This is a genomic window from Hyphomicrobium sp. (assembly GCF_020852195.1).
Taxonomy (GTDB): Bacteria; Pseudomonadota; Alphaproteobacteria; order Rhizobiales; family Hyphomicrobiaceae; genus Hyphomicrobium_C.
The window spans coordinates 1-43,318 of record NZ_JADZBI010000043.1; the positions used below are offsets into that span (position 1 = coordinate 1).

The 43,318-nt window shown below is 62.0% G+C and carries 39 protein-coding genes; 3 read left to right on the forward strand and 36 right to left on the reverse strand.

All coding sequences use genetic code 11. The features are described from left to right. The 32 genes from IT540_RS03565 to IT540_RS03720 all read right to left on the reverse strand — a co-directional run. The coding region (locus IT540_RS03565; protein WP_291173373.1) for a GDP-mannose 4,6-dehydratase at window positions 1-759 on the reverse strand (759 nt) is incomplete at its 3' end. Further along, the gene (locus tag IT540_RS03570; RefSeq protein WP_291173376.1) at window positions 756-1,784 is read right to left on the reverse strand and encodes a hypothetical protein; all 1,029 of its coding nucleotides are present in this window, start codon (window positions 1,782-1,784) and stop codon (window positions 756-758) included. The genes IT540_RS03565 and IT540_RS03570, both read right to left, overlap by 4 nt. Beyond that, window positions 1,781-2,521, reverse strand: a complete 741-nt coding sequence (locus tag IT540_RS03575; RefSeq protein WP_291173379.1) for a class I SAM-dependent methyltransferase — start codon at window positions 2,519-2,521, stop codon at window positions 1,781-1,783. The genes IT540_RS03570 and IT540_RS03575 overlap by 4 nt, the downstream gene beginning before the upstream one ends. A 21-nt stretch (window positions 2,522-2,542) precedes the next feature. After that, entirely contained in the window at window positions 2,543-3,613 is a 1,071-nt protein-coding gene (locus IT540_RS03580; RefSeq protein WP_291173382.1) for a glycosyltransferase, read from the reverse strand. Between the two features lies 1 nt (window position 3,614). Beyond that, window positions 3,615-4,994, reverse strand: a complete 1,380-nt coding sequence (locus IT540_RS03585) for a hypothetical protein (RefSeq protein WP_291173384.1) — start codon at window positions 4,992-4,994, stop codon at window positions 3,615-3,617. Beyond that, complete coding sequence (locus IT540_RS03590) at window positions 4,991-5,707, reverse strand: acylneuraminate cytidylyltransferase family protein (protein WP_366029148.1); 717 nt, start codon at window positions 5,705-5,707, stop codon at window positions 4,991-4,993. Before IT540_RS03590 ends, IT540_RS03585 begins: the two co-directional genes overlap by 4 nt. Further along, window positions 5,704-6,576, reverse strand: coding sequence for a class I SAM-dependent methyltransferase (locus IT540_RS03595; protein WP_291173387.1), 873 nt, complete (start codon window positions 6,574-6,576; stop codon window positions 5,704-5,706). Before IT540_RS03595 ends, IT540_RS03590 begins: the two co-directional genes overlap by 4 nt. Then, window positions 6,573-7,508 carry a class I SAM-dependent methyltransferase gene (locus IT540_RS03600; protein ID WP_291173390.1) on the reverse strand — a complete coding sequence of 312 codons (936 nt, stop codon included), beginning with the start codon at window positions 7,506-7,508 and terminating at the stop codon, window positions 6,573-6,575. Before IT540_RS03600 ends, IT540_RS03595 begins: the two co-directional genes overlap by 4 nt. Window positions 7,509-7,598: 90 nt before the next feature. Next, the gene (locus tag IT540_RS03605) at window positions 7,599-9,167 is read right to left on the reverse strand and encodes an N-acetylneuraminate synthase family protein (RefSeq protein ID WP_291173393.1); all 1,569 of its coding nucleotides are present in this window, start codon (window positions 9,165-9,167) and stop codon (window positions 7,599-7,601) included. 5 nt (window positions 9,168-9,172) lie between these two features. Further along, entirely contained in the window at window positions 9,173-10,267 is a 1,095-nt protein-coding gene (locus tag IT540_RS03610; RefSeq protein WP_291173397.1) for a Gfo/Idh/MocA family oxidoreductase, read from the reverse strand. A gap of 70 nt (window positions 10,268-10,337) precedes the next feature. Beyond that, window positions 10,338-11,057: a GNAT family protein gene (locus IT540_RS03615; protein ID WP_291173400.1), complete on the reverse strand. Its 720-nt coding sequence runs from the start codon at window positions 11,055-11,057 to the stop codon at window positions 10,338-10,340. Next, a complete protein-coding gene (locus IT540_RS03620; protein ID WP_291173403.1) occupies window positions 11,054-12,949 on the reverse strand; it encodes an ABC transporter ATP-binding protein in 1,896 nt (631 codons plus the stop codon). The genes IT540_RS03615 and IT540_RS03620 overlap by 4 nt, the downstream gene beginning before the upstream one ends. 217 nt (window positions 12,950-13,166) lie before the next feature. Further along, window positions 13,167-14,792 (reverse strand): hypothetical protein, encoded by a 1,626-nt coding sequence (locus IT540_RS03625; RefSeq protein WP_291173406.1) that lies wholly within the window; start codon window positions 14,790-14,792, stop codon window positions 13,167-13,169. A gap of 49 nt (window positions 14,793-14,841) precedes the next feature. Then, window positions 14,842-15,957, reverse strand: a complete 1,116-nt coding sequence (locus IT540_RS03630) for a hypothetical protein (protein WP_291173409.1) — start codon at window positions 15,955-15,957, stop codon at window positions 14,842-14,844. After that, window positions 15,954-16,949, reverse strand: a complete 996-nt coding sequence (locus IT540_RS03635) for a Gfo/Idh/MocA family oxidoreductase (protein WP_291173411.1) — start codon at window positions 16,947-16,949, stop codon at window positions 15,954-15,956. Before IT540_RS03635 ends, IT540_RS03630 begins: the two co-directional genes overlap by 4 nt. Further along, window positions 16,946-17,680, reverse strand: a complete 735-nt coding sequence (locus IT540_RS03640; protein ID WP_291173413.1) for a glycosyltransferase family protein — start codon at window positions 17,678-17,680, stop codon at window positions 16,946-16,948. The genes IT540_RS03635 and IT540_RS03640 overlap by 4 nt, the downstream gene beginning before the upstream one ends. 23 nt (window positions 17,681-17,703) lie before the next feature. Then, window positions 17,704-18,984: a DegT/DnrJ/EryC1/StrS family aminotransferase gene (locus IT540_RS03645; RefSeq protein WP_291173416.1), complete on the reverse strand. Its 1,281-nt coding sequence runs from the start codon at window positions 18,982-18,984 to the stop codon at window positions 17,704-17,706. Window positions 18,985-18,993: 9 nt separating this feature from the next. After that, on the reverse strand, window positions 18,994-20,046 hold the full coding sequence (gene pseI / locus IT540_RS03650; protein WP_366029154.1) for a pseudaminic acid synthase: 1,053 nt from the start codon (window positions 20,044-20,046) through the stop codon (window positions 18,994-18,996). Further along, window positions 20,043-20,720 (reverse strand): UDP-glucuronic acid dehydrogenase, encoded by a 678-nt coding sequence (locus IT540_RS03655; RefSeq protein WP_291173419.1) that lies wholly within the window; start codon window positions 20,718-20,720, stop codon window positions 20,043-20,045. Before IT540_RS03655 ends, pseI begins: the two co-directional genes overlap by 4 nt. Further along, window positions 20,720-21,727 (reverse strand): UDP-2,4-diacetamido-2,4,6-trideoxy-beta-L-altropyranose hydrolase, encoded by a 1,008-nt coding sequence (gene pseG, locus IT540_RS03660; RefSeq protein WP_291173422.1) that lies wholly within the window; start codon window positions 21,725-21,727, stop codon window positions 20,720-20,722. Before pseG ends, IT540_RS03655 begins: the two co-directional genes overlap by 1 nt. A gap of 6 nt (window positions 21,728-21,733) precedes the next feature. Further along, complete coding sequence (locus IT540_RS03665) at window positions 21,734-23,023, reverse strand: aminotransferase class III-fold pyridoxal phosphate-dependent enzyme (RefSeq protein WP_291173424.1); 1,290 nt, start codon at window positions 23,021-23,023, stop codon at window positions 21,734-21,736. 4 nt (window positions 23,024-23,027) lie between these two features. After that, complete coding sequence (locus IT540_RS03670) at window positions 23,028-23,795, reverse strand: glycosyltransferase family protein (RefSeq protein ID WP_291173426.1); 768 nt, start codon at window positions 23,793-23,795, stop codon at window positions 23,028-23,030. Beyond that, on the reverse strand, window positions 23,795-24,685 hold the full coding sequence (locus tag IT540_RS03675; protein ID WP_291173429.1) for an aldo/keto reductase: 891 nt from the start codon (window positions 24,683-24,685) through the stop codon (window positions 23,795-23,797). Before IT540_RS03675 ends, IT540_RS03670 begins: the two co-directional genes overlap by 1 nt. A gap of 35 nt (window positions 24,686-24,720) precedes the next feature. Further along, entirely contained in the window at window positions 24,721-25,899 is a 1,179-nt protein-coding gene (gene pseC / locus IT540_RS03680; RefSeq protein ID WP_291173432.1) for a UDP-4-amino-4,6-dideoxy-N-acetyl-beta-L-altrosamine transaminase, read from the reverse strand. A gap of 13 nt (window positions 25,900-25,912) precedes the next feature. Further along, window positions 25,913-26,479, reverse strand: a complete 567-nt coding sequence (locus IT540_RS03685; protein WP_291173435.1) for a GNAT family protein — start codon at window positions 26,477-26,479, stop codon at window positions 25,913-25,915. After that, window positions 26,476-27,231 (reverse strand): HisA/HisF-related TIM barrel protein, encoded by a 756-nt coding sequence (locus IT540_RS03690; protein WP_291173438.1) that lies wholly within the window; start codon window positions 27,229-27,231, stop codon window positions 26,476-26,478. Before IT540_RS03690 ends, IT540_RS03685 begins: the two co-directional genes overlap by 4 nt. Window positions 27,232-27,237: 6 nt before the next feature. Then, on the reverse strand, window positions 27,238-27,852 hold the full coding sequence (gene hisH / locus IT540_RS03695; protein WP_291173439.1) for an imidazole glycerol phosphate synthase subunit HisH: 615 nt from the start codon (window positions 27,850-27,852) through the stop codon (window positions 27,238-27,240). 4 nt (window positions 27,853-27,856) lie between these two features. Next, window positions 27,857-29,038 carry an N-acetyl sugar amidotransferase gene (locus IT540_RS03700; protein ID WP_291173441.1) on the reverse strand — a complete coding sequence of 394 codons (1,182 nt, stop codon included), beginning with the start codon at window positions 29,036-29,038 and terminating at the stop codon, window positions 27,857-27,859. Between the two features lie 15 nt (window positions 29,039-29,053). Beyond that, window positions 29,054-30,118, reverse strand: a complete 1,065-nt coding sequence (gene pseB, locus IT540_RS03705; protein WP_291173443.1) for a UDP-N-acetylglucosamine 4,6-dehydratase (inverting) — start codon at window positions 30,116-30,118, stop codon at window positions 29,054-29,056. A 96-nt stretch (window positions 30,119-30,214) separates the two neighbouring features. Beyond that, the gene (locus IT540_RS03710) at window positions 30,215-30,724 is read right to left on the reverse strand and encodes a transcription termination/antitermination NusG family protein (RefSeq protein ID WP_291173446.1); all 510 of its coding nucleotides are present in this window, start codon (window positions 30,722-30,724) and stop codon (window positions 30,215-30,217) included. Further along, window positions 30,717-31,361, reverse strand: a complete 645-nt coding sequence (locus tag IT540_RS03715) for a winged helix-turn-helix transcriptional regulator (RefSeq protein WP_291173450.1) — start codon at window positions 31,359-31,361, stop codon at window positions 30,717-30,719. Before IT540_RS03715 ends, IT540_RS03710 begins: the two co-directional genes overlap by 8 nt. Before the next feature lie 342 nt (window positions 31,362-31,703). Then, window positions 31,704-36,062, reverse strand: a complete 4,359-nt coding sequence (locus IT540_RS03720) for a hypothetical protein (RefSeq protein ID WP_291173452.1) — start codon at window positions 36,060-36,062, stop codon at window positions 31,704-31,706. Window positions 36,063-36,249: 187 nt separating this feature from the next. On the opposite strand from IT540_RS03720, the gene IT540_RS03725 reads away from it, so the two are divergent. Genes IT540_RS03725 through IT540_RS03735 form a run of 3 tightly spaced genes read left to right on the forward strand, consistent with a single transcriptional unit; the run spans window position 36,250 to window position 39,271 of the window. Further along, the gene (locus tag IT540_RS03725) at window positions 36,250-36,813 is read left to right on the forward strand and encodes a sigma-70 family RNA polymerase sigma factor (RefSeq protein WP_291173455.1); all 564 of its coding nucleotides are present in this window, start codon (window positions 36,250-36,252) and stop codon (window positions 36,811-36,813) included. Window position 36,814: 1 nt separating this feature from the next. Continuing rightward, entirely contained in the window at window positions 36,815-37,462 is a 648-nt protein-coding gene (locus IT540_RS03730) for a hypothetical protein (RefSeq protein ID WP_291173458.1), read from the forward strand. A gap of 3 nt (window positions 37,463-37,465) precedes the next feature. Next, the gene (locus IT540_RS03735; RefSeq protein WP_291173461.1) at window positions 37,466-39,271 is read left to right on the forward strand and encodes a S8 family serine peptidase; all 1,806 of its coding nucleotides are present in this window, start codon (window positions 37,466-37,468) and stop codon (window positions 39,269-39,271) included. Between the two features lie 68 nt (window positions 39,272-39,339). Here the strand turns inward: IT540_RS03735 and IT540_RS03740 are convergent, their stop codons facing one another. From IT540_RS03740 to IT540_RS03755, 4 genes are all read right to left on the reverse strand, one after another. Next, complete coding sequence (locus IT540_RS03740; RefSeq protein WP_291173463.1) at window positions 39,340-40,539, reverse strand: glycerate kinase; 1,200 nt, start codon at window positions 40,537-40,539, stop codon at window positions 39,340-39,342. 27 nt (window positions 40,540-40,566) lie between these two features. Next, window positions 40,567-42,021 (reverse strand): SLC13 family permease, encoded by a 1,455-nt coding sequence (locus tag IT540_RS03745; RefSeq protein WP_291173466.1) that lies wholly within the window; start codon window positions 42,019-42,021, stop codon window positions 40,567-40,569. Continuing rightward, the gene (locus IT540_RS03750; RefSeq protein ID WP_291173469.1) at window positions 42,018-42,839 is read right to left on the reverse strand and encodes a hypothetical protein; all 822 of its coding nucleotides are present in this window, start codon (window positions 42,837-42,839) and stop codon (window positions 42,018-42,020) included. The genes IT540_RS03745 and IT540_RS03750 overlap by 4 nt, the downstream gene beginning before the upstream one ends. Next, a partial coding sequence (locus IT540_RS03755) for an RNA polymerase sigma factor (protein ID WP_291173472.1) occupies window positions 42,840-43,318 on the reverse strand: 479 nt, incomplete at its 5' end.

A 43,318-nucleotide genomic window follows, 5' to 3' on the forward strand; every position in this document is an offset into this window, starting at 1 on the left:
CAGCGAATGGGCCTTGCCAGTGGCGATGACATAGTCGTCCGCAACGTCCTGCTTGAGCATGAGGTGCATGGCGCGGACGGCATCCGGCGCCCAACCCCAATCGCGACGAATGGAGAGATCGCCGAGCCTTAGGCGCTCGCGCGATCCGGCAGCGATGCGGGCTGCCGCAGACGTGATCTTGCGCGTCACGAAGCGCGGCGGCCTGAGCGGCGACTCGTGATTGAAGAGAAGGCCGGAGCAGACAAAGAGCCCATAGCTTTCGCGATAATTGGCGACGAGCTGAATAGCGGCCGCCTTTGCCACGCCATAAGGGCTGCGCGGCCTGAAAGCGGTTTCCTCCGTCGCCGCACCGCCGCCCGTATCGCCGAAGCACTCCGACGAGCCGGCATTGTAGAAGCGCACGTTCGGCGCCGCGATGCGCAACACTTCGAGCAGGTTCAGGGTCGCGGTCGCGATGCTTTCGATGGTCTCGGCCGGCTGCGAGAAGGAAAGCCCCACCGACGATTGGCCCGAGAGGTTGTAGATCTCATCGGGTTGCACAAGCTGCACTGTCTGCATCACCGAGCGGAAATCGGCCGGGGAAACGGAATGCAGCGGCACGCGATCGCGGATGCCGAGCGCATGCAGGTTGCGCGCCGTGGTGAGTTCGGCATCGCGCGAAGTGCCGTAAACGGCATAGCCGTTCGCGAGCAGCAGTTGCGCGAGATAGGCACCATCCTGGCCGGTGGCGCCGACGATGAGGGCGACGGGGGGCTTCACAAGGGAATCTGGTTTGCAGCAAATGCCAGCGGATCACGCCAGAGCTTCCGCCTGGCGACAAGGTCATCGCGCAGGTCCATGAGCGTCTTGAAAAGGGCGATCCACTCGCTGGTCATTTTCTTTGCGGTGTGCGGATAGTCCGGCATGCTCGCGACAAGCGTCGGATAGTCGGCAATGAGCCGATTCAAGGCAAGCTCGATTTCCCCGGGCCCGGAATAGGCCACGCCGAAACCGGAGCAATATTCCGGCATGCATCCACTCGCACGATAAAGCAGTGGCAGGCCACACAGCGCCCCCTCGTTCTGATGATTGCCACCGGGCTCGTTCACGGAGCCGGTTACGTAGGCATGGTGCGAGCGCAGTTCGTCCGCCAGCGGCGCGCCGTCTAGCGGCTTGACGTACCTGACGTTGCGAAAGGAAAACCCGCGCGGCAAATGTCCGACATAGGTGAAGGAAATACGCTCGCTCCATGGCTCTGCATCGAGCAGCTCATCGATCCGCCTGTAGACGTCAAATCCTTTCATGGGGTGGTAGCCCCAGTGGTGCGTCACGAGCTTCAACGGCCCCCGACCGTCCCAGGGCGTGAAACCGTCCGCATTGAAAATCCGTGAGTCGGCTCCATTGAGGATCGTAAACCATGGGTCTCGCAAACGCCTTTGCCAAAGCGGAAGCCTGGCGAGCCATGAACCCACAAATACGGTCGCATCGGCACAGTAATTGGCGCGAGCGAGGCGCGCGTTGATGAACGCCTCCCCCTTTCTTTCGTCGCACTCGTTGACGCGATGAACAACGATGGCGCCCGGATTGCGGAACGCGAGGTAGCGCAGGATGGCGCCGGCTCCGAAGCAGACGTTGGGAGAGCGCACACGCGGATCGGTAAGCAGGATCAGATCGATGTCATCATCCGCGAGGTCATTGACGACCCGATGGCCCGCCACACCGAGCGCTTCGGTCAATGCCGCGACAAAGCGGTTGCCGCCCCCCCACGGGCCGTCATACGCACGCGAGCCGACTGCAACCTTCATAGCGGTTTTCGTGCAACCATCGTTTGCGTGGAGAAGGCGCGGAAACCGCGGCTGGTAAGGAAAGGCTCGCGACCGAGCTTGGCCAGAATGTTGAGCAGAAGACGCGACACGCGCCCGATGATCGGACGTGAGGAAGCATAGAGCTCCGAGAGCGCCACCGGGTGCGACACCTCGAGGCTCGCGTCGACGCCGAGCGTCTCCGAGCAGAAGCGGCGAAACTGCTCCGGAAACCATTCCTGCACGTGCATTCTGTCGAGCGGTTGCTCCGTATAACGGATGGGCGTCGTCACCACCAGCACACCTCCGGGCGCGAGGACACGCCACATCTCCCGCAGCATGACGTCCGGCTGCTGCACATGCTCGATCACGTCGGAGCAGATGACGGCAGACATCGCGTTGTCGGGGCTCGGATAGCGATAGCCGTCGAGGACGCTGAACTTGCCCTCGAGATTGCGATTTGCGAATTGCTGGCGCGCAAGGTCGATGGAGAGACGATCCGTATCTATGCCTTCGACCGAGGCCCCCAGTTTCATCACTACGAGCCCGGCGAGCGCGGCGTCCCCGCAGCCGACGTCCAGCACGCGGCTATGCCTGCCGATCCCAGCCGCTCGCAAGGCATCCAGCACCTTTGCGTAACGGCCCATCGTGTAAGCGTTGAGTCGATGCACCGGCCCGAAACACTCGACCCAATGGTAGGCGCCGCGCTTCGCATACTTGTCAAAGACGATCTCGCTCATGCTGCCACGCGCCGCCTCGCCTTAACCGGCAAGCCTCTCGATTTGGCGCGCCATCCCGGCCGAAGTGACGTCGTGCGCAACAACGGCCTGCCGCGCAGCCGTCCCCATACGCTCGGCAGCGGCCCTGTCGTCGAGCAGGGAGCGGATCACATGCGAAAGAGCATCGACGTCGCCCGGGGGCACGAGCCGGCACACCCCTTCATTCATGAACTCGGGGTCCCACAAGCCTCTGTTGCGCGTCATGATCACCGGCCGCCCGCAGGCCATGGCCTGGAGCGTGGCGCTTTGCCCCGATGGCTGAATGGTGTCGATGACCGGCGTGATGACGAGACGGGCACGCCGAAATCTCTCGCGCACGTCCTCATCCGTCATGGCCGCCTGACGCCAGTCGCCCCTCTCGACGCACACATTGGGCTTATCGGTGAAAAACGACTGGGACGTAATGATCGACAGCCGCGGAAACTCCGGACGCCAGGCGGCGACCAGCGTTGCGAAGTCGCGCGCCGGGTCGTTGCCGATGCTGAGCACTTCCTCGCTGACGGCACCGGTCCCACCCGGCGTCCAGAACCCCACATCCACGCCGAAGACGAAATCATGCACGCGGCTCCTGTCGCCGACCCATGAGCGGATCGACGCCGCCTCCGGCCGGGAAAGCACCGCCAGGTCCACACCCGCGAGCAGCTTGCGCGCCAGAGACCGCCGCCAAGCCGAGGCGTCCGGACTCACGAGCCCCATAGTCATAAGGATCAGCCGCTTGTCGTGCTGGCCCATGGCGCGCAACGTGGCAATCGCCATGCCGATGGACTGCGTCGTGGCCACGAGGACGTCGTAGGGCGATAAAGGCCCCGCAATGGCCGATCGCAGACGCGGCAAGAGACGCGGACTGACGCCGGCCGCATGCGACACGCGCGCGGACGCGGCTTCCAGGAGCCTGGGCCAAGGCTTTCCGAAGCCGAGGTCGTCCTCCTCGAACATGGCAACCGGCTTGCCGGCGCGCGCGAGCTCCGCAAAGCCATACAGAAACTCGCCCGGGCCACCATTCGTGAGCCGCTGCCGCCGGCCCGAGCTGAAAAGGAATGCGACTGAGCGCACACTAAGCTCGTCCGGCTTTCGACGTCGCTGCAATCGCGGCGAGGCGGTCAACGATGCGATCCCGCCACGGCCTGTCGAACGCCCGCACGAACCAGCCGGCAGCCTGTTTCAGCGCTTCGCCATTCTTTCTGTCTTTGGCAGAGGGCAGCGCGGTTTCGAGCATCTGCAGAAGCTCTTCGACCGAACGCGCCACCCTGACGCTCGGTAAGTCGAGGAATTCCTTGAAATGCCGCAAGGGAAGATTGTTCAACATCGGCTGCGAGCCAACGGCATCACCCGGCACGAAGGCCACAGGCGTCTTTCCATTCAGCATCGCCTCGAGCAGGATCGTCGACAGCGGAGAGATCACCGTATCGACCACGGAAAGGAGATCGTGGGTGTCGCGCGCGTCGGGCAAGGAGATGCGGTCCCGATTTTCCGTCAGTCCCTGAATGTATTCGCGCATGGCCGGATCGATGACGATATTGCGCCATCTGGCGGCCACCAAGCGCTCACCGCCACGGCCACCGCCACCCCACGGGTGCGGTCGATAGATGACAGCGACGTCTCGCACCCGACCGGAGGAAATCGCGTCGTCGATGGCTTCCAGCGTGGACAGCTCGTCGGTCTGCGCATTGGATCCGGCGAACAACACCAGACGTTTCGCGGGATCGAGTCCGATCTCCCGGCAATATCCCTCGCGCGTGACGCGTGGCTCATCGAGGAAGATATCGAACTGCGCTGCCCCGAACTCCTCCATCTGGTGCTCAGGCTGCGCCATGTAGCGCCGCGCGTGCTCATAGGTTTGCGGTCCCCACACCAGCAGAAGGTCCGGCTTGCCGACGACGGCGCGCTTGGTCGAGGGGTTGTCCCAGGAATTCATCGCGACCACGAGCGGGATTTTCCGCTCCTTACATGCCGCGACAAGGTCGTTCATGAAGACGCTCTCCAGCACCGAAGGGTGGAGAACAACATCCGGCCTCTCGCGGTCGAGCAGTTCGTCCATCTCCCGATTGGGATGCTCGACAAGCCGGCGATCAACCATCCGGCGGAAGATCGAGGATGCGACCGGGAGACCGGCGACCGTCAGCAGCAGGGCCGCTTTCCAGCCGAGCACCTGCCGGCGAAAATTGCGGATGGCGCGCTCGTGCTCTCCCGGCCGCAGGCGCAGTTGGTCGGCGAAGAGCACCCACCGCCAGGTCTGTTGGCGGATGCTGTCGATTTTCAATCGCTCGAAAGGCGCACCAAGAGGCAAGGCGGCCGGGTCAAGCTTCATCCGCTTGCCGCCGTCATCAGGAAAGACATACTTGACATCGGCCGCCCTCGGCAAAGCTGCCAGCGCACCGCTCATAACGAAGTTCCGACAGATGATGTCGTGCTCCAGGAAGACGAGAACTTTCACGCCCGGCCGGCCTCGCGGCGGGACAGGATGAACTCCACGAGCTCGATGTCCCATTCGGTGTCGATGGAGACATGATCCCCCTCGACCACGTACGCGCCGGTGCGCCTCCCCTTGATCGAGCGCTGATCGAGGAGACACGCGCGTGTGATCGCGTAGGCAATCCCGTTGCGGTGATAGACCGGAACGAGCTGCTGCCGAGCAATGATCTGGGCACCAGCAGGATCGTAGTAATCCAAGGCACCCGCATCGACGGTAAGCTGCTTCAACGGATGCGCCTTCGAGTCCGTCACCGAAACCGTCCAGACGGCATCCCAATGTCCATCGACGAGCATGCGGATCGCGCCCGAGACCATTTCGGGGGTACGAAGCGGGGATGTCGGTTGAAGCACAACCACGATATCGTAGCGGCGTTTGTCATGCTCCTCCATGAACTCCAGCGCCTGAACGAGGACATCGTGGTCTCCGATGCGATCGCCCGAAAGCGCCTCAGGCCTGCGAAAAGGCGCTGCGAGCCCTGCGTCCTCCGCCGTCCGCGCAATCTCCTCGTGATCCGTGGAGACGACCGCACGATCGATCTCAGGGACGGCATTGGCGATATCTCCCGCCCGTGCGACCAGCGGGCGCCCACCCACTGAGCGAAGATTCTTAAGCGGGATCCCCTTCGACCCACCGCGTGCAGGAACGACAGCGAGCACTGTATTGCCGGCAATCACGCGATCTCACCCACAACGAAAACCGTATCCGCCGTTCCTCTCGACTCAAGCGTGGCGCGATACGATCCGTCGATCCCGGCGAAAGCCTCCGCAAACGCACTATCGCCACCAGGCTTTCCGTTTTTCAGCCATCCCAGGTGGTTCTCAAGGCCGTAGCGCTGGTACGGCAGAACCTCCTGAACCGTGAAGCCGTTCGCGGCCAGAACGCGCGCAAGCGAACGCCCCGTGTAAACAAAGGGATGCTGGCGTTGAAAGTAGAACGCTTCATATGCCGGCAAGCCATAGATCGTCAGCAAGGGATCATCAAGCGACGGCACTTCAATCAGTATTCGCCCACGCGGGGCGAGCACCTGGCGAACCGAAGCAAGAAATTCCGCCGGTGCCTTAATGTGCTCGAATACATGGAACAAGCAGACCAAGTCCGCCTTGATGCCCGCCGCCACAGCCGCGCCTAGATCCCAATAGGATGTCAGCCACGGCAGCTCCTCCCGTTGCGCCGCCGTCTTCTCATCGGGCTCAACAGCAAAATACCGCACGTCGGGACGGTCTTCATGAGCACGCCTGAGGAACCCACCCTCCGCCGCGCCGATTTCAAGCACAGCACCTTTCTCTGGCATGACGTGCCGGATCTTCTCGTATCTGCGCGCAATGACCGCCAAGGTGGATTTGTACTTAGAAAGCCCCAGCGTTGCGTGGCGGGGCGCATAGCTCGAATATTCCACCGACGGCTGGGGATCGAGATATGCAAAGCTTCGATCTTCGTTGACGAAGACGCCGACATCCGGCGCATCCGAGATGCCACTTCTCAGTTGCGCGAAGACATCATCGGCCAGCGGCACCGGAACTGACTGTGCATTTGGATGGGTCATGAAGGGGCTCGAAGAATAAGGTACAGATTGTCGGCGCGGCCGGTCGACTCCAGCCACATGCGCCAAAGAGCGTCGGCGCTCCCGTCGATCGCCTCAAGCGACGACCGGCCGGAGGGTTTCTTGTCACGCAGCCACAGCAGACTGTTCGCCATCCCATAGCGATGAACGTGACGGACGCTGTCGACGTGAAACCCCGCCGCCCGTGCGCACGCCGAGAGGGAGTCTGCGTCGAACGCCCAGCGATGCTGGGTGCGATAGAAGAAGGCCGGAAACGCGTCGGGCAGGAGCTCCATCAGGATGTCAGCCCGGTTGGGAGTGGATACGACACACTGTCCGTCCGGCTTCAATAGCGATCGGATGGAATCCAGAAACTCTCGCGGGTCGTCCACGTGCTTGATGACTTGAATTGCGAAAGCAACATCGATCTGGCCCGCGAACTCCTCGGCAGCCTTGCCGACAGTAGGAAACCACCTGTAGCCGCGGGAGATCAAGGATTGGGCGAACCCCTCGGCGGGATCGACGGCCACGATTTGCTCTGGCAGTCCCCGCATGTGATCAAGAAGGCTCCCGCCTCCGCATCCCACATCCGCCACGCGCTTTCCGCGTAACGATGTCGGCCAGATCGTCTGCAAAGTGAAGAGTGCCAGTTCATCGTGGCTGGCATAGTGCCTGCCGATATCATGGTCCTGGCCGACGTGGCGCCGATAGGTATCCTCGCGATAAGCGACGGACTCCAGGCAGGCGCCTTCCGCCAGACGCTCGACGCCGCAGCCGGCGCAACTTCGAATCGAGCTACTCACACTCCGCCCGTATGCGCCGTCGCGAACCGGACCTGAGTGCTTGAGCAACCACCGATCAGTGCCACAAATCGGACAAGCGGGAAAATCACTAGGATCGAACTCAATGGCTTCCTCCGGATCAGCCATGGTCATCCCGCCGATCTCTTGAGCATGGCCGGCAGCTTTTCCGGATGGCGTTGGAATCCACCAGAGTACCGTCGAAATCGAACACCGCCACCCGGATCATTCGGCGGCGGGCACCCGCGCCGAGCGGAGTTGCTCGTTGATCTGGAAGCGTCCCCAGTGATCGACGGCGGTCTTACGCTGCGCCGAACTCAGCTTGTTGATCTCGGGATCGCGATAGACGCTATCGTTAGGATGAGCCGTAGTCGAAATCTCCTCGAACACGCAGCCCTTCTCCGTCCAAAAGCGATGCCAGACCCCCGGCAGCACGGTCAGCGTGTCGCCAGGCTGGAGGACCTTGCGGCGCTCGCCGAGCTCGATGGTCAGGTCCCCCCAGAGCAGCAGGAAGGTCTCCTCCTTGAGCTTGTGGAAATGCCAGGGATGCGTTTGGCCGGGAAGCTGGACGAGGATCTTCTTGGCGTACTCGCGATTGATCACCGTGATCAGCACGGCGCCCACACGCCGGAAGTTGGCGACGCCGTAATGATGCGAGTACTCGGTGGTGAACTCGTGACTCAACGGCACACGAGCATAGGCGAGGAGCGCCTTGACCTCGTGAATGGCGCGCTTGAGGACCTTCTCGTCGCTGTTCAGCGGCACATCGAGCGCGTCGCGCGGCAGCGGCGCATCGGGCAGGATCGCAACCTCCGAGATAATCCCGGATCTCCAATCGCCGGAGACAAGCTGTCCTGCGCGATAGGGAAACGCGAAATAGACCTGCTCGTCGGTGATCGGCACGCCTGGCTCGATCGGCACACGCGCAAAGACGCCGCGCTTGAGGTCGTCGATGGCCGTCCGCTCTACGGAAAGAGGCTCGCCGCGCTCGCGTGTGCCCAGCAGCACCCTGGCCTTCTTCCACTTGCCGATCCAGGCATCGACTTGCTCGGGCGTCGAGGAATAGGCATTGAGCTTGATGTCGTCCGTTGCGATGCCGACATGCCGCTCGAACATACCGGCGCCGAGCGCCGTCGCCACCAGCACAGGGTCGGTGTCGGCCGGGTTCTCGTGCGTCGACCAGCCGATCACCCGGCCGGGATACCGCTCGCGGAAATCAGCAATGTTGGCGAGATGGCACGCCTCGTCGGGTGTCGGATAGATTGACACGCAATGCATCAGGGCAAAATCGCAACCGCGATGGCGAAGGAAGCTCACGAGGTCGTCGACCTCCTCCCGCGTCAGCCCGCCCGTCGACGCAATGACCGGCAGACCGCTCGCCGCAACCTTTTCCAGGAGCGGCCAGTCGCGCGCCGAGCAGCTTGCGACCTTGATGATATCGAAGCCGAGTTCCACGATCTTGTCCACCGACGCCTCATCGAACGGCGTGCAGGTCGCAAGCAGGCCCCGCCGCCGTACAGCCGCCACGAGCTCGCCGAACTCGGACCAATCGAGCTTCGTCGATAGAAACCGCGGCACATGCTTGTTGGTCGGCTTCGCCCGCTCGTCCTTGTGAACGAACTCGGGCAGGTCGCGGAACTGAAACTTCATGGCTGCACGCACGCCATGCTTTTCGACCATGTCAGCACATGCATCGATGATCGCCGTGCCGTGCGCCACCGAGCCCTGATGATTGTTGGCGACATCGAGTACGAAAAGATTCTCGAAGTCGAACGAGTGGAGATTTTCGTTCATTTCGATCACTCCAGCGACAGTGCTGACGGCCTCCAGCCTTTGGAATAGTCGATAACAACCCGACGACCCGTCTCTGCCGAGCGGTGGGCAGCCGCAACCACCAGCATCGTATCGAGCCCGCGGGAAAGCGCGAGGGGCGAAGCATCCGGGGCGCCGGCGAGGGCGGCATCGATGTGCGTCAGCTCCTCGATGAAATCATCGGGACGCGTCTTGCTGACCTTATGTTCGCTCGCGACTTTTCCGGGCAGCGATGCAACGACGGCATCGACACCCGGCTCGCACCCGCACCACCATTCCACATGGCCATCGCTGCCCTGTGCGCGAGCCCATTTCCGCGGTGGCTGCGTAACAACGTCCTGCACGCAGCGCCCCACGAGTCCCTTCTCGGTCTTGAGATTCATGAGGCACAATCGATCGTAGTCAACCCTGCCGTCACGCACGAAGTCGAGGCTCGCCTGCACTTCCACAACTCTTCCCGCGCCGGCCGAATGGGCGAAATGCTGCCACAGGTTCGCCGCGTGTGAATGCTCGCCCGACGCCCCGCCTCCGCGCTGCCAGAAACCAAGATAGCTCTCCCAAGGGCCTGCGAGCCAGGGATGCGCGGCGAATATGCCACCCCAATACTCCCGGAACTCGACGTCGAGCGTTTGCAGTGCGCCGAGCTTCTGGCCCGAAAGATAGTCCGACACCAAACGCGTGGCCTTGCCCACCACGTGGTCGTAGCCGACGAAGACGGCCACACCGGCGGCCTTTGCCTCGTCGGCGAGCTCCTGCGCACCTTTGAGGCTCGGACCGCAAAGCGGCTTCTCGACCAGGATCGCACGCGGCTTTTCCGCGATTGCCGCACGCGCGAGCGCCATATGGCTGTCGGGCGGCGTCCCGATAAAGATCAGATCGTAGCCACCCTTGGGCGCCTTGTCCGATGCAAACGTCTGGATCTCCAGATCCCATGCGCCGTAGCGGCCAGGATAGATCGACGACCGTGTCCGCTCCAATGCAGCCGGATCGTTGTCGACCAGATCCACCGACCAGCCGAGCCTGCGCGAGGCATTCGAAAGATGATTGCCAATCGAGCCGGCACCAAGGATCTTGACTTTCATGATGGAAACTTTCGTCAATTTTTTAATGTTGCAAATCGAGCCGGCCGCTCTTCCACGAGCGTCCGGCGGTCTATTTTTTTGAGATGTCGCAGATCCACTGCTCGTTTGCCCCCTGCAACGCGCGACCGACAAGGTCCATCGGATTCTCTCTTGGCCGTCCCCTCAACAATTCGAGAGGAGACGGTGACAAGATGTCACCACCGCGTTGCTGCTCGAGACGCCTGAATTCGGATGCCAAGACCGATGTGAGAAAGACGGAGTACGAAATCCCATCCCTCCTCCCTGCGTGCTGCCTGATACCATCAATTCTGAACCCTATCAGCGAAAGCGTGTTTACCCATTTCCACAAGCCCTCGTGTTGCCCCGCGTAAAGCATATCGAGATTAAGGCGTGAGAACGCGTGTTTCATCAACACGGCCATCGCCTCAATCGCTCCGGTTTTTCCGGCCGCCCTGCCCGGCGCCATTACAATTCCTATTTCTGCCGCCCGACTTATCAGATCGATATTTTTCAGGCTAATGACTCCAATGTGCTCATCGCTTTGAATGTCGACGATAGCTAGCAGCAACGTGGAGGCATTGGACATCGCGGCCCTGACATATTCCGCCTGCATCTCCATGGTCACCGGAAAAACGCCGTGTGAAATATATTTCGTGTTTATCTGATCGTTGAACCATTCATGCCAACGGCCACCAACTACGTCCCTCTCTATTGAAGGCGACCTGAGATAAATCGACCTTCCTACGAGGAAATGGCCGGCACTGGCACGCGTATGATTTTCGTCGCTCATTCCCACTTCCCAGAAACAGGCAAAAGGTTTTGCGCCGAGATGAATCTTTTATACTCAGAAACTTCAGAGGCCAGCTCGGAATGCATTCCGCGAGCGACGATCCGGCCCTCGCGCAGCAGGACGATCTGATCGCAATGCATGATGGTCGAGAGGCGGTGTGCAATGGCGATGATGGTCACCTTGCCCTTCAAGGAGTCGATGGCGTCGGCGACCTCCCGCTCGGTCAGGCTGTCGAGCGCGCTCGTCGCCTCATCGAGCACCATGAGATCGGCGTTCTGATAGATGGCACGCGCGATGGCCACGCGCTGACGCTGGCCTCCCGAAAGACGGGTGCCACGATCGCCAATCGGCGTATTCTCTTTTCTCTCCAGCCGTGCCACGACATCGGTCAGTCCGGCCGCCGCGATGGCCTCCCCGAGCTTGACGTCATGGGCCGTGCCTAGCGGCCGCAGGGCGATGTTCTCGGCAAGGCTCATATCGAAAATGAGCGGCGATTGCGCCACGTAGGACACGCGCCGGCGCCATTCCGCGAGCAGGTCCTCGTCTGACAGCGGGTAGTCGTCGACCAACACCGTCCCCTGCGTCGGCAGCAGCAGGCCGGCTACAATATCGACTAGGGTGCTTTTGCCGGCTCCGGAAGCGCCGACGATGCCGTAGCTTTTTCCACGCTCGATGGTGAGATCAATTCCATCGATCGCGGCTGCAGCGCTGCCTCCGCCATATGCATAGTGCACGTCGCGCAGTTCGATGCGGGCCCACGGCTCGGGGATGGGAGGAACCGACCGCTCGCAGGCCGGCGGCAGCCCCCGCCTCAGCTCGTCCAGATGCGCCATTGCCGGGAGCGAGATCTGGATGCTCGAGAGCGCATTCGCCGTCTCTCCGATGACGGGGAGCAGCCGCACCGCGATCACGGCATAAAGGGTCAACATCGACGCAACCTCGAGCCTATTCACGCCGAGGAACAGCGCCAGCACCGCAATGGCGACCACAGCGCTCATACCGATGACCTCGATGCCGGCACGGGGCACCAACTGCCATTGGCGCGCATCCGCATCCGAAAAGGCGTACACTGCGTAGTTGCGGTGGAACTCCGCCTTCAGGACATCGCCGGCTCTCGACATCCGCACATCGCGCCCGCCGGAGATGGCCTCGGTGGCCGCGACGCCGGCAATCATACTATTATGGCGCTTACGCTCGCTGGCGAGCGCGATCCTGGGGCGCGAGAGACGGAGGAAACCGACGCCAATCACCATGGTCACCGCGATGACGGCCAGCGCTCCGACCGGCGTGAGCGGTATCAGCAACGCCAGCGCGGTCAGCATCATCAGGCCGTTGTTGGCAAGGCTCAGCGCCTGACGGATCACGCCGCGCACCAGCTCGGTGACATGAGTCATCACCGAGTCACGCAGCATCGACGCGTTCTGCCGGAGGTACCATCCCAGCGGGGCATCGACGATGCTCTTGAGAAGGTCGGACGCGATACGCGTCTCCAAGGCTGCGCAGAAGCGGCCGGTAAGACGCGTATGAAAGAGCGTGAAGATGTTTTTCGCCACGATCAGGGCAACAATGACCAGCCCGGTGAGCACGATGGCATCGAACTCGGAGGTTACGCCGAGCCGATAAAATGTGTCGCCGATTAGCGTCCCACGGGCCAGTGGGTCCGGCTTCACAAGGAGTTGGAAGAACGGCAGGACGCTCGCGAGCCCGACCAAGGCGAGAACCGCATTGACGAACGTGGAGACCACCACGCCCACCGCCCGGCGTCGCTCGCGCTCGTTCAAGTAGCCGAAGGCCTGGGCTATCCCCGCGACCACGCCGAGCTTGTTCGACCGTATGCGGACGTGGCGGCGTTCGATCTGTGCCTTCTTTCCGGTCGTCGCGCGGTTGCCCATGATCAGCTATATGGCTCGTGGCTGGGCGCGTTGAACGCCGAATCGTTCACACTCAAGCATCTTGTAGATGTGGTAATATCGGTGCCCGGAGTCATACCAGCGCGATAGTGTCGATCTCCCCTCGAGTTCGTTGCTTGCGCAAAATGCCCAGCGACAAGCGCTCAGCAACTGGTTGCCAATCCAGAGCCGCGCCGGAAAAACTATGTATCGGGCCAAGTCAACCAACGTCCCGCAAAACTTGCCAAGTGTGGAAGTGCGCCGCTCCGCAGTTCCACCATTGCGCTACGGCAGCAATCTCGGAATGAACAAAGGCCACCTGCTTGGAGACCATGTCGTCCACCAAGCCGTGCAGTCTGTCCTGCTCGCTGTCGTCTCCCATCGGCACGTTTGTCTCCGAAGAGGGACAGAAATACATTCCCGCAAAGATGGCGGCGAGCTCCGTCGTCCGCTGGTTGGCCATCGTGAGCCAGGTAGGGTCGAGCAGAGCCGCAACGTAAGCCTCGCGGCTGGTGCAGTGATGCGCAAAGCCAACATCATGATACCAGCCACGATCCGCCAGAAGAACCGGCTTCCCAGCGGCCGCATACTCGATGCCCGCTGTTCCGTGCACCGTAACAAGCCCGTCGACCGCGGTCTGCACGTGTGCTCCGTTCCACTCGATGGGACAAAGTCGGATGTGCTCCATTGGAGCTTCCGCCATAAGGTCGGCGAGGGTGATACCCCCATACCAGCGATCGCACGGATGAGCACGGAAAAGCCAGTTGCAGCCCGTTTGGCTCTTGACTGCTTCCAGTGTCACCTCCAGCCAGTCGAGAAAATCCGAGAAATTTCTCATGCCCACGCCATGTGGGTAGTCAAACCAATTCGACGCATAGACCGCAACGATCGGCTTGCTCTCGTCCCAGCCAAACTCTTGGCAGATCGAGCCTCGACTAGGCCCGTTTCCAATGTTGGCACCGAAAGCATAGCGCGCACCAATATCGTCGGTTGCTCCCGACATGCGCCGACCAAGGTATGCGAGACCGCGGTCCGCGAGACGTTGACGAATCTCGGCATCGAGCGCGTCTATTTGCTGAGAATCTGGGCGATCGACGGTTTCGAAGAAGTCCTCCGGACGGCTCAGTTTGCAGTACCGGAGCAATCCATAATTTCCGAACGCGACAATGACTGGGATGTTGCGGCGGAGAGCGCACCACGCGATGGAGCCATAGCGAAACTCGATCGCATGGCTGAGCACCACAAGCTCCGGCCTTACTTTGTCCAACAACGCTTCTGCCGCCGCAATGCTTCCAAGCGCTTCGGCGATGTGATCGAGCAGTAAGGGATGCGCCAGGTCGACTCGCGCAGCACGTTGCCGCTTGATGATCCCATCATAGAGAATGCTTGGCGGCAGGTCGGACGGCAACCGCCACGCGAGAATGTCAGCCGGCCGTTGGGCGGTCCTGAGCAGCATCGCCGCGCTCTCGCGCAGCTTTTCCTCTTGCCCGACCAGCGTTTGGAAATCCTCGCATCGGGATACTCCAAGTGCTTTTAGAGTCGTCAATACAACGCGCCGCTTGTGGGGACCGATCACGGCAGTCTCCGCTCCGGGGGCGATACCCAAGGCGGATCGGAGGATTGAATATCGATACCAATAGTTGGCGTTGTCCCAACTGGCATCGACAAGGACGCTCTTGAAGCCAGACGCCGACCCGGCTCGTGGCAGGGCAGAAAGCCTTTCCGCAAAGGCGGCGCGCTGGCGAAGCATCCTCGCGTTGTGCCGAAACCGATACGGCAACAGCGACCGCGCACCATCAAGCGCGCCTCGCGCAAATAACATCGCTCGCGCACCGAAGGTCCGCAAGATCTTCGAACGCCGTGCGGAGGCACCGTCGACGGAATCGAGCTCCATTCTACGGCGCAGCATGGCTGGCAACCACCTGTTCGATGTGACGAGCAATAGCCTCGACCGCGAGCGGGCCGTCCAAGTGTAGCGCTGGTTTCGGGGGCGGCCCGAAAAGAAGCCCTGGTATGACTTGGCGGAGGTCAGATCTTTCGCTTACGCACGGGATGAGCCCGTCCGCAACGGCGGACAACCATTTCGCCTCCACCGGGCGAGGAACTATCGAGAGTGTCCTACAGCCCATAAGAGCCGACTCTTCCAAGAGCGAAGAGGTCATGCCGACAACCAAATCGGCGCTGGCACAGACAATCAAAGGATCCCCGCCCGCCGAGAAGTCCGCGATCTCGCTTTCGAGCGCCGAGAACTCGGAGCGCTCACTTTTCGGGTGCAGCCTCACAACCAAGAGAGGCTTTGGCATCAATTCAGCAAGTGCGCCAACGAGTTCCTCAAGCACGACCAGCGTCCGATACGTGGAGCCTCCCCTGCCAAGCAAGCGAAACTCCTGTTCCCACTGCTTTGCCTCCGGGTTCATTACGTAGCCCACTTCGGTGAGGAACACGACTAGCAGGCGATCCGCAGCGAGACCGGGAAACAGCCGCTTCCGCAGTTGCTTTCGATCAAGTCTAGCGAGTTCCTTTCCCCGCTCTCGTACAGCATCATGGTGCGGGTTGCCAACGATACGCAAATGCTCACGCGGCAAGCCCAATCGAACAAACTCGTCCGCAACGGCAGAACACGCCACAAAAACGATATCTGTGACGTGCGCGAACCTATTCGATGTCGTGCCACGGAAGCGATGCTCCACATTGGTCGACTGGTCAACGACGGAGAAACTTGGGATGTGCATTCTCTTTGCGGCGTCGACGATCTCGAACGCCCGCGTCTCGAAGTTCTCCGCCGTACCCACGACGACGGCATGAATCCTGTCCGCATGGAGACACGCGGTAATATCCTCCTCGGGAGCTATCGACTGAACGTGAAATCCGCGCTGCCGGAGATAGAGCAGGGCCACGCCATCGGCGAGAAACGCAACTTGGTTCCCTCGCTCATGCAGATGTTGCGAGAGCGGCCCAAGCCAGTTTGCCGCACCGGGGTCCTCCGCAAAAATCACGACCTTACCTGTCAATGCGGTCCGCCTTGCGTTGCCGCTATGACGGACTCGACAACGCGGCTCGTCGCCAACGCGCTTTCGATCGGACTCAATACGGCCCCTCCGGTCTCAACAGCGTCGGCCAAATCATCGTAGGCACGCCAAAGCGATCTGCCCAAATCAGTCGCGATGGTTTCGGAATGGTCGACGGCCAATTCACCCGCGCCGGTCGTTGTCCGGCTGTCGATCCTCGGAACGCGGGTCATCTTCATCGTCTCCTGCCAAAGAAGGATGCGGCCGCGCGTTCCCCAAAGATCGAGCCCATTTTCGCGATAGGATGCAAAGTCAACCGGCATGCCGAACACAGGCTTACCGGTTGACGTTATCAGTGCGAACGTCGCCTCGACATCCCCCGGCAGCGGCCCACGACTGGCAACGCTCCGGCCAATCGGCACAATCTCTGCTATCTCTCCGAGCAGTTGCCGGACGAGGTCGATCATGTGCGTGCCGTTGTTACGGAGCCCATTGCCATAAACCAGGGTTGCACCTTGGATATCGCCTAGATCCCAGTTCAGTCCGGCTGCGAGCGCGTTCATCTCGGAACAGAAGCGCCGAAGCAGGTTCACCTGCACGACGATGCCGCGTTCCCGACATGTACTGGCAAACCGCTCCGCCTCATCTAGGCTGTTGCCAAGCGGCTTCTCGACGAGCACGGCCTTGAGGTTAGGCAGGGCAGCCAGCCAATCCAGCCTCGCCGCAGGTGGAATCGCGAGCACGACGCAATCATAGCCATCCGCGCTATCGATCTCTCCAGGTGAGGAGAACACTTTGACGCCGTGGTGCTGTGCGACGCGCTCGCCGGCTGTCCTGTCGATATCGACGACCGCATCCCAGACGTATCCCGAGTGCTTTGAAAGCACCGACGCATGAGACGGATACTCGAACGTCTCAAGCAGCTTCGGATCCTGGCCGTATCCGAACGCCATCTGTCCGGCGCCGACAAGCAATGTCCTAAGCGGACGGGTCAACGGGGCGCCTTCTCTTCGCAGCCGGCATTGAGAGCAGCGATTTCGGGATGGTCGCGCAACAGACGCGTTATAGCCTCAAGGCCGAAGACCGAGCCGTGCTTCGGGAGCAGATGCTCGTAGATTCGCCGGATGCATTCGAGATCTTCCGGATAATCGAGCTGCAAGCGTTGCCGCGGCATACGGCAACTCGCAGGGGCGACAAGGTTGAGCAGTCGATAGATTTCCGGGTTTTCGTAGAAATAGAGGGACACGTGTTCGCGAACAGCGGGGTCGTCGATGCGCCTCTCGACATCCTCAAGAAGCGAGAATGCGTAGACCTGCACATCCGTGCCCTGAGGATAGGATGACGGCTGCACGACATTGGCAACCACGTCGGCTCGGTTCGCGTGATAGGTCTCAACAGCGAGCTCGATAACTTCGGGGCAGATCAGCGGACAGTCGCCGGTAATTTCAACAACGATATCCGTCTCCGTTGAGCGGTGCGCTTCGACAACGCGCTGGAGGACATCGTCCTCGCTTCCACGCCAAACCCTCACACCTTCGCTATTGGCCCAGTCGCAAAGTACATCATCACCGAAATACGTGCTTGTAGCCAGCACGATATCGTCGACGTTAGGAACAGCTCTCAAACGTTCGAGCAGGCGCGAGAGCGCCGGCACTCCGCTGATATCCATCAACACTTTTCCGGGCAAACGAGACGAGCCCATCCTGGCCTCGATGCTCGCGACCACGCGAGGCCTCTCACCGACTCTGCTCACGCCGCTCTCTCGAAGGTTTGCAACGCACCGAGATTCGTAATCACCTTCGAAAAGGCGTCGCCCATCTGCTGCAGTTGCGCAGATGCCGGAGAAAATCCGCAGATCTCGTAGGCGATCAGCGTGTCCTCGTGCATACGCTCGACAATCGGGCAGACAACATCGTCATACCGACGATTTGTGAGCGCGAATGGGAAGCCGTCACGCCCAATACCCAGTCGATGACGGAATGCCGGCAGGCGGTAAAGCGGGGCGACGTATCCCTCCATAACCGGCACCCCCTCGGCAAACAACGCTTTGACGAACGTAGATCGGCTTATGCCCAAGTCGGCCGGGCTTACAAGCAGAGGCCAGACGTAGTACACATGCCTGCATTGCGACCGGACAATCGGAGCGCGAAGCCCAGGCAGGCCAGCGACGGCCTTGCTCAGTTGTTCCGCTATCACAATGCGGTCTGCAACGATGTCCCGGCCTTTCTCGAGCTGCGCAATCCCGACGGCTGCCGTGAGCTCGGACATCCGAAGATTGAGCCCGATGGTGTTGACGATGTCGCTCAAGCCCGCCGCGGTAACAACATTCTCGCCATGATTGCGAATTGCACGCATCTTCATCGCCAGGACATCGTCATCGGTCGTGCACACGCCACCTTCACCAGCCTGTATATGTTTGTGCACGTTCAGGCTGAATACGCCGATATGGCCGATCGTGCCGGCATAGCAGCCGTTTTCCTCGGCGAACGGACCCTGAGCATTGTCCTCGACGAGAAAAAGATGATGACGGTCCGCCAGCTTGCGAAGTTCCGCCAATTGTGCTGGATGCCCAAACAGATTGGTTGCGAATATGGCCTTGGTGCGCGGCCCGATGGCCTCTTCGACCTTCGCGGGATCCAGGCAGAACGTATCGGCCTCGATATCCACGAATACCGGAATGCCTCCATAGAAGAGAGGCGCGATGGCAGTGGCCGACATGGTGTAGGGCGGAACGATCACTTCGTCGCCGGGCGACAGACCGATGGCTCCGGCCGCTGCGAGCAAGCCCGTCGTGTTCGAGTTCACGCTGACCGAATGTTTGACACCAAACGCTGCGGACCATTCCGCCTCGAACCTCTGAATGAACGGGCCGCCAAAAAACTCGGGGCTCCAGGAACCGTAGAAACCCGACAGCAGTCCACCATCGAGAACCTCGTTGACGAGGACACGCTCACGATCGCCGATGGTTCGGAAAGGAGGCAGGGGTCCACGGACACAAGGCGAGCCGCCGAGAAGCGCAAGCGTTGACATGCAACAGCCTTAGCGAATGAGGTCCAGGGAAAGTGGGGTTCCGCGTCTGATCTCGCGTGCAGCCCGCCTTCCGAGCAGGTCCGGCAGCATCTTGGGAGGAAGACCGTAGCCGGGGCGGATGCTCCTAACGTTCCGCGTTGTCAGAACCTCGCCTGCAGCAATATCGCTGACGGCGTAGAGTGATCTGCGAAACACTAGACTATCCCGCTCTGATGGCTCTCGCGCATAGGATGCCTGTCCGAGCGCAGAATGCGCGATCCGGGCCTCCTTAACGAAACGCTCGAGCTCGTGCGGTTCGAGCGAGAAGGCAGCATCCGGACCCCCTTCGGCGCGCCGAAGCGTAACATGCTTCTCGATAATCGCCGCGCCAGCCCCAATCGCGGTCGTTGCAACCACAGTTCCAAGCGTGTGATCCGAGAGCCCGGTCACCACATCAAACGCGGAAGCAAGATGAGAAATTGTCTTTAGGTTCATGTCCTCAGGAGGAGCTGGATAGGCGCTTACACAGTGCAACAGCGCCAGCTCAGAACAGCCAGCCTCTCGCGCCGCATCAACTGCTTCTGCGATCTCCGCAAAGTCTGCAAGACCGGTTGACATAATAATCGGCCTGCGCGTCGCCGCCACACGGCGAATCAATGGCAAATCGACCACTTCGAATGATGCGATTTTATATGCGGGCGCACCAAGATCCTCGAGAAAGTCCACGGCAGTAGAATCGAAAGGCGTGGAGAAAACCGTGATGCCGAGCTCACGGCCCTTGGCAAAGAGGGCCTCATGCCACTCCCAGGGTGTATGAGCCTCCCGATAAAGATCATAGAGCTTACGTCCACCCCACAATCCACCCTTGACCAGAAACTCCGGTCCATCATGGTCGATGGTGATGGTGTCCGCTGTATAGGTCTGCAGCTTAACCGCGTCGACACACGCTTCTTTGGCGGCCTGGATCAGTCGCAGAGCGCAATCGATGTTACCATTGTGATTTCCGGAGAGTTCCGCAATGACGTAGGGCGCATTCCCACCACCAATCCTGCGACCGGCTATCTCAATGGTCGGACGCATCATGACTCCTCTTGGATCTTCTGCTTTTCGATACGCAGCGTGTAGAGATGGCCGCGTAGCTCAAAAAATGCAGGATACCGATCATTATCTACGACCCGCAGGAGATTGAACTGAACCGCTAACGACTTGTGCGGATCAAGCCTGCTGTCTTCCGCCCGTCGCCGAGCGTAAGTCGTTACGATACCTTTCTGCTCTTCACCCTCCGGCGGCAACTCGGCCGCGAGATAGCGCTCGCAAAGCGCTATATGTATATCCCCCAACGGGGCCCGCAGCTCGTCATTCAACTCGTGCCCCTCGTAACTGACCCAAGCTTTCGCGACCACCGGTCCCGAATCAACCCCGAGCGCCGCTTCTAGAAGACAAACGGGAATCTGGTCCTTGCCTTCGAGGATCTGCCACGTCATAGGCGAGAACCCCCGCCCTTCCGGCAAGTCGCTCGCGTGCACAATGAGGTTCTTGTGGTTGCGAGCAAGCGTCTCTGGTTTAGCGATTTTCGTGCAACCAAGGAAAAAGGCGACCCCACCCGAAGCGATATCGGCGTGTGTACGTACGAGCCGCGCATCGTCACCAGCAGACGAGACTCTTGCAACCAGACGCTCCGCGAAAGGCAACACCCAACTATCATTATCGACCACCACGCTTACAACGCGCGGCTTGCGCCACCAAGCCGTGTCCATCACACTATTACCGCATCAATGATCCGGTCAGCTCCTAAGCCATCCACAAGGCGGAGAGCATTCTCCCGCATTGTCTCCCGCAACTCTGGGCTATCAAGAAGGCGACGAATCTCTGAAGCAAGGAGTTTGGGAGCGCAGTCGGCCACAGCTCCGAGATAAAGCGCAGCTCCTGCGCGGGCGATCGTGTTGGCAATCGAAACCTGGTTCTCGGCCGTCGACAAAATGATCGAGGGCACGCCGAGAAAGCAGCGCTCCCACGCCGCCACGCCAGCAGCTCCTACACCGATGCTACTAGCTGCCATCGCACCGCCGATATCGGCAGTGTCGACAAATAGGCGGACATTCGGCCGATTGCGAAGGCTCGCCACAATCGGATTGGCACCGCTCGTTGCGACGCTCAATGCAGGGGGCGGAGAGAGTTCCCCGAAAGCATCAAGTGCTAACTGCGTTCCACCACCGCTATCGCTCGCACCAAACGAGACAAAGATCGCGTGTTCGGCGCCGTTTGTCACCTTCGCCAGACGGGATCGGTGTATCTTAATATCGGCGCGAATACAGACGTAGTCGGGACCGAACAGGCGGATACATCCGTCTGGCACGAGTCCCTTATACTTCTGCGAATCTCTATCTTGGGACGCATCAAGCAACCAATCGCAATCATGCTCTCGCGTTTCGATATCGTCGACCACCAGGATACGACCGCCCAAGTCTCGCAGCACCGCTTCATACTCGCGGTCGAGCTCGTACGAGTCGATCACGACGATATCCACTGCACCCAGGACCATCTTGATCTGTGCGACCTGATGCAGGATGTCTTCAGAAGCTTCCAGGACGATGAAGTCGCGAAAGCTGCCGATGGGAACATAACGCACAGTTTCGGGTTTCACCAAGAATGCAACCGTCCAACCACGGTCATGGAATCTTTCTGCCAATGCAACTGAACGCATCACATGCCCGCCGCCAATCGTCGGGCTGGCATCGCAACGGAATATCGCGTTCCCTTGCATCGTCGCTCAGCGCACCTTGAACAGAGGAACCAGCGGTTCACACTCGAGAAGTTTGCGAAGCGCACCGTCATGCGCAGCCCGTCGCAGGAGGGGCAGCACGTCATCGTAGACGGTGAGAACTCGCGCAACGTCGTCCTCGCTATGCGAGTAGCTCATATTGTGCGTTCCCAACGTGAGCACGCCCCGCGCGAAGAACTCCTGAAGCATGAGAGTCTTGAGTTCAAAGGCACTTGCCGTTGGGGCATCGGAAAACAAGAAGAATGACCAAGTGGGATCCCCCGCGAGCCGGCAGAAGTCTCCAGCGTCATGCTTGTCGACAAGAACCTGCAGACCGGCTTTGAGCGCTTCCCCATGACGCCGCATTGTCAAGACGACGGGCTGCCTTTTCACCTTGTCCAGAGCGGCGGAGGCAGCGGCAAGTGAGATCGTCTCGCCACCCATCGTGAAAGAGAAGAAGACCTCCTCCATCTCCATCATCAGATCGGCGCGCCCGCAGACCGCCGATAGCGGGAACCCGTTTGCCAAACCCTTTCCGAGCGTGGTCAGGTCGGGAGTAACGCCGAAAAGCTCCTGCGCGCCACCATTCGCATAGCGAAACCCCGTGATCGTCTCATCAAAGACCAGCACGATATTCTCTCGGGTGGCGAGTTCTCTCAACGCTTCGAGATAGCCGGGCTTGGGCGGATCTACGTTCATCGGCTCAAGAATGATGCCCGCGACTTGCCCTTTCAATTGGGCAAGCATTGCCTCCAATGCGGGGAGATCGTTGTAAGGAAACTTGTGCGTCAGCGCGCTTACCGCCGCCGGAACGCCTCTATCTCTGGTCGTCGAACCGATGTACCAATCCTGCCAGCCGTGATAGCCGCAGACTAGGATATGATCGCGACCGGTGGCAGCGCGAGCAACACGCACGGCACCTGCCGTCGCATCGGATCCGTTCTTTCCAAAACGAACCATTTCGGCGGACGGAACCAGATCGACGATCTTTTCGGCGACAGTCGCCTCGAGCTCATGACTGAGCGAGAAGATCGACCCTCGGCCCAATTGCTCCGCGACAGCAGCATCTACATCAGGATCGCAGTAACCGAGCGTTACTGAACACAGGGCGTTGATGAAGTCGACATATTCGTTGCCATCAACGTCCCAGAGCTTCGATCCGGCGGCGCGCTCGACAAAATAAGGCGACACGCCCAAGGGAAACTGCGTGATGCTCTTGGAGAACGTCTGGGCGCCCAACGGCACAGTGCGCCAAGCGCGGCGAAGCATTTCCTCGGAATTGCGATAGCGTAGGGACATCACGTCAATCCCGCGTCTGCTCTCTCTCAAGAGAGCACGCAAGGCCCTCGTTCCGAGCAATACCGGAATTGATCCGCGCAAGCTCCGGCTCCCTCTCGAGTAGCCGAAGAACATCGCGAAACCCGAATTGCGGGTTTGCAGGATAGAGCTTCGAATACACGGCTCGAACGAAGTCCAGGTCGGCCGGCTCATCGACAGTCCAGCGCAAATGCCCAAGATCCTCGAGCACAGGAAAATGGCAAACTCCAAATCGGTCAGGACGCCTGTAGAGGAACTGGGTGACGTGCTCGCGCTCGAAGAGCTTCGTGGCCTCCTCTGCCGCCGTTAGCAACGCACTGGACCGGATGACCTCGACATCGAGCCCATCGGGCATGCGGCTCTCGACAGAGTTGGTCGTGATGGCGGATCCTCCAAGAAGGTGATAGGCGACGACAGCGTCGACGACATCGGGATCGGCAAGCGGGCAATCGGCAGTCAGACGAACGACATGTTCCGACGGAAATGTGCGCATAGCTTCGGTAAAGCGCCCCAGAACGTCATCGAGTGCACCGCGGACAACATCCTGTGCCCGCGCCACGAGCAACCCGACCAACTCGTCGTCGGAGGGGTCGTCGCTCGTCGCCACAACCAAGCGATCCACAAGGCGCGTCCTGCCGAGCCGGTCAAGCTGCTGGACGATCATTGGAACGCCAATCAGGTCTTTCAGCACCTTGCCCGGCAGGCGGCTGGACGATGTGCGTGCCTGCACAATCGCGACAACGCGATCTGTCATCAATCAACCCATCTGCGCGGGTCGACGACATCGAGGTCATCCAACCCAAGGTCGTTCAGCGCCGCAGGCATGGGCCTGCTCGTCGCAACTCGCATGGCTTCGAGATTCTCTGTAAGGCTCGCGACATCATCGACACCAATCACGATGCGCGATACGCCCTCCTGGTGCACAACATAGGAAAGGGCAGCAGCCGGAGGGCTAAGTCCCGCTTCATCCGCAACCCTCCAAAACTTGAGTACCTGCTCTCTCGCTCCTGCCAGGCGTGGAGGCAACGCGTCGGGCCACAGCAACAACACCCCCTGAAGAAAGACCGAGCGAACGTGAACCTCGATACCGCGCGCGGCGAGCGAACGGATCGTACCATCGCGCGCCAAGCGCTGATCCAGCACGTTAAGCGGTAGCTGCACGAGATCGTAGGGCAATATACCCGCGACGGCATCGAGCATATCGCGATCGTAGACCGAAACACCGATACGTTCGGTCAAGCCCGCGCTTTTTAGATCAACCAGTGCCCGCACGAGATCGCTGGCACCGGGCTTGAGAAGATCATCCGGGCTGTGAACAAGAAGCGCGTAGAGCCTATCTGTACCAAGTTGTTCGAGAGACCGCCGAACGCAGGACTGGAACTGCGCGATATCGGCCGCGCTTATTTCGTCGACCGCGAACCTGGCAACTTTGGAGACCACCGAAAACTGCGCTGCTGCAGGGCGTGATGCTCCAATTCGCTTTTCCGCATCGCCGTACACAGGAGCGGTGTCGAGCATGTCGACCTCAGCCTCCCACGCCGTGCGCAGAATCTCGCGAATCTTGGCGAGAGAGACCGGCGCGTCAGGCCGGGATAAGCCATAGGCCAAACCGAACTGGACGGTCCCAAGAGCAAGCTTGGGCACGGCCGGTCCGCAAGATCTGTTCGCACGCTCCATTGCTATCCGGCCAGCTCGCGCAGGGCAGTCACAACCCTCTTTACGTCGTCGTTCGACATAGCGGGGAAGAATGGGAGCGACAGGCATCGTTCATAGTAGCTGTCTGCTCCGGGCAGATGAAGATCGCCATAGAGCCCGCGATAGTAAGGCTGGCGATGAACGGGAAGGTAGTGAACCTGCGTTCCAACACCGGCCGCGCGAAGCCTCTCCATCGCCCCACCCCTGCTGATGCCAAAGCCAGCAAAATCCACGAGCACCGCATAGAGATGCCACCCATGACCATCTTGGCCATGCGGGACAGACTGAATCGCCGGGAAGAGTGGGCGTAGAAGCTCGTCATAGAGCGCCGCAATCTCGCGCCGCCGCCGAGAGAACTCGTCGAGTTTCTTGAGCTGACTCATGCCTAGCGCGCAAAGAATATCGGGCATGCGGTAGTTCCACCCGATCTCCTGCATCTCATAGTACCAAGGATTCCAGGTACCTCGATTGAATGCGAGCTCGCACTGGCGAAAACGGTCGGGATCTCGCAGTATGCCGTGCGAGCGTAGCGATCTCATACGGCGTGCGCGTTCAGCGTCCGCGGTGGTGACCACGCCGCCCTCACCCGTCGCGACGGCTTTGACTGCGTGCGTGGAAAAACATGCCATCTGCGAATATTTCGTTGCGCCGATGCCCGGTGCACCGAGCGCATGACAGGCATCCTCCACCATCTCGATCCCGGCCTCGACAGCGACCCGCGAGAGGGCCTCCATGTCGCAGACCTGACCATTGAGGTGCACAGGAAAAGCGGCGCGCACCGACTTGCCGGCAGGCACGCGAGCCAGCGCCTCTTCGAGAGCCGTCGCAGTGACCAAGCCTGTATGCGGGTCAACGTCGGAAAACACCACGTCGGCTCCACACATTCTGACGACATTCGCGGTCGCAAGGAAGGTAAGGGTAGGAACAACGACGGCATCGCCTGGCTGGAGGTCAAACGCGAGTGCCGCAAGATGCAAAGCCGCCGTACCGCTGTTGCACGACACGGCATGTTCCGCACCCGTTGCATGCGCAAAGGCCTGCTCGAACGCCTCCACCATCGGACCGGTGGTGAGATAATCGCTCTGCAGCGCCGCAACAACCGCCGCAATATCTTCGGCATCGATCGACTGGCGACCGTATGGAATGAACTTCGCTGCGCTCAAAGCTGCACCATCGCTACAGGAGGTGTTCGGTTTCGTAAGGAACACTACCGTCGCTAAAGCGCGCGATCTGAATCACATCCTCGCGCCGGCCATCAACCACGCCATGTCGATAGCGGCATCCTTCCTCATGCCAACCAGCACCAAGAAAGGCTCTTGCCGACCCAATATTCCGAGCATAGCAACCAGCCGTCAGCTTCTCGATTCCAAGCTCACAGAATGCATAGGAGGTGACTGCCGAGATCGCTTCCTTTGCAAATCCTCGCCCCCACTTCGACCTGTCGCCAACAATCAAACCGACATCGGCACGTCGATGCCGCATCTCGAGGGGACCCAGCTTGATGTTCCCGACATGCCGGCTGTCATCGAGATCGAACATCCCAAGCAAAAGCACGACCGGATCCTCGTTGCACTGGACGATGAACGTCTCGAGGTCAGCGCGATCGAAGCGCCGGCCGGAAGACTCGGTATAGCGAGTAACATCCGGATCATTCATCCAAGCCAAATACGGCCCACCAGCATGCGATGCCGTCAATGACGACAGAAACAATTGCTGCGTTCGCAGTTGCTGATGCAAGATCATGGCCGCATGGGAAGGCCGGCGCCTTCCAAGAAGCGACGCACCTTTACCAGGTTGTTGTCGGAAAATACGAGCAACGTACCCAACCCAACCGAATCCACCCCGGCTTTCATTGCTTCCGCAATGTGCGTGAGGTTGCCTGCACCACCTTCAAGGATGATCGGCACATCGGTGAGCTCGCGGATCGACGCATACAGCGGCACATCAAACCCTTCACGGACGCCCTCACGATCCACGGCCATCACCCGAATTTCGCCCACGCCGCGCGACACGGCTTCCTTCACCCACTCAACCGGGTTCGGCCGATCGACAGTTCCTCGGAGGCGATGATCGTAAAGCCTCAAGACGCCATCTCTCCACACTAGGTCGAGTCCTAGAACCACGGCCTGCGCACCGAACGCATGGGCCGCGTCATCAATCAGATCCGGTCGATCAAGCGCGGTCGTCGTGAGAGCGATTTTATCCGCTCCGCTTTCGAGGGCTCGGCGCGCAAGCGCCACGCTGGCAATCCCTCCACCGAAAGTGACCGGCACCTGCACTTCTTTGGAAATCGCCTCAAGAACTGCGAAGTGCGGCTGGCGCCCCTCGCGCGAAGCATCGATGTCGACGACCACGATCTCATCGGCACCTTGTGCGCTATGCGCACGACTGGTTGTCGCCGGCGCACCCGCATCGCGGTGATCAGAGAATCGCACGCCTTTTACCAAACGGCCATTCCGCAGGAGCAAGGTGGGAATAATCCGGTTCGCCGGCATGTGGCATCACGGCGCCCAATCGAGGAAACGTTTGATGAAACGCTGCCCCGCTAGCTGACTCTTTTCGGGATGGAACTGCACGGCAAATATACTTTCAAACTGTACCGCAACTGTAAACGGCTCTCCGTAGGCCACCGTCGCAGCCGCCACATCACGATCCGCATAAAGTCGATTCGAATGGCAGAAATAGAAGTTGCGGTCCTTCGCAGACGAACCGATGAGGTCGTGCCCCCGCTCGGTAACATCTACCGGCGACCAACCCATGTGTGGCACCCGGATGTTGCCATCCGACGGAATCCTGGCGACCTTGCCGCGCATCCAGCCAAGCCCACGATGGGTACCGAATTCCTGGACCTCATCGGCCATCATCTGCAGCCCAAGGCAAATTCCGAGTATAGGTCGTCCCACGTGGCGGACATCATCCAACGCCGCATCGAGGTCGCGTGCCCGTAACGCTTCGAGCGCGGCGCCAGCCGCGCCAACGCCAGGCAACACCACGCGTTCAGCCCGTCGCACCACATCGGGATCGTTCGAGGTGACCGGATCCGCGCCTGCCAGAAAGAAAGCTTGATACACTGAACGCAAGTTCCCGGCGCCGTAGTCGACGATGGTAACGTTCATTCGATTATTTATCGATCGACCGATCGCCCACAATCGACGACCATTGCTCGAAATCCCACGGCTTATGATTCATCTTGTGGGATCCAGCCCAATTTAGGTCAGGCATCTGGTGTGGGGGCACCACATGGGGACGGATCGCTTCCATGAATTCTGACTCGGTCAAGTCGACATACTGCAGAAACAGTTCCAGTGAATTCGGCCGCCTGCCGTCGTACTGTTCAACCAGTGCCTCTCCCTCCTCGCGCGTCAGCCGGCCGTTTCTAATATCGATCGAAGCTAGATGCGTTGTCCGGCCGAAACCACGCTTGAGGAACTTGATGTAGTCACGCACGCCCTGCATGAAGCATTCGATCTTCTCGTAGTCATATTCCGGCGGCACGCCTTCGACTTCATCGCCTTTCCAGCCCAGCTCGGACTTGATGATTGCCACCTGCTCCTTGACGTCCCAGGGGATATAAGAACCGAGGCAGACGGAGCGTAACCGCAATTGCCGCAATTCCTCCAGAGGTGGATATGTGTAGGGTTTGAGATCCCGCGCCGTCACAGGGTAGTCGCTGACGCTATTGTCCAGCATTCCGAGCATGTCCTCGGCGTTAATGCCGAGATTGGCGATGGTATTGAAACGACGCTCGTCAACCTCCTCCTCTTCCTCATAGCCGTAAAAGGAGGAATACTCAGAACTCGGCTCGCCCCAAATCACCAATGGAACTTTCTTCTCGACCGCGATCCACATCGGATAGGCGAATATGCCGGTGTGACAATGCCAACAGAAATCGCCGCGGCGGCGCAATGCTTCCAGCATCAGCTTGCGCACAATCTGCCAATTGGGGGTGAAGCTCAGAACATCAACACCGAGCGTACGGAAAGTCCGATGATTGTTCTCCAGCAAAGTCGGACGCATGAAGCCGTGATCGAAGCGCACGACCAGCGGCTTCAACTTTTTCTTCTTTACCAAGTGCCAAAGGGTGAACGTGGAATCTTTTCCGCCAGAGAACGGAACGATGCAATCGTAAGCGTACTTCCCCCGAACGGAATCGAGGATCGAATCGAACTCAACGGCCTTCGCAGCCCAATCGATCGCAGTTTGCTTGAACTCGACTTGCTGGCAGACGGAGCAGACGCCCTTGTCGTTAAAGCCGAGCGTTTCTGCCGTTTCCGGCATTACGCATCTCGAACAGGACTTCATGCGAGACTCCAGAGCCTAATCCGTAGCGCCTGCACTACTGATAAGCGTACTAAGGCCGGCGGCGCTAAGCCATTCGATGTTGGCATCCGAAGAATAACGGAAGCCTTCTGAAACCGGGACGGCGCCGAGAGTATCAAGATGCGCTCTATTCCAGCTCAGCACCGAAAACCCCGGACAAATTACATAGCGATCCGGCAACTCTATCGTCACGCGCGCGTCGTCCTCGGTGATCATCACTTCATGCAGCTTTTCCCCCGGCCGGATGCCGATCACGTCATAGGGTATGCCCGACGCGATCGCTTCGGCGAGATCGGTCATCTTCATCGACGGAATCTTGGGCACAAAGATCTCGCCACCCCGCATCATCTCCAGCGAGGAGAGGACGAAAGCAACACCCTGCTGCAAGGTAATCCAAAACCGCGTCATCCGCGGATCGGTGATGGGCAGGCTCTTGGCGCCGCTGCTCAGCATGTCCTGAAAAAGCGGAACCACAGATCCGCGCGAGCCGATGACGTTGCCGTAACGTACGACAGAGTAGCGCGCCCCATCGTCGCCCGAAAGGTTGTTCGCTGCTACCATGATCTTGTCGGCCGCAAGTTTCGAGGCACCATAGAGGTTGACAGGATTGGCGGCTTTGTCGGTCGAGAGCGCGACCACCTTGGCCACGCCCGATCGCAGCGAAGCCTTCACGATGTTCTCGGCCCCGTGCACGTTGGTGAGAATGCACTCGAAAGGATTGTATTCGGCCGTCGGCACGATTTTCAGCGCGGCAGCATGGACGACCACTTGCACATCGCGCATCGCAAGCTCGAGGCGCGCAACATCGCGCACGTCACCGATGAAGAAGCGCAGTCGCCCGAACAGATCCTCGGAGAACGCGCTGCGCAGCTCCCGCGCCATCGTATCCTGCTTCTGCTCATCGCGCGAGAATACGACCAGACGGCGAGGCGGCTTCGGCATGGAAAGGAGCTTGCGCACGAAGGCACGTCCGAACGAGCCGGTGCCTCCCGTAACCATGATGGACTGTTCGTCCGGGTCGAACGCCGGGCGGTCAAACGTGCGGTCGAGAAATGATGTCATGAATGATCGGTGATCCAGAACACGATAAATTTCGGCACGCTACCGCACTTCGGGTGAAACGATCACCCGAAGGGCAGCCGACGAACGCAACGCGGCTCAGGCCGCCTCGATGCTTTCGCTCGGCAGCAGTGCCATCACCTCTCGGCCCAGCAACTGCAAGAGAACTGCTACGCGCTGCCGGTCGGCAACGCACTCGAAAACACCGATGGAATCTACGAAGATCCCATCCAGAACCCTGATCTTCGCGCCCTTCGGCAACGCCGGCGCGCACATCTGGACGAAGCCGTCCTCCCCCTCGCGCTCGCGAATGGCGTCGAGCACCGTCGAAGGAACCTCGCGCGGCTTGTCGCCGGCAGCAGTGATGAGACCCTGCACCCCGAAGGTCGACTGCACCACGCGCCAGCGGTCGCGCGCGAGATCGAGGGCGACAAAGAGATAACGGGGAAAGAGGGGGCGCGTGACAGTTTCCGTCTTGCGCGCATGGCGGCGGGTGCGCCGGTAGCGCGGCAGATAGACCGAGAAGCCCTGGCGGCGAAGATTCTCCTCAGCTCGGGCCTCGCCATGAGGCTGCGTCACGACGACGTACCAGCGCTTGCCGTCACTCATTGGCGCCTCCGCCGGAGGATGACCGGGCGGCGCGGACGCGCAGCAGCTTGGGAGCACAAACCTTCTGCGCACCGAATGCGGCGACAGCCGCGTTGAAGACGTCTTGCGGATGCTCCGTCGCAGTGATCATGACACGATCGAAGGCGACACCGCCCAGCGCCGCGGCAAGGGCAGCCTTGTCACGCGCACCGGGAAACGTCGCGACGATCCGGGCCTGCGCACGCGGAGCAACCAGCAGCGCCACATCGGCGAGGTCACCGGGGCCAACAAGAACGAAGCGATCCTCGCCGCGCTGCACGCCTTCGGCAAAAAGCTCGCCCACCTCGGCACGCGCCCGGCGCATGAAATCGAAGGAAGCGGACAGATAGCGCGCCGTCAGACGGGACTTTTCCGCAAAGCCCTGAGGCGTCACGTAATAGGCATAACGGCGGGTGGGAATCTCTGTGGCCTTGAGCAGCCCTTTGCGGATGCAGCGCCTGAGATAGGTGTTGGCAAGCCCCAGCGCGATGCCGAGCTCGTGAGCCAAATGACGTTGGGTAACCGTGGCATTGTGTTCGACGGCATCAAGAAGGCCGAGGACAATTGCGTCTTCCGCCTGCTCCCGGCGTTCGACTGTGCTATTGCGTGGTGTACTCATGAAATGCCACCCCACCATGCGTGTTCACGTCGTGAACACGGGCTATGAACTAGCGCTTTTGGGGCAGGTCGGTCAAGCGCGTGGGCTCCGGCTGGTGGGTATAACTCCGCTTGATGGCGCAATTGCAACGCCATCTGACATTATGGAGAGAGACTTGGCCGTGGCGGGGTTAAATGAGATTTGACGTTGATATTTCATAGAGTTGCGCAAGCCGCACTCTCCATACGGGGCGGTACGGGACGGGCAAGATCTCGTGAAATGTTGGTCGCCTCCAGAGGGCAGACCGTTGGGAGACAGCGCCGCTCACACGGCGCTGCCTGTTTCTGACCTTGCCCTACAGCGTCAACGCACCGGTCTGCTGGTCCCAGGCAGCGACTTGATCTGCGGTGCCTTGAGCTGCAGCGGCTTGACCTTCGGCACCCGGATCAACTTGCACTTCGGCGGCGTGCCGGTGAAGCCCGACGGACAGCGCTTCGGCGGCTCAGGCTTCTTCCGGCAGTTCGGCGGCTTGCCGACCATGCCCGGCGGGCACGTGCGCGGCGGATCGACGACGACCCGTTTGCAGTTGGGCGGCGTGCCGGCGAAACCCTTCGGGCACTTCGGCGGCGGATCCTTCTTGCACTTGGGCGGCCGGCCTGTGTAGCCCTCTGGGCACTTCGTCGGCTCGACGATGATCTTCGTGCAGTTGGGCGGCGTACCGCGGAAGCCCGGGCCGCACGTCGTCGGCACCTGCCTGCAGTTCGGATACTTGCCGACCGTGCCCTCCGGGCACTGTTTGGGGACACAACTGCACGATGCACTATCCCAGGTCGCGTTGCGGCCGCAGGACTTCCGCGTGCACTTCGGCGGGTCGAGCCTGCAGTTCGGCGGCTTCCCGACGAGTCCTGGCTTGCAGCGGCAGTCGGGGAAGCGGAACCGCTCGTCCGAGTTCGGCGGACACCGTGGCGGCGGATCGACGATAACGATCCGTTCGCAGTTGGGTGGCGTGCCACGGTAGCCGTCAGGGCACCGCGTCGGCTTGCAGTTGGGGTAAGTCCCGACCGTGCCGTTCGGGCATTGCAGGTCGACGCAGCGGCAGACCCCGACGTCCCACACCTGATGGCGGCTGCACGTCTTCGGCTTGCACGTGCCCGGAGGCAGGTCGCGCACGCACCGCTTGCCGTCCCACGCGGTGCGCGGCGGGCAGCACTTGCCGGCGACCGGTGTGCTGGACCAGCCTTGCGGGCAGGTCGGCGGCGGAGGCGGCGGCGGCGTGAAATCGCCGATACCGCAGAACTTCTGGCCATGCGTCTCGAACGGCGCGAAGTGGACGTCGGCGGTGGCCGTGTCGTCGCCCGCGTTGGTGTTCTGCGGCGTGCCGCCGGCGGCTGCCTCGATGGCCACCTTGTTGGTGTAGCCGCAGGTCACTTGAGATCCCGATGGCGCGATGAGGCTGTTCGGCATCTCCACGTCGAGGTTGAGCGTCACGCTGTCGCCCGGGTCGAGCGCCACGGCGGGGTGCGTGCACAGCGCATCGTTGGGCTGACCGGCCATCGTCTGGCCTTCGCAGACCCACGGATCCGACCAGCTGGCGTTCTCCGGCTCGCCGGGCAGCGTCTCGCGCACGACGATCGGACCGGCATAGACGCCAGGACCGGTGTTGGTGACCGTGATGACGAACGGCGTGGTCTGGCCGGCAGCCGTCACGGTGCTCGCACCGGCGGTTTTGCTGATCGACAAGTTGGCTTCCGTCTTGACCGGGCTGGGTGGCGGACCGGGCGGGTGGGCGCAGAACGGATCGCCGCCCATCGGGCTGATCGTCTCGAAGTACGCCGTCGCGTCCGATTGGTCGTCACCGCCGAAGGTGTTTTGTGCGGCGGGCGCGGCCGGCGCGATGATCTGAGCCGTGTTCTTGATGGAGCACTTGGTGGTCGGGTGGATCGGAACCTTTACGGTTGCGAGGATGTCGACCTTTTCGAGGTGCTCGAGCTGCGCGTTGCCGGTCTGGCAAACGTACAGCGGGAAGAACGCGAGATTGCACTGCCAATTGAGCGGCGTCTGGAACGACGCGGTCGTTCCCGCGGGCGCACCAGGCGGCAGCGCGTCGATGAACCTTACGTCGTTGTGCATGGCCTTGCCGAAGTTCTGCACCGTGATCTTGAACTTGCATTCCCAATTGCCGCCGACGGGCGGGCAGTAGGCCCCGGTGGCTTCGACCTTCTTGATCTTGAGGTTGCTGAGCTTGAGATCCGGGCACTGCTGCTCGGTGCCGGGAAGGATCATCTCGGCCTGCGCCTCGTCGTCCGTTGCATCGGAATTTTGATCCGATCCCCCGGGTGCGTCGGTGATCTTGACCTTGTTGACGACCTTGCAGGACAGGTCATCGGCGAGGTTTTTCGGCACCCTGACCTTGATGACCACGGCGGTGCCCTGGTTCATGCTCAGGACGAGGGGCCCGGTTTCGCACGCGACGGGTGCCGCGCCCGAGCAATTGACCGCACCCGAGGAGACCGTCGCGCCATTAGGGACGATCTCGTCGAACTTGATCTTGCCGTTGTAGATGCCAGGGCCGGTGTTGGTTACGCGGACGCCGAAGGGGCATTCGAAATGGCCAAGCATGTCCCAGCAGATGGTCTGCCCGGCGATGGGGTACTTCTCGATCTTGAGATTGGCCTTTTCGCCCGCGACCGGCGGGCAGTGGGCCGCCGGAATCCCGGCCGTGGCGCCCGCGAAATCGTCGCCCGGATTGCTATCGCCGAAGCCCCACGGCCACTTGATGTGGACTAGGTTGTCGAGCGAGCACACGGGCGCCGGGGCCGGCGTGTCGACCTCGACCTTGAGATCGATCGAGGTGCCCGGCCAGAGCACGGCCATCGGGTAGGTACAGCTATAGTCCGTCGGAGTTCCCGGGATGCACGCCCAGGGCGGCTCGTTGAACGACATCGACGCTCCGGCCGGCGCGGCCGGCAGCGTGTCCTGGAGAGTTACGGGGCCGATGTAGGGGTCGGACCCAGTATTCGTGACGCGCACGGTATACGAGCACAGGAACCCGGCGCCACCCGGCGTGCAGGCGAACGGCACTGCGGCCTTGTCGACGCGGAGATTGAAGTCCCAGCCCCAGCCAACCGGCGGCTCTCCCGAAGGGACGTAGCCGGGTGGATAGGAGCTCGGTGGCACATAGTCAGGTGGCAGGTACGGCATCGGCGCGTAGTCGGGACCGTAGCCGAAGCTCGCCTTGTCGCATGGCTGCCAGATCTCGACGTCGCCCACGTGGCCGATCTTCTGCGGATCCTCGAAGCCGCCGTCGTAGTCGACGAAATACGATTTCATCGGCGGCTCGTGGTCCGGGCGCACGAGCAGGCGATCCGTGCCCTGCAGGCCATGCACGATCGCGCCGCCGCCGGCTTCGAGCTCGGCGGCGTTGGTGTCGCTGACGCGCAGGTTGTCGCCGGTCGCCCATAGCGTCGCGCCGCATGTGCCGGTACGCATGCGGCCGCTCTCGTCGTAGCCGTAGCCGAGCGCCACGCCGCCTGCCGTGTTGCGGTGATCGGGCGGGAAACCGACGGCGAACTCGTCCGGCACCGGAACCCAGGAACCGGGCGTCGCCGGATCGTCGGGGATCTCGCGCCGGTAGCGGAACACCACGGACGCCTTCTCCGCGGAGAAGGCGGCATAGTCGTAGCTGCCGCGCACGACGCCGCGCTGCGCGACATACATCATGCCCTGGCCGTCGAATGCGATATCGGAGATGGGATGGTTGCCCGGCGTGCCGGACATCTCGAACTCGCGGCGCGCGTCGCTGCCGAAGGCGCCATCGAGCCCGATGGATACCGACCAGACCTCGGGGCCGCCCGCAACCGCATAGTAGAGACGACCGCCGTCCACGGCGAGACCCCATACGCGTCGCTCGGGTTGGGTAAAGCCCCAGGTCGCGGGATACATGCTGTCGAACGCGGGCTCCTTGATGTCCGCCTTGCTGCCATCGTCGGCGACGGCAGAGAGGCCGGCCTTCTCGCGGCCCGCGATGCCGTGGTCGAAGGTGTCGACCAGGTTGCCGGCCGAATCGATGCGATGGATCAGGCCCGTATCGAGATCGGACACGAAGAAATGCAGCGAGGCCTGGTCGAAGGCGATGTCGCCGAGGCCGGGACCGCTGTTGCCCGGAACGGTGGCGAACAGCGAGACGGTGCGCGTCGCGCCGTCAACCTTCCAGATGCTTCCAGGCCCGCCGCCGGGACCGAACTGGCCCGCCATCCATTCCGCGTTGGGATGCCCTTCCTTCACGCGCTCCGGGTGCCCATCGCCGTCGGCATCGGGGATGACGATCTGCAATCCATAGGCGGACGTGGCGCCGAGATAGATGTTCGGAACGCCCACCGTAGGATCGGGCTTCAGGCCGTCGTCGAGGCCGACCGCGAACACCTGCCCGACGTCGCGCGCCTTCACCTCGAGGCGCGGTGCGACGGAGAGCACTTGCCCCGAAGGCGGCGCGCCCGCATCCAAGGGCAACACCTTCACCGAGGCGCCGTCAAGGTCGATGAACGTCTCGTCGATCGCGTCTGCGGACGGCGCGGTGTCGGCCGTCCGCACGCCAGAGAAACCGGTCACGACGGCATCGCCCCGGATCAATGCCGTATCCTCGGCGCGGGTGGAGTGCAAGGTTCCAACCCAGAACAGCGCGCCGAGGACCAACGTTGCGGGACCATATTTCCAACGAAGCATGACCGGTTCTCCAGCATGGGAGACGTGGCGCGACATGCACCACCTCGGCAGGTCAGTCGCCGCGAGCCGGCGACCGGTTCAAAATCGGTTCATTGACGCGCGAATAGGCTATGCTTCCGGCACCGCGGCGGGATTGAACCGTCTCGCGGTCTCCTCGCGACCAACAGTTACGGCTGGTGTCGGCGACATGACTTCTCCCGGCGATGACCGCGTCTTGATCGAACGGATTGCGCGCGGCGACCGGGAGGCGCTGAAGGATATCTATGGCCGTCACCACATGCGCATCTACCGCTTCCTCGTGCGCATGACGGGAAACGAGGGTATGGCCGAGGACATCATGAACGAGGTCTTTCTTGCCGCCTGGCAGGGCGCCAGCCGCTACGAAGGCCGCTCCGCGCCGCTGACGTGGCTGCTCTCCATCGCCCACAACAAGGCGGCGAGCCGCATGCGCAAGCGCCAGGCGGCAACGGCACTGCTCGATGCCGCGGCCGACGTTGCGGACCTCGCCGATACGCCCGACATCGTCGCGCAGAAGGAGGACAAGGGACGGCTGATCCGCCAGTGCATGGACGCGCTTTCGAGTGAGCACCGCACGATCGTTGACCTCGTCTACTATCAGGAGCGCTCGGTCGCGGAAGCCGCGGAGATCCTCGGCATTCCAGAGGGCACGGTCAAAACGCGCATGTTCCATGCCCGCAAGAAGCTGTCGGAGCTCCTCGCCGCGCGCGGCGTCGACAGAGGATGGCCGTGACATGACGGAGCGCGACGACATTGAGGCACTGTTGCCGTGGTACGTGACTGGCCGTCTTGCGCCGGCGGAGCGTGCGCGCGTCGAAGCGTATCTCGATGCGCATCCGGACGCAGCCAGGGGGCTTGCGCTCGCCAGGGAGGAAGCGGAGGCGTCCATTGCCGCCAGCGATGCGATTGCCCCACCGGACCCTGCAGCACTCGAACGCCTGATGGCTTCCATCGCATCCGCTCCGCAGTATCGACGCGCATCGGCGGCGAAGCCCGGCCTCATCGAGCGGCTGGCCCGCTGGCTCAGCTCGCTCGCGCCGCATCAACTCGCCTATGCAGCCGCCGGTCTTATCGCGCTGCTGATGCTGCAGGCTGTTACCTTGGGAACAGTTTTCATGATGCCCGACGCCGTATATCAGACCGCGACTGGTCCAGACGGCGGTGCCGCACGCTCGTCCCCCGCCGAACTGCTCATCGGCTTTGCCCCGGAGGCGACCATGGCTGACGTCTCGCACTTCCTCAAAGAGAACGGACTGACCGTCGTCGATGGTCCGCGCGCCGGTCTCTACCGCGTGCGCAGTGAATCGCAGGCCGACGCGGCCACGCTCGCGGACAAACTCAAGACATCGCCGATCGTGGCGTCCGTCCTGCCGGGACGCTGAGCCATGCGGACTCGGGTCGCCGCTGCAGCCGCGCTGCTGTTCGCTTTCCTTGCGTTGCCGATGTCTGCCGCCAACGCGCAATTCCCGTTGCGTGATGTCGAAGCCGGGAAGCTCGCCGGCCACTGCGGACCCGGCCGCAAGGCGATCGGCCGTCTTTGCATCAACGTCGGCCCGAAGCTCTGTCCACCCGGACGCATCCGCCTCAAGGGCCACTGCGCCAAGCTGCCGGACCGCGTCGTCATTCCCGGAAACATCACTTTGCCCTGCCCAAAGGGCCACAAGCGCCGCGGCAAGCGTTGCGTCGAGGTGGGCACGCCGCAGGTCTGCCCACCGGGCCGCGTGCGTCGTCACGGAGCCTGCGTCAAGACTCCGGACGATGTCGCCAATCCTGGTGGGATCGTCGAGCCATGCCCGAAGGGCCATAAGCGTCTCGGCAAGCGCTGCATAGAGATCGTCACGCCACAGCCGTGCCCGAAGGGCCAGGTCCTGCGGCGGGGCAAATGCGGCGCAGTTCCGGTTCCGCCTGTCGTGACATTTCCCGAGGAAGCCTGCCGCATGGGCTACGAACGGCGAGGCAAGCACTGTGTCGCCGTCGTGCCGCCATCGTCGCCGCCGTCCATCGCACCGCCCACTGCGCCGCCCAAGACCGCAACGCCGCCGCCGAGCGTCCCGCCGTCGATCCTCGCCTTGACCGCAAACCGGCCGCATCGACCGCGCGAGATCCTGGTTCTGCTCCCCACGGCCGACGCCCAGGCGAGGACAACGGATCTTATGCGCCGGCACAGTCTCGTCGCCGTCGACTCGTTGCCCATCCCCTTGATCGATGCCACGCTCGTGCGCCTCACCCTCGTCGACAACCGCCCGCTCGAGCAGGTCCTCGCCGCGCTTGCGGGCGACAGCAGCATCCAGGCCGCGCAACCCAACTATCGCTTCGAGGCGAGCGAGATGCATATCGCCGGCGTCAAGCATCGTCTCCAGTACGCGCCGGCCAAGATGCGCATACCCGAGGCGCATGCCATCGCCAGAGGACGCGGCGTCAAACTGGCGGTCATAGACACCGGCATCGACGAAACGCATCCGGAGATCGCCGGTGCGATCGCCAACCGCTTCGACTCGTTGCGCGAGGGAGCCCCACGGGCCGAGCCTCACGGCACGGCGATTACCGGCCTCATATCCGCGCGCCTCAGCCTGCAAGGCATCGCCCCCGAAGCGCGCGTGCTGTCGGTTCGCGCATTCGCCGGCGGCGAATCCGGTCCGCCACAATCGACGTCGCTGGCCCTAGTCCGCGCCATCGACTGGGCGTTTGCCGCCGGGGCGCGCGTCTTCAACATGAGCTTCGCCGGACCGCGGGATGAGTTGCTCGGCAAAGTCATCGCCGCGGCTGCAAGGAAAGGGGCCATATTCGTCGCCGCCGCCGGCAACGGCGGTCCGAACGCGCCGCCGGCCTATCCCGGCGCGTTTCCGGATGTCATTGCGGTCACCGCCACAGACGACCGCGAGCAGATCTATTCCGCGGCCACGCACGGTGGGCACATTGCTATTGCTGCACCCGGCGTCGATATCCTCGCGCCTGCGCCCGGTGCGGTCTACGACTTCTCGTCCGGCACGTCGATGGCAGCAGCCCATGTCACCGGCATCGTCGCGCTGATCCTTGAGCGCGATCCCGACGCGTCGCCAGCCGCAGTGCGTACGATCCTGACGAAGACCGCGCGCAAACCTAACGCTGCGGATCCCGCGATATTCGGCGCCGGCCACATCGACGCTCTGCGCGCGTTGGAGAATCTGGAAACCCGTGCCGGACTTGAGTGATCGCTTCTACCTGACCACAGGCCGGCTCGCACCGAGCCCCTTGCGACAACGACGGCTGTGGCCCGGATCTAAGCGGCCGAGCTGATGCTCGGATCTCTTGCGAGATTTAGACCCGTGCGAAAGCAAAATCCGGCATGGAAGCTCCGCACGGCTTGAGCGGCAGTGGCTTCCAGCAGGCGTTCCGCGTTCTGCATGGACTGCGCCAGGCTCATCGGGCCTTGAGCAATGCAGAAGCAGGCCGAAACGCCGACAGCGTGCAGCGCCTCGACGCCGTCTCCGATGCTGCCGGCCAGGAGGATGACCGGAATACCGAGCGCGCGCGCGCGGGAGGCAACCTCGGCCGGAATCTTCCCGCGCGCGCTCTGCGCATCGACACCGCCCTCGGCTGTGATGAGAAGGTCGGCTCCTGCCAACTTCTCATCGAAGGGGAGGTAGCGCCGCACCACTTCGAACCGCGGGATGAGTGTCGCACCACAAAGGCCCGCCAGCGCGGCGCCGATGCCCCCGGAGGCACCAGCTCCCGGCAAGGCGGCAACATCCCGGCCCGTGGCCTCATATACGCGCCGCGCAAACACGCACAGCGTATCGTCCAACTGCTCGACCAGCTCTGGGGATGCGCCCTTCTGCGGCCCATAGATCCGCGAGACGCCTCGCGGTCCAGTGAGCACGTTCTTCCAGTTGACTGCGACCTCGATCTCGCATGCAGCGAGCCTCGGGTCGAGATCCGAGACATCGATCCGGGCCAGTTTCCTGAGTGGCAAGGCGCCCTCGCCAAGCTCATGGCCATCGTGATCGAGAAGACGGGCGCCGAGCATGCGCACAAGTCCCGCACCGCCATCGTTGACGCCGCTGTCGCCGCAGCCGACGAGAATTCGCCTCGCCCCCAAGTCGAGCGCTTGGCGGATGAGCCGCCCGACGCCAGCGCTAGAAGCGCGTGCGAGGTCGCGTTCGGCCGGCGCGACGAGTAGCAAGCCCGCCGCAGCCGCGATCTCGATAACCGCCGTCGACTTCGTTGCTTGTCCGAGCAACCCGATCTCCGCCTCGATCGCCCGCCCGAGCGGATCCGTGGTCTGCACGCGGTGCAGCAATCCGTTGGTCGTTTTGACGAGAGCGCGCGTGAACCCTTCCCCTCCGTCCATGAGCGGCAACACGTCGATGCGCGCAGAGGGAAGCGCGCGGGCCGCTCCGCGCGCGATCGCGGCGGCCACGCGGGGTGCGTCGAGACCTTCCTTGAAACCGCTCGGCGCAACGAGAATGTTGAGTGCCATGCCGCTCTCTCCCTGCCGGCCACCGGATCAGGGATTGAACGCCGAGCCGCCCACTTCATTCCCACCGGCTGCTGAGAACATTCCGATCGCCGGCCACAGGACGAGCGCGAACCCGACGAGAATGATCCACGAGATCAAAAACAGCGGCGCCCCGAGCCGCACGAGATCGCTGCGGAAGGATCCAGAGTCCGTGCCGCTCGCGAAGATCAACAGCGACTTCGCGCCATAAGGCGTCAACTGGCAGAACCCCGTCCCGAGCGCGATGACGAGCGCGAGCGGCACGATGTCGAAGCCGGTCTGGGACAGGGGGACCGCGATCGCGGTGATGAGGACGGATGCGCGCGCGCTGCGGGAGGGAATGACAACATGCGCGAGCATGGAGAGGCATGCGATCAGCGCGACGGTGGCCGCTTCACTCGCCAGGACAGCATGCGGCAGGGCGGCCATGAGCCCTGCACCGATCGTTCCGGCAGCGCCGGAGGCGACCATTGCATCGGCCAGTAGGACGGTGGAGACAAGAAGCACGAGGAGCTTCCAGTCGATCGCTCTGCCCATGTCGCCAATGGCCAACGGTTGAAGTCGCGACGTCAGCAGGACGAGGCAAAAGGCCGAGAGGAGTCCCACCCCGGCGAGGCCAATTCCAAGCCAGCCGCTCGCCATCCACAACGCCACCGTCGCCGCAACGACCGAGAGCATTCCCACACGCACCGCGCCAAGCCGCCCATGGGTGCCGGAAGACGCGCAAATGAGCCGTCGACGCCGATCGTGGTCCAGAAAGAGTCGCATGACGAGCCACGCAGCCGCAAAGCTGGTCGCGAGTGCAACCGGCAACGCGGGCAACATCCAACCCAAGTAGCCGATGCGTCCACCACCGGATTTCTCGATGATCTCGAGCGCCACAACATGGGCCGCAGCACCCGTCAGCACCCCGCCGGCCGACAGGAGAACGACGCTTGGAACGAGCAGGGCGAACGCACGGTCCGTGAGCTCGTCATCTACCGCTTTGGCGAGCATGCGATGGATGGGCACCAGTATGGCCGCCCGTACGGACGTCGCGGGGAAGACGAAAGCCGTGGCCATGACGAGCGCTGTAGTGCGGTAGGCGAGCGACGACACCGGCATGGAGCGCCGCAAGGCGAAGGCGCTCAGCACCTCGAAGAGCCCCGCGCGCCGTATTGCGAACGCGATGACGTAAGCCGCGATCAGCAGCCAGACGAGATCGTGGCGAGCCGCGGCCACTATCTCCCTGATCGCAATGACGTCGAGGGCTGCCAACATCAGGACTGCAAGCGCCCCGGTGATCCAGTCTTCCGACAGGGCGAGGCACCACGCCGCAAGCGCGCCCGCATAGATGACAAGGACAAGGCGTTCCTGCACCTCCAGGCCCCGCGTCACAGACCAGGAGACCGTGAGGACAAGCGCGAACACGAGCCAAGGAACAACGCTTCGCACGGCAGCCCTATGCGCCAGGGCCGTGGTCATTTCCAGGCTCTGTCGATGAGCTGCTGCTCTTCATCCGGTTTCACGACGTCCGTGCCGCCGAGCAGCGACACCAGCGCCTTGAGCGCTTCCTGTTCCGGTGCGCCCGCTGGGGTGTAACGCGATCCGTCGCCACTGTCCTGGTGCGCAATGGTGGCCGTGCCCTCCACGCTCCAGATCCCGGTCTCCGACGAGCGGCAAGCCACTGCCGCCATGCGCGGCACGAGGTCGGGAGCGAGCACTTCGAACTCCCGACAGATACGGGCGTTGCGGTCGCGAAAGGTGCCGGCGACCATGAGATGCTCCCTGCTATCCGACGCTCGACCGACAGGAATAGGATCGCCGGATCTCCGGGTCTCGAGAATGCTCGCAAGCTCGCTCCCGGCATCAACCGGCCCCGGCACGAGAGCCCGCGCGATGTCCGTCCGTGCGCTCGGCAACGACCAGATGAAGACAGCGGCAAAGAGAGCCGCCAGGCACGCGGCCATCGCCAGACCGAGGCGCGTGCCCGGACGCAGAAGCTCCGACCTCAACTTCGTCGGGAACACGCGGGCCGAGCGCTCGGTAGTCCCTCGGGCGGAGACCGGATCTTTGGCGTCGCCCTGACGGCCCAGAATCATCGCCACAAGCGCCGGGGATGGCGGATCTGCGTCATCCGCATAAGCGAGCCGCACGAGCTCCCGCGTGCGTCGAAAATCCTCGAGCGCGCTTTGCTCCTCGACTGAGAGCCCCGCCTGTACACCACCCACGATTTCCGGCGCCGAGCCCAAAAGATCGCCATCGGCATAAGCCATCAACTGCTCATCGGTGAGGCGCGCCATCTAACCAATCCTCCCTTCGCGTGCGGCCAGGGGCCGTGGGGCCTCGATCGCGCGGGCAAGCTTGCGCCGCGCCCGTGCCAATCGGCTCATGACGGTGCCTTGCGGAACTCCAATCACCTCTGCAGCGTCCTGATAGGAAAGGCCGTCGGCAACAACGAGCATCAGAACCTCGCGCTGCTCCTGAGGAAGCTCGGATATGGCCTCGCGCACGCGCGCCAGTTCCTGGCGTGCTATGGTTCGCTCCTCGATACGCGTATCGACCGGAACGATCGCCACGACATCATCCGTGAAATCAGCAGGCCTGCGGCGTTGCGCCTGCCTCACGCGATCGATATGTGTCGTCTTCACGATCTGGAACATCCATCGATCGAGGCGCGTGCCTTTCTCGAACTGGTCAAGCCGCGCCAGAGCCTTCTCGCAGGCCTGCTGAAGGATGTCGTCGCCCAGATCGCGCGAGCCGGCGAGGCCCCGCGCGAAGC

Coding starts and splice junctions, on each gene's coding strand:
- IT540_RS03570 (WP_291173376.1), bottom strand. CDS start 1,784: ATGAAGGTTGCAGTCGGCTCGCGTGCGTATGACGGCCCGTGGGGGGGC.
- IT540_RS03575 (WP_291173379.1), bottom strand. CDS start 2,521: ATGAGCGAGATCGTCTTTGACAAGTATGCGAAGCGCGGCGCCTACCAT.
- IT540_RS03595 (WP_291173387.1), bottom strand. CDS start 6,576: ATGACCCATCCAAATGCACAGTCAGTTCCGGTGCCGCTGGCCGATGAT.
- IT540_RS03600 (WP_291173390.1), bottom strand. CDS start 7,508: ATGACCATGGCTGATCCGGAGGAAGCCATTGAGTTCGATCCTAGTGAT.
- IT540_RS03605 (WP_291173393.1), bottom strand. CDS start 9,167: ATGAACGAAAATCTCCACTCGTTCGACTTCGAGAATCTTTTCGTACTC.
- IT540_RS03610 (WP_291173397.1), bottom strand. CDS start 10,267: ATGAAAGTCAAGATCCTTGGTGCCGGCTCGATTGGCAATCATCTTTCG.
- IT540_RS03615 (WP_291173400.1), bottom strand. CDS start 11,057: ATGAGCGACGAAAATCATACGCGTGCCAGTGCCGGCCATTTCCTCGTA.
- IT540_RS03620 (WP_291173403.1), bottom strand. CDS start 12,949: ATGGGCAACCGCGCGACGACCGGAAAGAAGGCACAGATCGAACGCCGC.
- IT540_RS03645 (WP_291173416.1), bottom strand. CDS start 18,984: ATGTCAACGCTTGCGCTTCTCGGCGGCTCGCCTTGTGTCCGTGGACCC.
- pseI (WP_366029154.1), bottom strand. CDS start 20,046: ATGATGCGTCCGACCATTGAGATAGCCGGTCGCAGGATTGGTGGTGGG.
- IT540_RS03655 (WP_291173419.1), bottom strand. CDS start 20,720: ATGGACACGGCTTGGTGGCGCAAGCCGCGCGTTGTAAGCGTGGTGGTC.
- pseG (WP_291173422.1), bottom strand. CDS start 21,727: ATGCAAGGGAACGCGATATTCCGTTGCGATGCCAGCCCGACGATTGGC.
- IT540_RS03665 (WP_291173424.1), bottom strand. CDS start 23,023: ATGTCCCTACGCTATCGCAATTCCGAGGAAATGCTTCGCCGCGCTTGG.
- IT540_RS03670 (WP_291173426.1), bottom strand. CDS start 23,795: ATGACAGATCGCGTTGTCGCGATTGTGCAGGCACGCACATCGTCCAGC.
- IT540_RS03685 (WP_291173435.1), bottom strand. CDS start 26,479: ATGATCTTGCATCAGCAACTGCGAACGCAGCAATTGTTTCTGTCGTCA.
- IT540_RS03690 (WP_291173438.1), bottom strand. CDS start 27,231: ATGCCGGCGAACCGGATTATTCCCACCTTGCTCCTGCGGAATGGCCGT.
- hisH (WP_291173439.1), bottom strand. CDS start 27,852: ATGAACGTTACCATCGTCGACTACGGCGCCGGGAACTTGCGTTCAGTG.
- IT540_RS03700 (WP_291173441.1), bottom strand. CDS start 29,038: ATGAAGTCCTGTTCGAGATGCGTAATGCCGGAAACGGCAGAAACGCTC.
- pseB (WP_291173443.1), bottom strand. CDS start 30,118: ATGACATCATTTCTCGACCGCACGTTTGACCGCCCGGCGTTCGACCCG.
- IT540_RS03710 (WP_291173446.1), bottom strand. CDS start 30,724: ATGAGTGACGGCAAGCGCTGGTACGTCGTCGTGACGCAGCCTCATGGC.
- IT540_RS03715 (WP_291173450.1), bottom strand. CDS start 31,361: ATGAGTACACCACGCAATAGCACAGTCGAACGCCGGGAGCAGGCGGAA.
- IT540_RS03720 (WP_291173452.1), bottom strand. CDS start 36,062: ATGCTTCGTTGGAAATATGGTCCCGCAACGTTGGTCCTCGGCGCGCTG.
- IT540_RS03725 (WP_291173455.1), top strand. CDS start 36,250: ATGACTTCTCCCGGCGATGACCGCGTCTTGATCGAACGGATTGCGCGC.
- IT540_RS03730 (WP_291173458.1), top strand. CDS start 36,815: ATGACGGAGCGCGACGACATTGAGGCACTGTTGCCGTGGTACGTGACT.
- IT540_RS03735 (WP_291173461.1), top strand. CDS start 37,466: ATGCGGACTCGGGTCGCCGCTGCAGCCGCGCTGCTGTTCGCTTTCCTT.
- IT540_RS03740 (WP_291173463.1), bottom strand. CDS start 40,539: ATGGCACTCAACATTCTCGTTGCGCCGAGCGGTTTCAAGGAAGGTCTC.
- IT540_RS03745 (WP_291173466.1), bottom strand. CDS start 42,021: ATGACCACGGCCCTGGCGCATAGGGCTGCCGTGCGAAGCGTTGTTCCT.
- IT540_RS03750 (WP_291173469.1), bottom strand. CDS start 42,839: ATGGCGCGCCTCACCGATGAGCAGTTGATGGCTTATGCCGATGGCGAT.